Below are 57,671 nucleotides of genomic sequence, written 5' to 3'. Positions count from 1 at the left end.
AGCGGGTAGAAGTGGTCCCAGTTGAACACCACGTCCACGCCCGCGTCCTCGGACCTGCGGACGGCGTCGCGCAGCAGGCGATAGTCGGGGGCGTGCTGCGGTTGGAGCTGGACGGCGATGCGGACCGGGCGTTCGGCGGTGGCGCTCATGGTCCCATTGTGCGGGCGGTGGGCGGAGCGCGCATCCGTGCTCCGCACCACGCGCCCGGGTTCAGCCCTCGCGGTCGAGGACAAACCAGAAGTGCTCGCCGTCGGAGACGGTGCCGCGCCCGTTCATCACGGCCAGGAGGGTGGTGGGTCGCCCGGAGGCGTCGGTGTCGACGACGACGAAGTGGTCGATCACCGGCAGCCGGTCGTACACCATGGAGGCGGTCGGCCGTCCGCGGAACGAGACCTCCCACAGCGAGGCCCCGCCGCCGCCTGTCGCCGACGTATCGGGAACGACGTCCCCGGAGTCGTCGGTCACGAGGATGGGGTCGACCTTGCGTGCGTCGGTGAAGTCCTTGCCCCACCAGCGCATCTGGCCGAGCATGCTGAACATCTGGTGCCCGGTGTCCAGGCCGGTGCCGCGCCAGCGGCTGCCGGCGATCTCCTCGACGCGGGCCGGCTCGAGGGCGTCCCACAGGGCGGAGACCCGCTCGGAGGGGACGGTCTCGAGGTTGCGGATCTCGGTGAGCTCGGCCGCGCTCACAGGCCGTACGTCTTTCCGATGATGTCGCGCTGGACCTCGTTGGTGCCTCCGTAGATCGGCGAGACCACGGCCTGGCGGACGAGACGCTCCATGCCGTACTCGGTGGCGTAGCCGTAGCCGCCCATCGACTGCATGCACTCGAGGGTGACGCGCTTGCTCAGCTCGGTGGCCTTGAGCTTGACCATGGACGCCTCGCGCGGGAAGAGGGCGTCGGGGTCCGACTCGTCGACCTTCCTGGCCACCGCGTAAACGAGCAGGCGGGTGGCCTCGATCTCGGTGGCCAGGTCGGCCATGCGGTGGCGGATCACCTGGAAGGAGCCGACGGGGCGGCCGAACTGCTCGCGCTCCTTGATGAAGTTCAGGCAGTCGTCGAACGCACGCTGGGCCACGCCGAGCTGCATGGCGGCCAGGATGAGGCGCTCGGTGTTGAGGCCGGTCATGAGCTGCTGCCAGCCGCCGCCGACCTCGCCGACCACCGCGTCGGCCGGCAGGCGGACGTCGGTGAAGTAGAGGTCGTTGACCTCCTTGCCGCCCATGGTGTCGATGCCGGTGATCTGCAGGCCCTCGATGTCGGCCGGCACGTCGAACATCGTGATTCCCTCGTGCTTCCTGCCCGACGAGTCGGTGCGGGCGACCAGCAGGATGCGGTCGGCGAAGTGGGCGTTGGAGCACCAGGTCTTCTGGCCGTTGATCGCCCACTCGTCGCCGTCGCGCTCGGCCTTGCAGCGCAGCGCGGCCACGTCGGAGCCGGCGCCGGGCTCGGACATCGAGATCGACAGGGTGCCGCCGCCCACGGTGAGCTCGAGGGCGCGCTTGCGCTGTTCTTCGTTACCGAACTTCTCGTAGGCGGCGGCGGTGATCAGGGTGGGGCCGATGCCGCCGATGGGGGCCAGGCCCTTGAGCGAGTGCTCGAGGAGGAGGCAGAGTTCGACCGCGCCGGCGGCGGAGCCGCCGTACTCCTCGGGGATGGTCAGGCCGAGCCAGCCGAGTTCGGCCATCTTGGCGTAGATCTCGGGAGAGTGGGTGCCGCCCTCCATGGTCAGCTCGGCACGCTTCTCGACGCTGCCGACCTCGCGTGCACAGAAGTCGTCGATCGACTTGGCGAAGTCACGCTGCTCTTCGGTAAGGATGTCGAACACGTCGAGCCTCTTTCCTTGCTGTAGGGGTGTCGGGAACGGTCGCAGTCGACTACTGTGGCCGGTATCACCGTACGCTACATCAAATATATGTGATCTGAATCGGGAGGCTTCCGATGACCACCACCGAGCCGAGCAAGACCGGCCCCACCTTCGCCAGCCTGGACCCGCGCGACGGCACGGTCCTCGCGGAATACCCGATCGCCGGCCCGGAGGAGGTCGCCCTCGCCGTGGAGCGAGCCCGCGCCGCCGCCGCGTGGTGGGCGACGCAGGGGCCGCGTGGTCGGCGAGAATGGTTGCTGGAGTACAAGCGTGCGATCTCCTCTCGCGCGGCCGAGCTGGCCGCGCTGATCTCCGCCGAGACCGGGAAGCCGGACGAGGACGCGACCCTCGAGGTGTTGCTCGCGGTCGGCCACCTGGAGTGGGCCGCCAAGAACGCCAACAAGGTCCTTCGTCGTCGCTCCGTCTCGGCCGGTCTGCTCATGAGCAACCAGTCCGCGTACGTCGAGTACCAGCCGTTCGGCGTGGTGGGGGCGATCGGCCCGTGGAATTACCCGGTCTTCACCCCGATGGGCACGCTGTCCTACGCCATGGCCGCCGGTAACGCGGTCGTGTTCAAGCCCAGCGAGTTCACGCCGGGTGTCGGCGTGTGGCTCGCCGAGGTCTGGGATTCTCTCGGCGCCTCCCAGCCGCTCATCCAGACCATCACCGGTGACGGCTCGACCGGCGCCGCACTGTGCAGGGCGGGCGTCGACAAGCTGGCCTTCACCGGTTCCGCCGCGACGGGCCGCAAGGTCATGGCCGCGTGCGCCGAGACCCTCACCCCGGTCGTCATCGAGGGCGGCGGCAAGGACGCGGTACTCATCGACAAGGACGCGAATCTCGACGCCGCTGTGGATCAGACCGTCTTCGGCGCCATGGGCAACGCGGGCCAGACCTGCGCCGGCGTCGAGCGGATCTACGTGCACGAGGACGTCCACGAGGCGTTCGTCCACAAGTTCGCCGCGAAGGTCCGCGCCCTGTCGCCCGGCACCTCGATCAGCTCGAGCTACGGTCCCATGACCATGCCCTCGCAGGTCGACATCATCCGCCGCCACGTCAAGGACGCGATCGCCCGCGGCGGCAGGGCCGTGGTCGGTGGCGAGGAGTCGGTGGGCGACCGGATCGTCGAGCCGGTCGTGCTGGTCGACGTGCCGGAGGACTCGACCGCCATCACCGAGGAGACCTTCGGCCCGACCGTGACCATCAACAAGGTGGGCGACCTGGAGGAGGCCGTCGAGAAGGCCAACGCCGTCAACTACGGCCTGGGCAGCGCGATCTTCACCAAGGACCGCAAGCGTGGACTCGCACTCGCGGAGAAGGTCGATGCCGGCATGGTCTCGATCAACTCGTTCCTCGCGTTCGCCGGCATCGCGGCCCTGCCGTTCGGTGGCTCGGGCGAGTCGGGCTTCGGCCGGATCCACGGCGCCGACGGGTTGCGGGAGTTCTCCCGCCCGCGCTCGATCACGGTCGAGAAGTTCGCCGCCCCGCTCAATCTCATGACGATGACCCGCAAGCCGCGGGACATCAAGATCGTCAAGTGGATGCTCACCAACGTCCAGGGAAAGATGTGATCCAGGCATGACCGCGACCACGCCAGGTACGACCGGGGATGTGTCGACGACGACGAAGCCGTCGCCGTCGTCGGCCGACACCCGGCAGCGGACGGTCCCCGGGGTGTTCGGTCCGATCCCGGTGGACATGGTCCCCGACGCGGACAGGGCGCATCCGCTCACGGCCAGCGTGCCGTTCAAGCCGGGCCGCTGGTACTGGCGCGATCTCATCGCGTCGCTCGACCCGGTGACGGACGCGGCCGAGATCCACCGCATCACCGCCGCGTACGAGTTCCCGTGGGACTACCAGCGGGCGCTCGAGCTGGCGCTGTACCGCACGTACTGCGTGCCGTCCGTCTCCGCGGTGCTGGCCGGGGCGGGCAACTTCCGGGAGGCTCCGCAGCAGCGATACGACGACACGGCGCTCCTCATGGCCGAACTCGTGGAGCACGGTGTCGATTCGACGCGCGGCAAGGAGTCGCTGCGGGTGATCAACCGGCAGCACGCGATGTACGAGATCACGAACGACGACATGCTGTACGTGCTGTCGACGTTCATCTACGAGCCGCTCGAGTGGATCGACGCCAACGGCTGGCGCCGTCTGCACCCGAACGAGCGGCTCGCCGCGTTTCACTTCTATCGCGGTGTGGGGCAGCGGATGAACATCGCCGACATCCCGGAGGACATGGGCGAGTTCCGGCGCTGGCGGGACGCCTACGAGGCCCGGGTGTTCCGCTACGCGGACACCAACAACGAGATAGGCAACTACACGCTCGACCTCATGTGCGCGTGGTATCCGCAATCGGTGCGGCCCCTGGTCCGCAAGGCCGTGCAGTCGCTCATCGATGACGACATGGCGCGGGCCTTCGGCTTCCCGGCCCCGGCTCCGCGGGTACGCGGGGCCGCCTACTCGGCGATCCGCCTGCGGTCGCGCGTCGTCCGCTGGTTCCCGGTCCGCCGTAAGGCGTACGGCACGGAGGGCACGGAGAACCGGACCTATCCCGGCTACCCGACCGGATACCGGCCCGCGGACCTCGGGGCGCACCCCATCACTCCCCGGGATCGGATGGCGGGCGGCGGTTGCCCGGTCCCCCACGGGATGGCGGCCGACCGAAAGGATACTTCGGTGGACGGATCCGGGGGAGGAGCGCCCGAGGGGGAGGTGGCGTGACCACGGACGCGGCGCCGGCCCGGCCGCTCGGTGCTCCGGACCGGTTCGCCGCCGACGAGCGGTGGGGCGCCCGGGCGGCGCTGCTGCTCCGGCCGTTCGCCGACGTGCGATCGGGGCCCACGCCGGCCGAGCGGGCCCGGATCGCCGAGGCGCTGGGCTCCGGTGATCCGGTGGCCGATGCGGTGCTCGAGTCGATCTCCCGTGGTGACACCACGATGGCCCGGGTGCGGGCGGCTCTGCACGCGGCGGTGTCCGGCGAGGCGGCGCCGGCGGGGGAGCCGGACGAGGTCGCGGTCTTCGTGCGCGCGGTCACCGAGCTGCCGGACTGGCTGGACCCCGAGCTCGCCGACCGGGGGGCTCGGGTCTGCCTCCGGGCCGGGCTGACCGGTCAGGACGTGCTGGGCGACCTGGCCTTGCTGGGCGGCTACCGGCCGGCGGCGACCACCGAGGTGCTCGCCTCGACGGGACGCCTCACGGGGGAGGGCACCGCGAAGCGGGTCGCAGAGACCATGGCCTGGTGGCACGCGGTCGCGGCGCCCGACGGCTGGCGGCCGGGCAGTCCCGGCTGGGAGACCACCGTGCACGTGCGTCTCATGCACGCGCGCGTCAATCGGGCGATGCTCGACAAGGGATGGGACGTGGCGGCCAAGGGCCAGCCCATCAACCAGGCCGACATGGCGGCCACCAACGGTCTGTTCTCAGCCACGTTCCTGCTGGGCACGCTCGTGCTGGGCATCCCGCACACGCCGTCCGACGCCCGCGCGGTCCTGCACCTGTGGCGCTGGATGGGGTGGGTCATGGGGGTCGATGAGGACTTCCTGCATGACACTCCCCGGCGTGCGTTGCGGGACATGTACCACTTCCTGCGCACGTCCCCGCCGCCCGACCAGAACTCGGTGATCCTGGGCCGGGCGCTGCTGGACTCGTACGGGCACACGGATTTCCCGCGCCTGCCGACGCTTCGTCGGCGGCTGGACGTGGCCCGCCACCGGGCCACGGCGACCTACCTCAACGGCCCCGCCGGGATGCGTGAGTTGGGGCAGCGGCCGGCCGTGCCGTGGTATCCGGCGCTGCTCATCCCGGCCAACCTGGCCGCCCACGGGGCCGCGCTGGTGTCGCCGAAGGCGCGGCATGCCCTGGAGCGCCGCGGCTACCACCGGATCCGCCGGCAGATCACCCGCTACTCACGCGGGGCCGTCACGCCCCTCGCCTGATCGCCCGTCGGCCGGCGTGGCGCGCCGCTGCCGGTGAGAAGCAGGCTTCGGTCCGAAGCCGCCCCGGCCGCCGCCCCGGCCGCCGGCCCGGCCGCCGGCCCGGCGGTCACATCGACAAGAGGGTTCCGCACACGACGTCCGAGAGAATGGTGTGCGGAACCCTCTTCTCGTTGCGCCGGTCAGGAGTTCGGCGTGGGTGATCAACGGGGGAGGAGCACGGTTCCGGCGAGTTGGCCGAATCGTGGTGCGGCAGCCGGATCGAAACCGGTTCCCTGGCCGCCGTCGAGCACCACCGCGAGGGCCGCGTGGACCCGCACGCGGGCCGTCGCGTCGTCACGCGCATCCACCGGGACGCTGCTGCCGGGTGTCCCCGCGTCGCGGACGAGCCGCGCCCACCGGTCGAGCTGCCGACGTTGGGAGCGGCGCAGTTGATGCCGGTCCTCGGCGTCGATCGCCCCCAGCTCCGAGTGGTAGAGCATCAGGTCGGGCCCGTGGGAGAACGCGATCGACACGTACGCGTCGAGCATGTCGGTGAGGGCGTCGGCGGGGTCGGTCTCGGCACTGTTCAGCGCGGCGTGACTGTCCAGCAGCCCCTCCACCAGCGTGGCGGTCCGGTTCACGGCAGCGGTCAACAGCGCCGACTTACCGGGGAAATGTCGGTAGAGCGCGGACGCGGCGACGCCGACATCGGCGCCGATCGACTCCATCGACACACTGTCGTAGCCCGACGAATGGAACCTGGCGATCGCGGCGGTGATGGCACCTTCGCGGGTCGCCGCGCCCCCGCGAAGACGAGGGACACTGCCGCCGCCGGAGCGCAGACCGGTGCTCCCGCCGCTGCCGCTGCTGGAGCGCAGACCGCTGCTCCCGCCGCTGCTCCCGCTGCTGCCGCCGCTGGTGCTGCGGGTGCTGGCACTGCCGCCCCCGTTGCTGCCGGGGCGCTGCGGCGGGGCCACCGTCGCGAGGTCGTCGGCGATCGAGGTCATGAGCGCGACCGCGTCGGCGTCGGCCAGCTCGATCCGATGATGGCCGAGCGAGGCGATACACGAGAGGATCGCCGCAGCTGCCGAGCTCGAGCCGGCCGGGTGGCCGTCTCGTCGTCGTCCCCGAACGGCGTCGGCGAGCCGGCGCCGCACGTGGGCGTCGACCTCGAGCACCGCGGCGCGATCCTCGGGCGTGAGGTAGCGCCCCTGCCAGCGATACAGCGCCGCCCGCGACCGGTGGCCCAGCGTGGTGCGCGTGATGGACGCGACCATCTCCTCGAGGGTCGGTGGCGTGTCGGGGCCGGATACGGCTGCCGCGACCGTGGATTCGGAGGCCGCCTCGAGTGCCAGGGCCAGGGTGGCGACGGCATCGCGGAACATCTCGTACTTCCCCGGCACGTGCCGGTAGAGCGCGCCGGGAGTGACCGCGAGTCGCTCGGCGATGTGCTCGACCCGCGTGGAGTGATACCCGCGACGGGTGAACTCGTCGGCAGCCACCAGCGCTATATCCGCACGTCGAGAGCCCTCATCGGGCGCACAGAGCGACGCGATCGGCGTCTCGGGATGCGTGGGCGAGGAGGTCACGAAGGCTCGGCTCTCGGGTTGGTCGGAAGCGGGGTGTGATCTTGACAACAGCGGTTACAGTGGCCATAGTAAACCCCAATTCACAGATATATGTGATCGAATCTACGTAGTCGGTGCTCCGGCGACAGTTAATTCCACAAGCAAACGCGGAAGGGAACTCCCACCCATGTCAGTGCCCGAGGCCTTCATCTACGACGCGGTGCGCACGCCCCGCGGACGGGGCAAGTCCAGCGGTTCGCTCCACAGCGTCGCGCCGATCGATCTCGCGGTCGGAGTGCTGCAGTCCCTGGTGGAGCGCAACGCCAGCCTTGATCCGGCGCAGATCGAGGACGTGGTCATGGGCATCGTCGGCCCGGTCGGTGAGCAGGGTGCGGTGCTGCCGCGGATCGCGGCGATCGCCGCCGGGCTGCCGGAGACCGTGGCCGGCGTCCAGGAGAACCGCTTCTGTGCCTCGGGCCTGGAGGCGGTCAACCTGGCCGCGCAGAAGGTCCGCGCCGGTTGGGAGGACCTGGTGATCGCCGGCGGCGTCGAGTCGATGTCGCGCGTGCCGATGGGTTCCGACGGTGGCGCGTGGGCGCAGAACCCGCGCGTCAACTACTCCACGTCGTTCGTCCCGCAGGGCATCGGCGCCGACTTGATCGCCACGATCGAGGGTTTCGGCCGCCGTGACGTGGACGAGTTCGCCGCCCGCTCGCAGGAGCTCGCCTCCGCGGCCTGGGACGACGGCCGGTTCGCGCGCTCGGTGATCCCCGTGGTGGACCTGGCCGGGCAGGTCATGCTCGACCATGACGAGCACATCCGCCGCGGTACCACCGCGGACGACCTGGCGTCCCTGAAGCCCTCGTTCGCCGCGCTCGGTGAGCAGGCGGGGTTCGACGCCGTGGCGCTGCAGAAGTACCACGCGGTGGAGAAGATCGACCACGTCCACCACGCCGGTAACTCGTCGGGCATCGTCGACGGCGCCACGGCGATGCTGATCGGCAACGCCGCCGCCGGCGAGCGCAACGGCCTGACCCCGCGCGCCCGGATCATCTCGGCGGCCGTGATCGGCTCGGAGCCGACCATCATGCTGACCGGGCCGACGCCGGCCGCGCGCAAGGCGTTGGCCAAGGCGGGTCTGACGATCGACGACATCGACCTGTTCGAGGTCAACGAGGCGTTCGCCGCGGTCCCGATGAAGTTCGCCAAGGACCTCGATGTCCCGATGGAGAAGATCAACGTCAACGGCGGCGCGATCGCCATGGGCCACCCGCTCGGCGCCACTGGCGCGATGATCCTCGGCACCGCGCTGGACGAGCTCGAACGCCGCGATGCCCGTTACGCCCTGGCGACCCTGTGCGTGGGCGCCGGTATGGGCATCGCCACTGTCATCGAACGTCTCTAGACCCCGCGCCGGCCGCATACCTGACAAGGACGAGAAAACCTCTCATGAGCAGCGATTTCACCAACACCATCCAGTATGAGCGCGACGCCGATGGCGTCGTCGTCCTGACCATGGACGACCCGGACCAGAGCGCCAACACCATGAACGCCGACTACCTGGCCTCCATGGAGGCCGCCGTCGACCGACTCGAGTCCGAGTCCGACGACATCACCGGGGTCGTGCTCACCTCGGCCAAGAAGACCTTCTTCGCCGGGGGCGACCTCGGCGACATCCTGTCGATCCCCGCTGACGGCGCGGACGCGGCGATCGAGACCGTCGAGCGGGCCAAGGCCCCGCTTCGGCGCCTGGAGACCCTGGGCAAGCCGGTGGTGGCCGCCATCAACGGCGCCGCGTTGGGCGGGGGCCTGGAGATCGCGCTGGCCGCGCACCACCGCATCGTCGTGGACTCCCCGGCCGTGCAGCTCGGCCTGCCCGAGGTGGGCCTGGGCCTGCTGCCCGGCGGCGGCGGGATCGTCCGCACCGTCCGCATGCTGGGCGTGGCCAATGCGCTCATGGGAGTTCTGCTGGAGGGCAAGCGCATGCGGCCCGGCCAGGCCTTGGAGATGGGCCTGGTCGACGAGCTCGTCGCGGGCCCCGGGGATCTGGTGCCGGCCGCCAAGGCGTGGATCGCCGCCAACGCAGACGATGCGGAGGCCGCGACCCAGCCCTGGGACCGCAAGGGTTACCGCATGCCCGGCGGAACTCCGTCGAGCCCGGCGCTCGCGGCCAACCTGCCCGCCTTCCCGGCGATGCTGCGTAAGCAGCTCAAGGGCGCGCCGTACCCCGCGCCGGTGGCCATCATGTCGGCGGCCGTCGAGGGTGCCGGCCTGGATTTCGACACCGCGTCCAAGGTCGAGGCCCGCTACTTCGCCGAGCTGGCCACCGGGCAGACCGCCAAGAACATGATCCGGGCGTTCTTCTTCGACCTGCAGAAGGCCAACGGCCTGGCCAAGAAATACGGCTCTGCCGACCGTGCGCCCATCGACAAGGTCGTGGTGTTGGGCGCGGGCATGATGGGCGCCGCGATCGCCTACGTGTGCGCCAAGGCCGGCATCCAGGTGGTCCTCAAGGACATCGACCAGTCCGCCGCCGAGCGCGGTAAGGGCTACTCCGAGAAGCTCGTGGCCAAGACGGTCTCCCGCGCCGCCGAGGGACAGGCCCGGGAGAAGGCGCAGGCCAAGGGCGACGCCCTGCTGGCCCGCATCACGCCCACCACCGACCCGGCCGCGGCCGATGGTGCGCAGGCCGTGATCGAGGCGGTGTTCGAGGACCCGAAGGTCAAGGAGCAGGTGTTCGCGGAGATCGCACCGCACATCGCGCCGGACGCGCTCCTGTGCTCGAACACCTCGACCCTGCCCATCACCCTGCTCGCGAAGGGCGTGGACCGGCCGGCCGACTTCATCGGACTGCACTTCTTCTCACCCGTCGACAAGATGCCGCTGGTCGAGATCATCAAGGGCGCCGAGACTTCCGAGGACACCCTCGGGCGGGCCCTGGCCCTGGTCGCCGCGATCTCCAAGACCCCGATCGTCGTCAACGACTCGCGTGGCTTCTTCACCTCCCGCGTGATCGGCACCTTCACAGGCGAGGGCATGGCGCTGCTGGCCGAGGGCGTTCCCGCCTCCACCATCGAGCAGGCCTCCTCGCAGGCCGGCTACCCGGCACCCGTCCTGGCCCTGATGGACGAGCTCACCCTGACCCTGCCCCGCAAGATCCGGGACGAGACCCGGCAGGCCGCCGAGGCCGAGGGCACACCGCTTCCGGCCCACCCTGCCGACCAGGTGCTCGACCGGATGATCGACGAGTACGACCGCAAGGGCCGCTCGTCCGGGGCCGGGTTCTACGAGTACTCCGACGGCAAGCGCGCCGGACTGTGGCCAGGTCTGGCCGAGGCGTTCGGCGGCGACGCCGAGATTCCGCTGCAGGACGCGATCGACCGCATGCTGTTCGCCGAGGCGATCGAGACGGTCAAGTGCCTGGACGAGGGCGTGCTCGAGACCACGACCGACGCCAACGTCGGCTCGATCCTCGGCATCGGTTTTCCTGGCTGGACCGGCGGCGTCGCCCGCTACATGGACCAGTACCCCGGCGGCCTGCCCGGATTCGTCGCCCGCGCCGAGGAACTCACCGCGAGGTACGGCGAGCGGTTCACCCCGCCCGCCTCGCTGCGCTCCAAAGCCGCCTCCGGCGGCACGTACGAGGAGGTCCAGCCGTGATCCGCACCCGCTTCACCGAGGAGTTCGGGGTCCGTCATCCGATTGTCCAGGGCGGGATGATGTGGGTCGGCCGCGCCGAGCTCGCGGCCGCGGTGTCCAACGCCGGCGCGCTGGGCATCATCACCGGGCTCACGCAGCCCACCCCGGAGGACCTGGTTCGCGAGATCGCCCGGTGCCGGGAGATGACCGACCAGCCGTTCGGTGTGAACCTGACGATCCTGCCCGCGATCACTCCGCCGCCCTACGCCGAGTACCGGCAGGCCATCGTGGAATCGGGCGTGAAGATCGTCGAGACCGCCGGATCCAATCCGAAGGACCACCTGCCGGTGTTCCACGAGGCCGGCATCAAGGTGATCCACAAGTGCACCTCGGTGCGGCACGCGGTCAAGGCCGAGCAGCTCGGCGTGGACGCGGTGTCGATCGACGGCTTCGAGTGCGCCGGCCACCCCGGCGAGGACGACGTGCCGGGCCTGGTCCTCATCCCGGCCGCCGCGGCCAAGCTGACCATCCCGATCCTGGCCTCCGGCGGTATCGCCGACGCCCGGGGGATGGTCGCGGCGCTGGCCCTGGGCGCGGACGGCGCCAACATGGGCACCCGGTTCATGTGCACGGCCGAGTCCCCGGTCGACGAGGCGGTCAAACAGCAGATCGTCGCCAACACCGAGCTCGACACCAAGCTCATCTTCCGCACGCTGCGCAACACCGCACGAGTGGCGGCCAACGCGATCTCCGCAGAGGTCGTGGCCAAGGAGGCCGAGGGTGCGGAGTTCTCCGACATTCAGCACCTGGTGGCCGGCGCCCGCGGGCGCAAGGTCTTCGAGGACGGCGATCTCGACGCCGGTATCTGGACCGCCGGACAATGCCAGGGCCTGATCGACGACATCCCCACCGCGGCCGAACTCGTCGACCGCATGATGAGCGAGGCCGAGGAGATCATCACCTCCCGCCTGGCCGGGATGGTCGAGGCCACGGAGGCAGCGCGATGACCGTCACCGGACACGACGCCGTCAAGGTCGAGCGGGACGACCTGGGCGTGGTCACCATCAGCATCAACCGGCCCGACCGCATGAACGCGCTCGACCACCACACGGTCACCGCGCTGACCGAACTCATCACCGAACACTCCTCGGATCCCGCGACCCGTGTGATCATCTTGGCCGGCGAGGGCGCCGCCTTCACCACCGGCGCCGATCTGCAGGCCATCAAGGAGGCCGGCGCCGACGCCCCCACGCCCGAGGTGACCATGGACAGTGCCGCCGCACTCGTGCGGGCGGTGCTGACCGCGCCGGTGCCGGTGATCGCGGCGGTCAACGGCCCCGCGGCCGGCGTCGGGGTCTCACTCGCGTTGGCCTCGGACCTGATGCTCATGGCGGACGACGCCTACCTGCTGCTGGCGTTCACCAACATCGGCCTGATGCCCGACGGCGGTGCGAGCGTGCTCCTGCCGGCGTCGGTCGGCCGGGCGGTCGCCTCCCGGATGCTCCTGCGCGGCGACGCCGTGTCGGCGGCGGAGGCGAAAGACGTCGGGCTGGCCGTCGAGGTGCTGCCCGCCGCGGACCTGCGCGCCGCGGCCACCAAGGTCGCCCGCCGCCTGGCCCGCGGCCCGCGCCGTGCCCTGGAGCTGACCAAGCGGTCCGTCACCGGCGCGACCCTGGCCGAGCTCGACGCCGCACTGGCCCGCGAGCACGAGGGCCAGTGCGAGCTGCTGGTGTCCGCCGACTTCGCCGAGGGCGTCTCCTCGATCCTCGAGAAACGACGCCCCGACTTCTCCTGACCGCACGACCGTTCCGCCCTCCCACCGCACCGACGAAAGGCCGAGACCATGACCACCGCCACGGACCCCATCGCGGACCTCCACGCCGCCCGGCGCAACACCTGGAACACGTGGGTGGGCACCCACGCCGAGATGAACCCCGACGGGGAGGCCCTGCGGTTCGTGGGCCAGACCACCACGTGGAAGCAGCTGGACGAGCGCAGCGGTCGCTTCGCCGACGCGCTCGCGCGACGCGGGGTCGGCAAGGGCGACCGGGTCATGCTCATCACGCTCAACAACCCCGAGTTCATCGAGGCGGTTCTGGGCATCAACGAACTCGGCGCCATCGCGGTGCCGGTGAACTTCCGGCTCACCCCGGGCGAGCTCGCCTACCTGGTCAGCGACTGCACGCCGAAGGTCGTCGTCACCGACGCCATGCTCGCCCCGCTGGTCGGCGCCATCCGCGCCCAGGGCGAGGAGCCGGGTGAGCACATCGTGATCGGGGGCGAGCGCGGTGTGGACGCCCAGACCACCTACGCGGACGCGATCGCCGAGGAGGGCGCGCCCCACGAGCCGGTCGACGTCCCCGAGGACGCGACCTCGCTGATCATGTACACCTCCGGCACCACGGGCCGACCCAAGGGCGCGATGCTCTCCTACGAGAACATGACGGCCCAGGCGCTCACGTGCATCCGCGTGTTCCGTCTCTTCGACGAGGAGGGGCGGGCGCTGTGCGCCGCCCCGATGTTCCACATCGCGGCGCTCGGCTCGATCGCCCCGAGTCTCCAGCTCGGCGGGACCACCGTGATCCACCCGCTGCAGGCGTTCGACCCGGCCGCACTCCTCGACACACTCGAGGCGGAGCAGATCACCAGCATCTTCCTGGTGCCGGTGCAGTGGCAGGCCGTCTGCGCCGAGCAGCAGGCCCGCCCGAGGAACCTGGTCTTGCGCAACATCTCCTGGGGCGCCGCGCCGTCGACCGACACGATCCTGCGCGCGATGTCGGAGACGTTCCCGGACGCCCTCAACTGCGCTGTCTTCGGCCAGACCGAGATGAGCCCCATCACCTGCGCCCTCGACGGCGACGACGCGATCCGCAAACTCGGCTCCGTCGGCAAGGTCATCCCCACGATCCAGGCCCGGGTCGTCGACGGCTTCGGTGAGCCCGTCGCCCCCGGCGAGGTCGGGGAGATCGTCTACCGCGGCCCCACCACCATGTCCGGCTACTGGAACAAGCCGTCCGAGACCGCCGAGGCCTTCGACGGCGGCTGGTTCCACTCCGGCGACCTGGTCCGCATGGACCCCGAGGGCTTCGTCTACGTGGTGGACCGCAAGAAGGACATGCTGATCTCCGGCGGTGAGAACATCTACTGCGCCGAGGTGGAGAACGTCATCGCCGGCCACGAGCGCATCCGTGAGGTCGCCGTGATCGGCCGCAAGGACGACAAGTGGGGCGAGGTCCCGGTCGCGGTGGTCGCGCTCAACGACTCGGAGGGCCCGGACCTGCGACTGGAGGAGCTCACCGAGTGGCTGCGCGACAAGCTCGCCGGCTTCAAGCTCCCCAAGCACCTGGTGGTCATCGACGAGCTGCCCCGCAACGCCAGCGGCAAGGTCGTCAAGGGCACGCTCCGGTCCGATCACGGCACCGTCGGCGTCTGACCCGGCTGTAGACCCATGACCTTCCACCTGCCCACCGGCCGCGGCCCGGTCACCGACCTGTCGGGCCAGGTCGGCTCGCTCGTCGGGTTCTCGGTGTTCACGCTGCTGGCGTGCGTGAAGACGGTGGCGCGCGGACGGCTCTCGTTGACCGAGACCCGTGACCAGGCACTGTTCATCGCGCGCGTCTGCTCGATCCCGGCACTGCTGCTCATGCTGCCGGTGGGCGTGCTCGTCGCGGTGTCGGTGGGGGAGATGGCCGGCCGACTGGGGGCGGCCGGCTATGCGGGGGCCGTGGTGGCGTTCGTGGTGGTGGGCCAGGCCTCGGCCCTGGTGTGTGCGCTCATGCTCGCCGGGGTCGGGGGCTCGGCGATCTGCGCGGACCTGGGGTCGCGGACCATCCGCGAGGAGGTCGAGGCGATGGAGGTCATGGGACTCGACGTGGTGGAGCGGCTGGTCGTGCCGCGGGTGATCGCCACGATCCTGGTGGCGGTGGTGATGTGTGCGTTGGTCACCGCCATGGGCGTGGTCGCCTGCCTGATCTACCAGGTGTACGGCCAGGGGGAGTCGGCCGGCGCGTTCCTACAGACGTTGAGCGCGTACGGCCGACCGTCCGATCTGTGGATGGCGATGATCAAGTCGATCGCCTTCGCGATCGTCTCCGCACTCATCGCCACGTTCAAGGGGCTGCACGCGAGCGGGGGCTCGAGTGGTGTCGCGGACGCGGTCAACGAGACGGTCGTGCTGGCGTTCGTCACGGTCTTCGTCATCAACACGGTCTTCTCCGCGGTCTACGGTCTCGTGGTGCCCTCGGTCGGAAAGTACTAGAGGGGCGCGGGGGCCATGGGGGGATTCGGGGTAGCGCAGACCACGGCGTGGCAGCGTGCACGCGCGACGCGCGTCGCCGGGCGCGTGGGCCGTGTCGGCACGGCGATGGCCGAGGTCGGCCGGCATGTGACGTTCGCGGGCAAGGTCCTGGTGTCCCTGCCCACGGCGCTCGTGCGTTACCGCGGTCAGGTTGTCCGCGAGGTCGTGGACGTGGGCTTCGGTTCCAAGTCGCTGGTCGCGGGCGGCGGCACGGTGGGGATCGTGCTGGCGATGTCGGCGGTCGCGGCGATCATGGTCGGCGTCGAGACCTACCGCGGCCTCGACCTGATCGGCATGACCACCCTGTCGGGGATGCTCTCGGCGATGGCCAACACGCGCGAGCTCGCGCCGGTGGTGGCCTCGATCGCGCTCGCGGCGAAGGTCGGCACGGGCTTCACCGCGAGACTCGGCTCGATGCGGATCTCGGATGAGATCGACGCGCTCGACTCCATGTCCGTGCCCACGATCCCGTATCTGGCGGGCACGCGCCTGATCGCCACGATGATCTGCATCGTGCCGCTGTACGCGATCGGCCTGGTCGCCACCTACATCGCGACCCGGGTGGTGGTCGTCTACGTCAACGGCGGCTCGGCCGGCACGTACGACCACTTCTTCAACATCACGCTCGGCCCCGAGGACGTGCTCTATTCGCTCGTCAAGGCGGTGGTGTTCGCGGCGGTGATCGTGCTGGTGCACTGCAGCTACGGCTACTACGCCACGGGCGGTCCGGAGGGGGTCGGCCGCGCGGCGGGACGGGCGCTGCGGACGTCCATCCTGGCGATCGGCTTCCTCGACATCGTCCTGACCTTCGCGCTCTGGGGCCTGGTGCCCGAGGTGCCGGCGCTGGGGATCACGTGAGGCGGCGTGTGGCGGGGCCGACCCCGGAGAGGACGTTGATCCTGCGCGGCGTGGTGTTCACGATCGTGGCGGTGGTGGTCGGGGTCCTGCTCGTGGGCCGCGGGGCGGGGATGTTCGACACCGGGACCAGAGTGTGGTCGGTGCTGCCGGCCGACGCGGGCCGGATCGCGGTGAACGCGCCGGTCTACCACCTGGGAGTGAAGGTGGGCGACGTCCGGGCGTCGGAGGGGGCCAGGAGCGGTGCCCTCGTCGACGGCCGGGCCGCCGGCGGCGGCGCTGCAGCTAACGACAAGAATTACGACGACGACGTCGCCGAGCCCGGCACCCGCATCGAGATGCTCATCGGCGACGAGTTCGCCGACCGCATTCCCTCGAACGTGCTGGTGCGGGCCGTGCCGCGGACTCTGTTCGGGGACATCCGGCTGGATCTGGTGTCGCCTCCGGTGCCGGAAGGCGCCACCCCGCGAGCCTTCTCGACCGGCGCCACGGTGACCGACGGCGAGCAGATCCCGGCCGACGGTTCCGATGAGGCGGTGCTGCTCTATGACGTGTTCACCCGCGCGAGCGACCTGCTGGTCGCGATCGAGCCGGAGAAGATGCAGATCACGCTCACCGCGCTCGCCCGCGCGCTGGACGGCCGCGGCGAGATGCTGGGTCGCACAATCGAGGACGCTGACCGTGCCGGTGCCGAACTGGCGCCGGCGCTGGAGAACGCCGCCGCGGCCTCGCCCGCACTGGCCGCACTCACCGAGGACCTGGCCGGCGCGACGCCGCAGATCCTCGAGACACTGCAGGAGGCCACGCGATTGTCGCAGATCGTCCTCGACCGGCCGGGTTCGCTGCGCCGACTACTCGACGCCGGGCTCGCGGCCGCCGGGTCGGGCGCGGTCATGGCGGACCGGACCGTCCCCGGCGCGATCCGGCTCGTGGGCGACACCGGGGTGGTGTTCGACCACACCGCACGCAATCCGCACGGGGTGATCAACACCCTGTACGCGATGCGGCCGATGGGTGAGGCCGGCGCGGCCGCCTTCTCGACCGGGCGGTTCAACATCACTGCCGTGCCGTCGTTCGCCGACCCGATGCCCTACGGCCCGCAGGACTGCCCGCGCCACCCCGGCCTGGCCGGGTCGACGTGTACCGGCGCGCCCGCGACCGAGCACGATCCCGGGCTCACGGTCAACGCCGCCGGCGAGCGCGAGGTCCTCCGCGAACTCCAGGCAGCCGCGGCGACGGACCCCGGGACGCCGGTGCCGCCGCCCGCCGATCCGGCCGCGGATCCGGCGGCCGCCGCGTGGACGATGCTGGGTCCTCTCGTCCGGGGGACCGAGGTGGCGATCCGATGACCTCACGCAAGGGTCTGTGGCCCGCCCTGAAACTGTTCGCTTACTGCCTGACCGGTGTGCTGTGCACCATTCTCGTGGTCAACACGCTGCGCGTTCCCGTGGGCTGGGGCGCCCGCTCCTACAGCGCCGAGTTCACCGACGTCGGTGGCCTGGGCGACGGCTCGGAGGTCACGGTGGCCGGCGTGCGCGTGGGTCAGGTGCTGGGCGTCAAGCGCGAGATCGGGCCGGACGGCGACGTGATCGCGGTGGTCGACTTCGAGGTCGAGCGCTCGCACCCGGTCACCGACGGTGCACAGGCGTCGGTCCGTTACGGCGACATGCTGGGGATCCGGTACCTGTCGCTGGACCCCACCGCGGACGGGGCGCCGGCGGTGGGCGGCGCGGCCGAGCTCGCCGAGGACTCCGTGATCCCGTTGTCCGCGACCACTGATCCGGTGGATCTGACCGCGCTGGTCAACGGGTTCAAGCCGCTGTTCGAGGCGGTGAGCCCGGAGGAGGTCAACACCCTGTCGACCACAGTCGTGGCCGCGTTCCAGGGCGAGCCCGGGGCGATGGACGTCCTGCTCGCGCGGCTCGCGCTGCTGAGCCGGGACATCCTGGGCCGCGAAGACGTGTACGTCCGTCTGGCTGACAATATCGAGGCGCTCAATTCCACGCTCGTCGACCGAGGGGCGGACCTGCAGGAGCTCATCCGCGGCCTCGACACGGTCGCCGGCGCTCTCGCCGACGGGGACGGCCGGGAGCTGGCGCTACTCCTCGACCGCGGCGGCAGCTCCGTGGCGACGCTCGCCGCGATGCTGGACGAGACCGACGCCGACCTGCGGGCGAGCATCGAGGCGGCCCGCCACACCACTGATGGCTGGATCCCCCACACCCCCGCGTTCGATGCCGCGCTGCGGCAGGCCCCGGTGTTCGCCCGCGAGGTCAACACCATCGGTCAGAAGGGCGGGTTCCTCTCGCTCTACATGTGCAACTTCACGGTGAAGCAGGGCGACTGGGAGGCCAGCCTGTTCGGCTACCGGAACTCGGAGGCCTGCCGATGAGACCCCTCACCCTCGTCCGGGAGAGCCTGCTGGATCTGTTCCGCGACCCGCGCCACGAGCGTCGCGGGAACACCGTGCTGGTCGGTGCCGCGTCGATCCTGCTGGTCGTCGCCCTGTTCGCAGCCAGTATGGCCCTGCCCCGTCTCTGGTACGTTTTGCGCACCGAGTACTACTCGGCCGAGTTCCACAACGCCGGTGGCCTCCGGGCCGGCGACCCGGTCCTGGTGGCCGGGGTGCCGAGCGGCCGGGTGGACTCGCTGTCGACCGACGGCAGCCTGGCCGTGGTGGGGTTCCGCCTCGACCGCGGGCAGGACCTCGGCGAGGCCAGCACCGCGACGGTCGGCCTCAAGTCGATTCTCGGCAACCGTTTCCTCGAGGTGGTCCCCGCCGGCGGTGGCGACCTGGGGTCGGACAGGCGCATCGGGGTCGCCCGGACCACATCGCCCTACATGATCGACGACATGGGCGGCGCGGTGACCGAGCTCGCCGACGGGATCGACGTCGACGCGGTGAGCGCACTCATCGACAACCTGGACAGCATCCTGCCCCAGGACGCCGAGGCGACCGGCGAGGCGATCGACGACATCTCCGCCGCGCTCGGCCTGATGGCGCGCGACGACGACCGCATGTCCCGGGTGATCGCCACGACCCGCGAACTCACCGGGGTGCTGGTGTCCCAGGAGCAGAGCATCAACGCACTCACCGACCAGTCGCTCGTGCTGGTCACCGTGCTCACCCAGCGCCGCGAGGCCCTCAGCGCGATGGTCGCCTCGCTGGAGGAGCTGGCCGACCGGGTCGGCGCACTGCTCGAGGAGAAGTCCGACGACGTGAACCAGCTGCTGGTGAACATGCGCTCGATCAGTGAGACCTATCAGCGCAACATCGAGGTGATGGACGAGGTCCTCACCCGCATGCCGCCCGGCCTCCGCGCCGTCACCGACGCGTCCGGAAACGGCCCGTGGACCGACGTCGCGACGCCCACCGGGCCGATCCCGGACTCCGCGCTCTGTGCACTGGGGGTGATGGACGGATGCAACTGACACGTACACGAGTCCTTACCGTGCTGACGGTCGTCGTCGTCGCCGTCGTCGTCCTCATCTACCTCCTGTCCGGTGCGCGCACCGACGATTGCGTCCGCCTCTCGGCGGACTTCGCCTCGGCCGACGGCGTCTACGTCGGCTCCCAGGTGCGCATCGTCGGCGTCGAGGTGGGGCTGGTCGAGAAGGTCGAACCGATGGGCGACGTCGTGCGCGTCCACCTCACGCTCGACCCCGGCACCGAGCTGCCCGAGGACGTCGGCGCGCTGGTCATGAACCCGGCGGTCATCGCGGACCGGTTCGTCGAGCTGACGCCGGCGTACCAGGGCGGGCCCACGTTCGGGGAGGGCGGCACCATCCCGGCGGACCGCACCCGTGCCCCGCTCGACTTCGACGAGTTCGTCTCCAGCCTCGACACGCTGAGTTCGGCGTTCGCGCCCGGCGCCGAGGAGATGGCCGAGGGCCTCGACCGGGGCGCCGAGGCGCTCGACGGGCGCGGCGGCACCCTGAACCGGGCGATCCGGAACCTGTCCACGGTCTCGGCCGTGGGCGGCGACCGTGCCGAGGACCTCGACGCGATCATCACCGAACTCGCCGTGCTCATGGACGCCGCCGGGGGGCGCGACCAGACCATGCGGGACCTCGTCCTGGGACTCGACGACCTCGGCCGACAGATCCGGCAGGACCAGATCGACGTGGCCGCCCCGGCCGACGATCTGCGCGTGATCCTCGACCAGCTGGACACGATCGTCGCCGAGCGCGGCGAGGACATCACCGCCACCACCGACGCGACCCGTGAGGTCACCGCGATGTACGCCGAGCACCGCGAGGACTTCGCCGAGTTCCTCGACCTGTACCCGGTCATGATGGAGAACCTCGCGATGGGCGTCGGGACGGACGGTCGCGCCCGGATCCGGCTCAACGTCTCGTCCAACATCACGTACTTCGCGCGCGGCCGCGAGCTGTGTGCCCGCGAACCGCTGCCGCTCTGCACCGGCGCCGGGCTGACCAACCCGCTGATGTTTCCCGTGGAACAGAGCGATCCGATCGGGCTGGTCGGCGCATTCGAACGGATCACGGGGGGTGGATGAGCATGCGTGAGACCAGGACCGGACCGCACCTGGTGCGCGGGGTCGTCGTGCTCGTGGGGGTGTTGCTGCTCGTGGCGGCGACGGTGATCGCCCTCAACTCGCCGCGGCTCTCGCTCCAGGCGTGGCCACTGGGCATGGACACTGGCAGCGACTCTGCAGACGTAGAGATGCGTTTCGAGCGGGCCGACCGGCTCGCCCCCGGCGCCGAGGTCCGCTACGGGGAGAGCCTCGTCGGGCGCGTCCGTTCCGTCGACACCGACGGCTCCGATGCCGTGATCGGCGTGCGGCTCGAGGGCGACTCCGGCGTGCCGGCGGATGTGTTCGCCGAGATCCGCCTGCCCACCGCCCTGGGTAGCCCGTTCATCGCGCTCACGCCGCCGCGGGGCGACCGGTCGACGGAGCTCCTCGAGGACACCCGGCTCCTCCCGCTCGCCCGCACCGGCGTGGGGCCCGACCTGGAGTCGAGCCTGGCGTCGCTCGGCCTGCTGCTCAACGGCAGCGGCATCGACCAGCTGGGCACGGTGATGGAGGAGCTCACGATCGCGCTCGACGGGCGCGGCGACGAGATCGCCCGTATCCGCGACCGGGGCGACCGCGCGATCGAACTCTACGAACTACACCGCGACGACATCGATCGCACGATCGTCGCCCTCGACCGGGTCAACTCCGCGCTGGCGGCCCGGCGGGACCTCATCGACCGCGGCATGCAGGTCTCGGCCGACCTCGTCTCCGAGGCCGCGGCCAGCCGCGAGACGATCCTCGCGCTCATGGACACCACCGCCGCGCTGACGGTGCAGGTCGAGGAGTTCACCACGGGTACCGACGGACGGATCGCTCCCTCGCTGGCCACCCTGAAGCTCCTCCTGCAGGACATGGAGGGTTTCGGCGGGGAGGTGGCCCCGACGCTGGACGCGCTGCAGCGTTTCGTCGTCCTGTTCGACGAGGCGATCCGCGGCGACCACATGATGTTCGACGGTGCCCTCGACCTTCCCGGCTCGCTGGATTCACTCGGCACCGGCGGCGAGGCCCGCATGGGAGGCACCCCGTGAACCGCCATATCGCCGCGCAGGCGGTGCTCTTCGCGATCATCTCCGTCGTCGCGATCGCCTTCGGCGTCCGCTACATCACCGAGGACGCGGACGTCTCCCGCGGCTTCCGGGTGGTGGCGCACATGGAGGATGCCCGCGGGATGGGGCCCGGCGTGCGCGTCACGTACCGCGGCGTGGACGTGGGCGTGATCCAGGACGCGATCCTGGACGGTTCGGGTGGGGTCGAGCTCCGGCTGCGCATCCTCGACGGGACGCAGATCCCGGTCGATTCCCCCGCCCGGGTCGTCACGAGCACCGCGCTCGGTGACAACCGGCTCGACGTGCGCCCGGCCGACGACGCCGGGCCGTACCTGCAGGACGGGGATACGCTGCTGGTCCGGCCGGAGGATCAGCCGGCGAAGCTGGAGAATCTCATCGCGGACATCGAGACCTCCCTGCTGGCGCTCGATCCGGAATCCCTGGCCACGATCGGTGACAGCAACGCCGAGGCGTTCGAGGGCAACGGTGAGCGACTCGGTGCGATCATCGAGGACACCGCGACCCTGACAGCGATGCTCGCCGACACCGCCCCGACCCTGCGGGGGCTCGTCGACGACGGGTTGGTCACCGTGCGTGCACTCGCCGAGCGGGACGCCCCGATCTCGGGGGCCGCGACGGTGGCCCGGGACGTGACGGGGCAGCTGGCCCGTCGCGAGGACACCCTCGTCCACCTTCTCGACCGCTCGCCCGAGGCGATGCTGCGGGCGCAGCAACTGCTGGACGCCAATCGGGAGAACGCTGCCGGCCTGCTGGCCAACACCCTGGTCGTGACCCCGGTGTTCCGCGATCGCGGGCCGGCCTGGGAGGCCGGACTGACGCAGGGCGAGCGCGGCCTGCGGGCGCTCGCGGGCACGGTGCGCGACGGCCGGGCCGACTTCCAGCTGGTCGCCACCCAGGGGCCGGTGTGCGTCTACCCGTACGAGCCGCGCGATATCCACGACGAGTCATGGCGGGAGCCGAACCTGCGGCTGTACTGCCCGCCCGCCGAGGACCTCGAACAGCGCGGGTCGCGGGCGGCGCCCCGACCGAACGACGAGGGCCTGGCCGGGGCGACCGAACCCGGCACCCGGATCGGACCGGACATGGCCGAGGACCCGGCGATCATCCCCACCGGCAAGGAGATCGCCGCGTACTGGGCGACGATGATGGAAGGACTGCAGAGCAATGGCGGTTGACAACGAGGCCGCGGCCCCGGAGAACACGAGGACGAAGCCCCGCGCGGGTCGGGCGATCGCGGGACTGGTGATCGTCGTGCTGCTGGTCGCGGTCGGTGTGCTCGGTTATCTGCTCTGGCAGGACCAGCGGCAGGACGCGCTGCGTCAGTCCGCCGCGGATGACACCACACGGCTGGTGATCCAGCTGGCCACCTACGACCACACCGACGTCGATCAGAACCTCGATGCGGTCGTGGCCGAGGCGACCCCGGGCTTCGCGGACCGCTACCGCGAGGTCTCCGAGGGGCTACGCGAACTGCTGGCCAGCGGTGAGGGCACCTCGACAGGGACCGTCACCCACGCCGCGGTGGAGAGCCTCGACGGAGACACCGCCGTCGTCCTGGTGTTCCTCGACCAGGAGGTCACCAACGTCACCGTCCCCGACGGTCGGGTCGACTCCAGTCGCATGGTCGTGACCGTCGTCCGCGACGGCGACCGGTGGCTGCTCGAGGACGCCCAGCTCGCCTGACCCCGGCCGTGCGAGGCCGAGACGATCCACGCACCCGCCGGACGGGCGGGTAGGACCCAGAAGGAGAACCTCCCATGCTCGACGAGCTGCACCGCAACCCCGCGCCGCCGGTCACCCGGGCGCGGCCGCCGCAGATCACCGATGCGATCGATTCGCTCGGCGCCGCCAGTGGCGTGGCCAACGTGATCATGCAGCTGTCCTGGCCCGAGGTGGGCTGGGGCGTGCGCGAGAGCCGGGTCGACACCGGCAACGTGTACAAGCGGCCCTTCAAGCGGGCGCGGACCACGTTCCAGTACCTGGCGGTGGCCACGCTCGGCACCGACGAGGACAAGCGCCTGTACCGGGAGGCCGTCGACCGCGTGCACCGACTCGTGCACTCCACACCCGAGAGTCGGGTCAGGTACAGCGCGATGGACCCCAAGCTCCAGATGTGGGTCGCGGCCTGCCTGTACATCGGGTTCGAGGACGTCTTCGAGTGGCTGCACGGTCCGATGGACGACTCGGATCGGGAGGCCTTCTACGCCTCGGCCCCGACCCTGGGCACGACCCTGCAGGTGCGCCCGGAGCAGTGGCCGGCCACCCGCGCCGATTTCGACGACTACTGGCGCGAGGGCCTGGACCGGATCCGTTTCGACGGTCCGGTCCGCAGGCACCTGATCGGGCTGACGGAGCTGCGGATGCTGCCCCAGCCCGCCAACGCCCTGTTCGGGCGGATCAACAAGTGGGTGACCTCCGGCTTTCTGCACCGCGAGTTCCGCGACGCGATCGGCCTCCCGTGGAGCCCGCGGGACCAGCGGCGGTTCGAGACGTTCCTCGCCGTGACGGCCCGGCTCAACGGCATGCTGCCGGAGTCGATCCGCACGATCAGTTACCGGCTGCTCATCCTCGACCTGCGGTGGCGGCTGCGGACGGGCCGACCCCTGGTGTGAGGCCGGCGGCTGGTGGAGGTGGCGAGAACGACGACGACGAGGTCCGCCCCGCCCGTCCCGGTCCCGCCGCCGGCTCGGGCGGTCCGGCCTCAGGCCTGCGCGGCGGCCTCGGGCTCGCGGGCTTCGTCCCAGACACCGGCCCTGTCGAGGTGCTCGACGAGGAGCTGCGCGCCGGCGGAGAACTCGTCGTCCACCACGGCGTGGGCCGCGTCGACGTCTCCCGCGCGCAGCGCCTCGAGCATCCGGCGGTTGTCCTCGAGCGCGTTGGCCCGCCACTCCGGGTCCTGGGCGTAGAGGCGGTACGGCATGTAGCGGGCGGCATTGCCGAGGAAGCGGGAGAGCTTGTCCGAGCAGGAGACCCGGTTGATCGAGCGGTGGATCGCGTACTGCGCGCGAACGACCCCGTCGGTGTCCCCGGCGGCGGAGGCGGCCTCGAAGTCGTCGATGAGATGGGAATGATGCTCGAGGGTCTCGGCCTCGTAGCGGGGGATCGCCCGATCGATGATGCGCTTCGACAGCTCGGCCTGCAGCCAGAAGATGTCCTCGATGTCCTGTCGGCTCATGGGCGAGACCAGGTAGCCGCGGCGCGGGACCAGATCCACCAGACCCTCGCCGCGTAGGGTGAGCAGCGCCTCGCGGACAGGGGTCACACTCACGCCGAGGCTGGCGGCTGTTTCGTCGAGCCGGATGAAGTCGCCCGGCCGCACCTCGCCACTCATGATTCGGGTCCGGACGTGGTCGGCGACCTCCTCCGAGAGTTGGGGACGTTGTGCGAGTCGAGTGGGGGTCAAGTCCGCCACCTCTTTTCAGGAGAGAAGCACCGTCGAGGGCGCGCGAAGCCGGTAGTTGAAATCAAATATATCCGAAACGGCCGCGAGAATCCCCGTCGGGGGTGAGCGGCATGAGCGGGGGCCGGCACGGGCGGGTCCGGCCCGGCTCGGCCCGGCTCAGCGGGGGCCGGCCCGGCTCGGCTCGGCTGGAGCTGTGGCTTCGGCTTGTCTGGCAGGCGTGGCCGGCAGGGGACCAGCGCATCTCACGGCAGATGCGCTGGGCCTGTGACTTATGCGCCCGGAATGGACCATTCCCGCAGCGCAAGTGGGTCGAAAGTGAGCAATGAGGCATCGTAGGTCAGCGAGGCAGCGTATCCGGGGCCGGTTGTGCTGGCAGACCGCCCGGCGTCCGGCCGCCGCAGACGCGTCTGGCAGCGTCCGGCCGCGTCCGGCCGCGTCCGGCCGCAGCCGGGAATGCCGCGGAATCGCACGAGCCCCTGCGGACCGGAGCCGCCTCGGGTGAGACTTGAGCGCATGACCGATACCGAGACCCGCCCCGCCGTCCGCAGTGAGCGCCGCGGCAACGTCCTGCTCGTCACGATCGACCGCCCCGAGGCCCGCAACGCCGTGAACGGCGAGGTGAGCACTTTGCTGGGCAACGCGCTGCACGAGGCCGACACCGATCCCGAGCTCCGCGTCGTGGTGCTGACCGGCGCCGGTGAGCAGTCGTTCTGTGCGGGCGCGGACCTCAAGGCGATTTCCCGTGGCGAGGACATCTTCCCCGCCGAGAACCGCCAGCGGGGGTTCGCCGGGATGATGCAGCACTACGTGTCCGTCCCGATCATCGCGGCCGTCAATGGCACGGCCCTTGGCGGGGGCTGCGAGATCGCGCTGGCCAGTGACCTGGTCGTGGCCGCCGATCACGCGAAGTTCGGGCTACCCGAGGTCAAGCGCGGCCTCGTCGCGGCGGCCGGCGGCGCGTTCCGGCTGCCGGAGCAGCTGCCGCACCGCGTGGCGATGGAGATGATGCTCACAGGGGAGCCAATCACGGCCGCGCGGGCGCATGAGTTGCACCTGATCAACCGCGTCGTCCCCGCCGACCAGCTGCTCGATGCCGCACTCGAGCTGGCCGAGGTGATCGCCACCAACGCCCCACTGTCCGTGCAGGCGAGCAAGCGGATAGCGCTGGGGATCCAGGACGGTGCCCGGCCGAGCGAGGCCGAGAAGTGGCGCATCAGCGACACCGAGATGATCAACGTCATGACCTCCGAGGACGCCGTCGAAGGGCCGCGCGCGTTCGCCGAGAAGCGGGCCCCCGTCTGGAAGGCTCGCTGACCCGCAGGCCACACCGATGAGCTGACCCCGGCCGCCAGGCTCGCCGAACCCCCGCCCGCCGGCCGTGCGGGTGCGGACCCGCGGATGCTGTCCTACCGTCGGCGCCATGACAGACGGATCGCGACGGATCATGGTCGAGGAAGAGCTGCATCTGGTCGACCTGCGGACGAAGTTGCCGGCACGGCGTGCGGCGGAGGTGATCGCCGAGGCCGGTGATGACCGGGTACGCGCTGCCCGCCACGGGGCGTTGGTGGCCAGTGACTGCGGCGGGCACGCCACGCTCGAGGATCTCGGGACGGCGATCCGCGAGCGGCGGACGCAGCTGGCGGAGGTGGCGAACGGCCTGCGTACAGGCATCGTCGCCGCGGGTGCGCTCGGCTCACCGGGCGTGGAGCTGGCCCCGGACCCCGATGAGCCGGGGACCGCTCCCGGACACGAGTTCCGCACCCGCGCCTCGGCGCGCTTCGTGGTGACGGTCGAGGTCGCGGACGCCGACGAGGCGCAGTTCGTGGCCCGCCGGGTGGTCCCGCACGCGCCGGCGCTGTTGGCGCTGGCCGCGGGCTCCCCGTTCCGGGCGGACGGCAGCGACTCGGGGTACGCCTCGGTGCGGTCGTTCGAGGCCCGGTGGTCGCCCGCGCACGTGTCGGCATTCCGCACGGACACCGCGGACGGGGTGCTGGAGTCGGAGGACGCGCTGGTCGCCACGGGCGTGGTGGCCGACCGCGGCCTGATCGACGCGGATATCCGTCCGTCCGCCGACGGATCCGGGGTGGAGCTGCGGCTGTGCGACTCGTGCAGCACCGTGGACACGATCGTGCTGGTGGCGGCCCTGTTCCGGGCGTTGGTGGACCGGGTGCTCGCCGATCCCGAGAACGCCTGGGTCGACCCCACCCCGGCCGTGCTGGCGGCCGCGTTCTGGCGCGCGGCCCGGTCCGGGCTCGAGGGCGACCTCGTGGACCCGGGAACGGGTCAGCCGCTGCCCGCGGGGGACGTGTGCGTGGCGCTGGTGGAGTCGCTGTCCGGCCAGCTCGACGCGACCGGCGAGCGCGACCTCGTCGACGACCTGGTCGACGGCGTGCTGGGGGCGGGCTCGTCGGCCGCCCGGCAGCGCGCGGCGCATCGCCGCAGGGGTCGCCGCGCCGACGTGGTTGCGGTGCTGCTGGCAGAGACGGTGGGCAGGATCAGGCCGCGCGCCACGGCCGACGACGGCGGGATGCGCTCGATGCTCGACGCGTACTCCCCGCTGGGCGAGGCGGTGACGGAGGAGGTCCACGACGAGGCGATCACCGAGGACGGCGCCCCGCGGCCGCAGTACGTGGACGTGCTCAAGGCCGTCTCGGACCTGGGCGCGGCGACGGTCCGCGAGCGCAAGAAGCAGGTCGACGAGGAGCTCCGGGAGCGCGGCGTGACGCTCAAGGTGTACGGCGAGCCGGAGCCGCAGGTGTTCCCGCTGGACCCGGTGCCGCGGATCGTGCCGGCCGATCAGTGGGGGCGGATCTCGGCGGGGATCGAGCAGCGCGGCCGGGCGCTGGAGATGTTCCTGCGGGACATCTACGGCGACGGTGAGATCGTCAGCGCCGGGATCGTGCCGCAGGACGCGCTGGACCGCGCCCCGGGTTACCGGAAGACGGGCCGGGCCGTGCCGGCGGGGACGATGCGTGCGGCGGTGAGCGGTGTGGACCTGGTGTCGACGGGCTCGGGCGAGTGGGTGGTCCTGGAGGACAACCTGCGGATGCCGGGCGGGTTGGCCATGGCCGTGACGCTGCGTGAGCGCATCCTCGAGGCGTACCCCGAGTTCGGGGCGCGCGGGGAGATCCACGACCCGGCCGAGGGGCTGGACATGCTGCGGGAGACTCTCCAGGCCGCGGCGCCCGAGGGCGTGGGGAACCCGTCGATCGCCGTGGTGGTGGCACCCGACGAGCTCACGGCGCACGACCTGATCCACGCGGCCGAGGCCGTGGGCGGTGCGGTGGTGACCCCGCGGGATCTGGTCGGTGACGACGGGCGACTGTGGAGGGTCGACGACGACAACGACGACGAGCGCATCGGCGTCGACGTCCTCTACGTCCGGATGGACGAAGAGGCGCTTCTCTCCTCCTCGGGCGCGGACGGGACGGTCCTGCGGCGCGGGCTGCTCGGCGCGATCTCGGACGGCACCGTCGCGATGGTCAACGCCCCCGGCAACGGGGCGGCGGACGACAAGGCGATCTACGCGCTGGTGCCGTCGATCATCGACTTCTACCTGGGCGAGAAGCCGCTCATCGGCCAGGTCGACACGTTCCTGTGCGCGGACCCGCCGCAGTTGGAGCAGGTGCTGGACCGGCTGGACGAGCTGGTGGTCAAGCCGATCGACGGCTACGGCGGCTCCGACATCACGGTGGGCCCGGAGTGCTCGCCGCGGGAGCTGGACGAGCGACGGGCCGAGTTGCGGCGCCACGGCGAGCGGTTCGTGGCGCAGGAGGTGCAGGCGCTGTCGACTCTGCCGACGTTCGACGGACGCGACCTGCAGCGGCGGCACGTGGACATGCGTGCGTTCGTCATGCTGCGCAACGGGCCGACCGGTGAGATCCACGCGTCGGCTCCTCCGGTGGCCATGACACGAGTGGCCCCGGCGGGCACGATGGTGGTCAACGCCTCGAGTGGAGGCGGTGGAAAGGACACCTGGATTCACCGTGCCTGACCCCGACACCATCGACATGACCGACACATTCCATACGACCGACACCGTCGACACGACCGAGAACCCGGACGTCACCGAGATCACCGAGGAGACGGGCTCCCGCGAGCAGGCGGGCCCGCCGGACGACGCGGCCGGGGGGCCGGGCGAGCTCCGCCACACCAGCTCCCCGTGCCTGTCCCCGGACGGATCGCTGCTGGCCTGTGTGGTCACCGAACGCACCGGCTATCCGCGGGCGGTGCAGCGACCGCTGGGCCCGGACGGACTCAAAGGTGCGGGGCCCGAACGGGACGTGGTGCTGCCCGTGGAGGGCCCGGTTCGCAGGGTCGCCTACTCGCCGGACGGCCGGTGGCTGGCGTGCGAGGTGGCCCCTGACGGTGGTGAGCGTGAGCGCATCTGGCTCGTCACCACTGATCCGGACGACCAGAGTGCGTACGCCTTGAACGCCCCGGGCGACGCCACCGAGCAGATCGTCTGCTGGGACGGGGGTCAGCTGGCGGTGACGGCCTTCGACGCCGAGGGCCAGGCCGAGGGCCGGCTCGTGGACCCGGAGACCGGGGAGATCACCGTCATCGATCGCCGGATGGGCGGGGCGCTCAAGCACTCACGGGACGGTGCGGCGCTGTTCCGGGTGGGTGCCCGCGGGCATCGCGAGTTGCTGCGGATCATGCCGGACGGCCGGTGGTGGCCCCTGCTGCCCACGGACACCGGATCCACCACCGACGCCGGGGAGGTCCTCGACGCCGGCGGCGACGACCGGCCTATGCGCATGGTCGTACGCAGCGACCACTCGTCCGATCGCGTGGGGTTGCTGGAGGTGCGGGCCGATGAGTCCGGGACCACCTCGTGGCCGATCGCCTATCGCGCGGATGCCGACCTCGACCGCGTGGAGGTGAGCTACGACCGGCGCACGGCCGCACTGCTGTGGAACGTCCACGGGGGACTGTCCGAGATCGAGATCCTCGACCTGTCGCGGCGCCGGCCCAGGGTGATCGCCCGGCCGCAGCTGCCGGAGGTCGTGGCCTCGGCGCCCACGCTCACGGCGGACGGCCGACTGCTCGCCGTGACCGTGGAGAGTCTCGACCAGCCACCGCACGTGGTGATCTACGACGTGCGTCGTCGTCGCTGGATCGGCGAGTCGCCCGCGCAGCCCGACCCCGGCCCGGAGCTGCTGCGGTTCACCGCACGCGACGGGCTCGAGCTGAGCGGGTGGCTGTACCGGGCCGACCCGGAGGGCGGGCCCGCGCCGACGGTGGTGCACCTGCACGGCGGCCCGGAGGGCCAGTCCCGTCCGGGATATGACGACATCGCCCGGCGGATGCTCGACGAGGGCGTCAACTATTTCACGCCGAACGTCCGGGGCTCCACCGGCGGCGGCCGGACGTTCGGCCACGCCGACGACCGGTACGGCCGCTTCGCGGGGATCGACGACGTCGAGGACGCGTTGCTGCACCTCGTCGACGAGGAGATCGCCGATCCGGACCGGGTGGTGGTCTCGGGCCGGTCCTACGGTGGCTACCTCGTCAACGCGACCCTGGTCAGGCACGCCGGCCGTTGGTGCGGGGGGATCGCCGCCTGCGGGATGAGCGACCTACAGACCTTCTACCGCGACACCGAGCCGTGGATCGCGGCGGCCGCCCATCCCAAGTACGGGAACCCGCTCCAGGAACGGGAATTGCTGCGCGAGGCCTCCCCGCTGCGCAGGTACTACCGGATCACCGTGCCGATGTTGTTCATCCACGGTGCGCACGACACGAACGTGCCGGTCAGCGAGACCGATCAGGCGGTCGAGGAGCTGCGCTCGCGCGGCGTACCGGTGGACGTGTTGTTGTTCGAGGACGAAGGTCATGAGTTCGTGAAATTGGCCAACCGTCAGTTGCTCGGTGACCGGGTGGTCCAGTTCTGCCAGGAGGTGTTCGATGTTCGGGCGCAAGTCGACGGAGAAGAACGACCCGCACGCTGAGGGCGGTTTCGAGGACCGGCTCGCCCAGTGGCGGCGTCACATCCACACCCATCCCGAGCTGTCCTACGAGGAGGAGCGCACGACCGACTTCATCGCGGGCGAGCTCGAGAAGATGGGACTGAAGCCCCGCCGGTTTGACCTCGGCACCGGGTTGTGGTGCGACGTCCCGGCCGCGAAGGACGCCACCGCGAAGGACGTGGTGGCGCTGCGCGCGGATATCGACGCGCTCCCCATGGACGAGGAGAGCGGCCTGGATTTCGCCTCACGTACGGAGGGGGTCGCGCACACCTGCGGCCACGACGCCCACACCGCGATGCTGCTCGGCGCGGCCGAACTGTTGGTCTCCGACCCGCCGCCCCGGCCCGTGCGGCTGATCTTCCAGCCGGCAGAGGAGACCATGCCCGGCGGCGCGAAGGAATGTGTGGAGGAAGGTGTGGTCAAGGGCGTGGACCGCATCCTCGCCCTGCACTGCGATCCGCACCGGCAGGTGGGCGAGGTGGGCGTGACGGCCGGGCCGATCACCTCCTCCAACGCCAAGGTTCGGATCCGACTCGAGTCCGACGGTGGTCACACGGCGCGGCCGCACGAGACCCAGGACACCGTCTTCTCGACCGCCGAGCTCGCCACCGGGCTCACCGCGGTCCTCGACCGTCGTCTCGACCCGCGCTCGGGCACCGTGCTCACCTGGGGCGCCCTGCACGCCGGCGGTGATGCCCCGAACGTGATCCCCGACCATGCAGAGCTGTTGGGCACGCTGCGCAGCGCGGACCGGGACGTGTGGGCGACGGTCGAGGACCTCGTGCGGGAGGCCGTCGAGGACCTCGCCGCGCCCTACGGCATCCGCGCCGAGCTCGAGTACACGCAGGGTGTTCCGCCGGTGGTCAACGACGCCGACTGCGCGGACCTGGCCACCGAGGCGGTGCGCCGGGTGCTCGGGGAGGACGGTGTGGGCACCGCCGACCAGTCCAGCGGTGGCGAGGACTTCGCCTGGTACACCGAGGAGATCCCCGGCGTGTATCTGCGGTACGGCGTGTGGGACGGGAAGTCGGCGGAGACCGACCTGCACCACCCGGGCTTCATGCTCGACGAGTCGGCGCTCGCGCCGGGCGCCCGGCTGTTCGACGCCTTCGCCCGCCTGGACCGCGGCGCGGGCGAGGACTGAGCCTTCGTCCGCGGCACGGGAGGGCGCCCGCCGTGACCATCGTCGTGTTCGGGGTGAGCGGCTGCGGCAAGACGACGTTCGCGCGGCGGCTCGCGGAGGAGGTCGGTGGACTCTTCCTCGACGGGGATGATTTCCACAGCGCCGCATCGATCGCCAAGATGCGGGGCGGGGCCGGGCTCGACGAGACCGACCGGGGGCCGTGGCTGCGCGAGCTCAACGCCGTGATCCGGGAACGCGCCGACACCACGGTGATCGCCTGCTCCGCCCTCGCGAGAAGCTACCGGGACGTCCTCCGTACCGACGCCGCGGTGGCGTTCATCCACCTGGTGGTGACCGAGGAGCTCGCCCGGGAACGGCTCGCGGGGCGGCGCGACCACTTCTTCCCGCCCTCGCTGGTCCGGTCGCAGTTCGAGGCACTCGAGCCATTGGAGCCGGACGAGGCGGGGATCTCCCTCGACGGTGCCGCGCCCCTCGCAGAACTCCTGTCGCAGGCCCGGTTCTACCTCGACACCCACACCGGGCACTGGATGGCGGACGCGGCGAGCGATCTCGGGTCCGATCCCTAGCCCGAGCCCTGGCTCACCGCACCGTGACGGTCGCGTCCGCGGCCGGCACGAGTTCGCCGATCACCGGGGCGCCGGGGACCTCCCCGGCCACCAGCAGGCCACCGGAGGTCTGGGCGTCCGCGAGCAGGAGCAACTCGTCCTCGCCGACGTCCGAGGCGAGATGCGGGCGCACCCAGTCGAGGTTGCGCCGCGTCCCGCCGCTGACGAACCCGTCGGCCAGCGCCTGCCGCGCTCCGTCCAGATACGGCACCGCCGCCGAGTCGATCACGGCCGAGACGCCGCTGGCGCGGGCCATCTTGAACAGATGGCCGAGCAGCCCGAAGCCGGTCACGTCGGTGGCGCAGACGATCCCGGCGGCCAGGGCGTCGCGGGCGGCGACGTCGTTGAGGCGGGTCATGGTCGCGATCGCCTCCTCGCTCACCGCGCCGGTGTTCTTGTGCCGGCTGTTGAGGACTCCGATCCCCAGCGGTTTGGTCAGCGACAGCGGCACACCGGCGCGGCCGGCGTCGTTGCGCAGTAGCCGGTCGGGGTCGGCGATCCCCGTGACGGCCATGCCGTACTTGGGCTCGGGGTCGTCCACGCTGTGACCGCCGGCCACATGGCAGCCCGCGCTCCCGGCGACGTCCTGGGCCCCGCGTAGCACCTCGCCGGCCATCTCGTACGGCAGCACGTCCATCGGCCAACACAGCAGGTTGATCGCCACGATCGGCGTGCCGCCCATCGCGTACACATCGGACAGGGCGTTGGCCGCGGCGATCCGCCCCCAGTCGTAGGGGTCGTCGACGACGGGCGTGAAGAAGTCGGCGGTGCTGATCACGGCCTGACCGCCGGCGATCCGCACGGCGGCCGCGTCGTCGCCGTCGTCCAGACCCACGATGAGCTCGGCCGCCGGGTCGCGGACGGGCGCGCCGACGAGTCCGGCGACAACCGACTCGAGCGCGCCGGGCGGGATCTTGCACGCGCAGCCGCCGCCGTGGGCGTAGGAGGTGAGACGGGCGGGGGCGGGGGCGGAGGTCATGGGCCAGACCCTAGTGACAGCGACGGGGGTGCGCCGCCGGATTCATCGCCAGCGCGTGGCGCGGTTGACTCACGTGACGGCCATGGTGCTTACTCGTTCGTGAGGGAGGCGTCCGGGTACCTGGTGGTCCCCGCGGTCTTCAAAACCGACGTGGCCGAGTATCTCGGTCAGGCGGGTTCGATTCCCGTCCGCCTCCGCCAACAGTCCTCGCCCGTCCCCGACCCGGCCACCTCGAGTGGGCGGCCCCGGCCGGCGGGGCCGGGGAAGAGGAGCGGGCCATCACCGAGCAGTCGACGACCGGCGATCCCCGCCGGCGCGTGCCCTCCACCGATGCCGTGCTCCGCGACCCGCGCCTGGCCGACTCGCTCGCCGGGCTGGGCCGCGAGCTGGTCAAGGCACGGATCCGGGACGCGCAGGGCCGGGCACGTGCCGGCGATCTGCCCGCGGACGAGATCGTCGACGCCGTGCTGGCCGGCCTGCCGTCGGCGCCGGTCTCGCTCAGCCGCGTCCTCAACGCGACCGGGGTGCTGCTGCACACCAACCTCGGCCGGGCGCCCCTGTCGGCGGCCGCCGTGCGTGCGCTCGGCGAGGCCGCCGGCACCAACGACGTCGAGCTGGACCTGGCCACCGGACGGCGGGGTCGCCGGGGCCGGGGTGCGCTGGACGCGCTGCGTGACGCGGTGCCGACAGCGGGTGACGTCCACGTCGTCAACAATGGTGCGGCGGCGCTCGCCCTCGCCGTCACCGCGCTGGGCGGCCCGGGGCGCACGGTGGTGATCTCGCGCGGGGAGATGATCGAGATCGGCGACGGCTTCCGCCTGCCCGAGCTTCTCGAGTCCACCGGCACCCGGCTGCGGGAGGTGGGCACCACCAACCGCGTCCGCGTCGAGGACTACCTCGCCGCGATCGACGAGACCACGGCCTTCGTGCTCAAGGTCCACCCCTCGAACTTCCTCGTCAGCGGCTTCACCTCGGTCGTGCCGGCCGCGCAGCTCGCCGGCCACGGCGTGCCACTGGTGGTGGACATCGGGTCCGGCCTGCTCGCCCCGCACCCGGTGCTCCCCGACGAGCCCGATATGGCGACGATGCTCGCCGCGGGTGCCGACCTGGTGACCTCCAGCGGCGACAAGCTCCTCGGCGGACCGCAGGCCGGGATCCTGGGCGGGGCCGCCGACCTCGTGCAGCGGCTGCGCCGTCACCCGCTCGCCCGGGCCTTGCGCGTGGACAAGCTCACGCTCGCCGCGCTCGAGGCCACGCTCCGCGGACCGCGCCCGCCGGTCATCGAGGGACTCGAGGCCGACGCGGGCGGTCTTCTCGAGCGGGCGCGGCGCCTCGCCGACGACCTCACCTCCGCCGGGGTGCCGGCCGAGGCCGTCCGCTCGGTCGCGGCGGTCGGGGGCGGGGGCGCGCCGGGTGTCGACCTGCCGAGCGCGGCGGTGGCTCTGCCGGAGCGCTTCGCCGACGCCCTGCGCGCGGGACGACCCGCCGTACTGGGACGCGTCACCGAGGGGCGGTGCCTGCTCGATCTCCGGGCGCTGCCCACCTCGGACGATCCCGAACTGCTCCGACTGGTGATCGCGGCCCGGGAGCGCGCCTGATGTTCGTGGTGGCGACCGCCGGCCACGTGGACCACGGCAAGTCGACCCTGCTGCGGGCGCTCACCGGTGAGGAACCCGACCGCTGGGCGGAGGAGCGGCGGCGCGGGCTGACCATCGACCTCGGGTACGTCTCCGCCACGCTCGACGACGGGCGGACCGTCGCGTTCGTCGACGTCCCCGGCCACCGCCGGTTCATGCCGAACATGCTCGCCGGGATCGGCCCGGTGCCGGCGGTGCTCTTCGTGGTGGCCGCCGACGACGGCTGGATGCCGCAATCCGCCGAGCACCTCGACGCGCTCGTGGCGCTGGGCGTGCGGCACGGCGTCGTCGTCGTCACCCGCAGCGACCTCCTGGAACCCGACCTCGCGCTGGCCGAGGCGCGCACCGCGATGGCCGGCACCCCGCTTGCCGACATACCGGCGGTGTGCGTCTCCGCGGTCACCGGCGCCGGCCTCGACGAGTTGCGTGCGGAACTGGTCCGCCTGGGCGCCGCACTGCCCGAGCCCGACCGGGAGGCGGACGTCCGTCTGTGGGTGGACCGGTCGTTCACCATCGGAGGCTCCGGCACCGTCGTCACCGGCACCCTTCCCGCCGGGACGGTGCGCACCGGCGACGCGCTGGAGGTCGGACCCGGGGGGCCGGCCATCGCGGTGCGCGGCCTGCAGTCGCTGGGGGAGGCGCGCGACGAGGTCGCGGCGGTGGCGCGGGTGGCCGTCAATCTACGCGGCGTGGCCGCAGACGACGTGCCCCGCGGGACCGCTCTGCTCACGCCCGGCCGGTGGCGTCCGTCGTCCACCCCGGACGTGCGCGTGGACCCCGGCGCCGACGCCGCCGACCTGCCCGGGCAGGTGACGGTGCACTGCGGCTCCGCGGCCGTGACGGCACACGTCCGCCCGCTGGACGCGCGACACGCACGACTCGCCCTCGCCGAGCCGCTGCCGCTGCGCGTGGGCGACCGGCTGATCCTGCGCGAGCCCGGTGCCGAGCGAATCCCGGCGGGTGCGGTCGTCCTCGATCCCGCGCCTCCGGAGCTGAGCCGACGCGGAGCGGCTCGGCGCCGGGCGGAGGTGCTCGCCGCCACCCCCGAGGAGCCCGATCTGGGGTCCGAGCTGCGTCGACGCGGCGTCGCGCACGTCGACGACCTACGGGCGTTCGGCGTCGCCGACGTGCCGGCGGCCGACGAGATCGGCGGCTGGCTCCTCGACCGCGACGCCCTCCCCGGCCTGGTGGAGCGCCTCGTCTCCGCGGTCGAGGACCACGACCGACGCGATCCGCTCGACCCCGGGCTGCCCACCGAAGCGGCCCGCCGCGCCCTCGACCTGCCCGACGCGCGGCTGCTGACGGTGGTGCTCGCACATCCTGCCGCGTCGGGTCTGCGGACGGACGGCGGCCGTGTCGTCACCGGTGGCGGCGGTCCGGGGCTGCCCGAGCACGTCCGGACCGCGGTCGCCGGGCTGACCGAGCGGTTCGCGGCGCGACCGTTCGACGCCCCGAGCGCCGACGAGCTCGCCGGACTCGGCCTGTATACGCGGGAACTGGCGGCGTGCGTGCGCGCGGGCCTGCTCAGCCGGATCGGGCCTGGCGTGTGGCTCGGGCCCGACGCCACGGAGGCCGCGGTCGCCGAGCTACGGCGCCTGCCCCAGCCGTTCACGCCGAGTACCGCCCGCACGCACCTGGGCACCTCGCGACGCGTCGTGATGCCTCTACTCGAGAAGCTCGCCGAGGAGGGGCTCAGCCGCCGGGTCGGCGATGACGGGCACGTGGTGGACTAGACCTCACTGAACGCTTCGCCACCGCCCCGGGCGTCGCGACGCTGTCGCTGTGGCACGACGGTGTACTTCGGGTCCTTGGTCGACTCCATGCCGGCGTGGAACACGGCCCACCGGGTGGACGCAGAGCCGGCCGCCAGTGCGAGACCCGAGATGGCCGAGGCCACGCGGCTGCGTCTGCCGAGGACCGCGCCGACCGCTCCGACGATGGTGAGCGCCCGGGCGGCGGCGTGGTATCTGCCGGCTCGGCCCCGGTGGAGTGGCTCCGCGGTGATCCCCATCGAGCGCTGCATGAACTGCTCGGCGCCGAGTTCCAGCAGGGCGCCGCCGACCGCGAGGCGGCGCGCGGGCCCGGTCTCGTGCAGTGGGTTGAGGAGCATGCCGACGCCCCCGGACGCGGCGGCGGCGCTGCCGACAAAGACGAAGGGCAGTTCGTGACGGGCCTCGTGCCAGCTCGGCACGGCGGTGTCGGTGAGGAGGACCGCCGTGTAGGAGGCGACGGCCGGCGCGATGGCGGCGGCGACGATCCCGGCGGGCCTGGACGCGCGGTCGATGAGGCCGATCGGCAGCACCCCGGCGAGTCGTCCAGGGAGCAGGGGGACGACCTCGCGGCCGAGGGCGAGGCCGACGAACGGCCCGTAGGCGGACAGGATCCAGGTCCCCACGCTCATCGGCGAGGTCGGCTTGAACACCCGCAACATGTGGTGGAAGCGCTCCGGGCGACCCAGGTCGTTGACGAGAAAGTACAGGCTGGCCGTGATGCCGCCCAGCGCCACCACCCGCGCGGAACGCCGCTGCGCGGGGAGTCCGGCGAGATCCGCACCCGCGGCGAGCAGCGAGGACCCCGCCGCGAGGCCGCCGAGGAACAGGTAGGCGGGGATGTCGGCCTCCCACGGCGGGGCCTTGACGATGGGCTTGCCGTAGTAGGACTGGAACTCCGCCTCCGGGACCATGAGCTGCTCGCGCCCCCCGCGGCGACGCCGGCGGGTACGCGAACGCTGTTCAGAGTCGGTCATCAGGGTCGTCCCCCGGCGGCGAAGGCGACCACCGCGCCGCCGAGCAGTGTCGCGGCGGCGAGCGCGGCCTGTCGCCACATCGCCGGGGCGTGACGCGTGGTCACCACGGGATCCGGCGGCAGACCGTACACCTCGGGGTCGTCGAGGAGCAGGAAGAACGCCCCGGTGCCGCCGACGCCGTTGCGGGCGTCGTGGCCGTACAGCTGGGCGCGGGGTTCCCCGGCCTCGACGAGCTGGTCCAGACGCCCGACGGCCCGCTCGCGTAGTTCATCGAGGTCACCGAACTGGATCGAGTCGGTGGGGCAGGCCTTGGCGCACGCGGGGGTCATCCCCTCGGTGAGCCGGTCGTAGCAGAGGGTGCACTTCTGGGCGATCCCCACGGCGGGGTCGCCCGCGGGGCCGGGGCGTCGCTCGATGACCCCGTACGGGCAGGCGGAGACGCAGTAGCCGCAGCCGTTGCAGATGTCGTTCTGCACCACGACGGTGCCGAACTCGGTGTGCGCGAGCGCGCCGGTCGGACACACGTCGAGGCACGCCGCGTGAGTGCAGTGCTTGCACACGTCCGACTCCATGAGCCACCGGAAGTCGGTGGCGTCCCCAGCGTCTGCAGTGTCTCCGGGCAGGGTCGACGTGGGCAGGCCCAGATCGACCGGGGGCGCGGCCCCGAGCCCGGCGCCGGTCCCGGTATCGGGAGCCGGGCTCGCCGCGGCCAGGCGGGCCGGCACCTCCTGCTCGATGAACGCCACGTGCCGCCACGTGGACGAGCCGAGTGAGCCGGTGTTGTCGTACGAGTTCCCGGTGAGCTCGAGGCCGTCCTCGGGGATGAGGTTCCACTCCTTGCACGCCACCTCGCAGGCCTTGCAGCCGATGCACACCGAGGTGTCGGTGAAGAAGCCCTTGCGCGGCGGCGGGTCCTCGTAGCCGCCGTCGACGGCGGGGTCGACGTCACCGAAGAAGGACCGTCCGAGGTCGGACAGGAAGGCGGACATGGATCAGCTCTCCGTTCCCGGTTCGGTGCGGATTCCCGCTCGGCGACGATAACCCTCGACGAACTCGAGGAGCGCGGGGCCGCGCGGACGTCGTCCCGCGACGATGTCACAACTCGTGGCCTTGGTCGCCGGGATCGACACGTTGGGGTCGAGGTTCTGCGGCAGCAGGTCGTTGGCCGGGTCGCCGATGCTCACGCCGTTGCCGCCCCAGTGGTAGGGCAGGCCGATCTGGTGGAGCGTGGCGCCGTCGATGAGGAGTGGTCGCATCCGGCGCGTCACCAGCACCCGCGCCTCGATAGCCGAGCGTGAAGTGACGATGGTGGCCCAGCCGCCGTTCTCCAGGCCCCGCTCGGCGGCCAGCTCGGGGCTGACCTCACAGAAGAACTCCGGCTGCAGTTCGGACAGGTACGGCAGCGTCCGGCTCATCGCCCCGGCGGTGTGGTGTTCGGTGAGGCGGTAGGTGCCGAAGACGTAGGGGAACACCTCGCTGCCCGGCTCTCCGTGGCCCGGTTGGGTCATGTTGTACGGGCCGGGCCGCGAATGCCCGGCGGGGTTGGAGTTCTGCTCGGGGTAGATCGGGTTGCGGGTGGGTGACTCTGGAGGTTCGTAGTGCGCGGGCATCGGCCCGTCCGCCAAACCCCGGGGCGCGTAGAGCCAGCCGCGACCGTCGTCCTGCATGATGAACGGCTCCGCGCCGCCGATGGCGGCCTCCGCGACCGCGCCCTCCGGCGGCTCGTAGTCGGGCGCCTTGCCCGCCTCGAAGTCGGGCACGTCGTCGCCGACCCATCGGCCGGCGCCGTCGTCGGCGTCCGGGTCCCATCGCAGTAGCGCCTTGCGCTCGCTCCACGGCCGCCCCTCGGGGTCGGCGGAGGCGCGGTTGTAGAGGATCCGCCGGTTGGCCGGCCATGCCCAGCCCCACTCCAGGGCCAACTCGTTCTGTTCGTGCCGCGGCTTGCGGCGCGCGGCCTGGTTGACGCCGTCGGCGTACACGCCGCAGTAGATCCAGCAGCCGCAGCGGGTGGAGCCGTCGTCGGCGAGCTGGGTGTACGTCGACAGCGGCTCGCCGTCGGCGCGGCGGCCGTTGATCTCGGCCAGCACCGACTCGGCGTCGGGCTCGTCGGTGCCGTGTTCCATGGGGTAGTCCCACGTGAGGTCCTGCAGGGCCCGGTCCCGCGGGTCGGTGGAGTCGGCCAGCCGCTCCTTGAGTATGCGGCCCAGGTGGAAGTAGAACCACAACTCGCTGCGGGCGTCCCCGGGCGGCTCGACCGCCTGATGGCGCCACTGCAGCATGCGTTGGGTATTGGTGAACGAGCCCTTCTTCTCCACGTGGTTGGCGGCGGGGAAGAAGAACACCTCGGTACCGATGTCCTCGGTGCGCATCTCTCCGGTCTCGATCTCGGGGCCGGACTTCCAGAAGTCGGCGCTCTCGATCATCACCAGGTCCCGCACCACGAGCCAGTCGAGATTCGCCAGGCCGGCGCGCTGCATCCGGCCGTTGGCCGTGCCCACGGCCGGGTTCTCGCCGACGAGGAAGTAGCCGCCACCGCCCTCGTCGATCTGTCGCTGCACCGTCGAGGTCGAGTCGTGTTTGCCGGTGAGGCGCGGCAGGTGGCCGAAGCAGTAGTCATTCTCCGCGGTCGCCGCGTCGCCCCACCACGCCTTGAGCAGGCTCACGGTGTACGACCGCATATTGCCCCAAAAGCCCTTGGCCTCCGCATCGGTGCCCACGTAGGAGTCGAGGTCGTGGTGGTGCGAGGCGTTGGGGGTCGGCAGGTAGCCGGGCAGCAGGTCGTACAGGGTCGGGATGTCGGTGGAGCCCTGGATGCTGGCGTGCCCGCGCAGCGCCATGATCCCGCCCCCGGGCCGCCCGATGTTGCCCAGGAGTAGCTGGAGGATCGACGCGGTGCGGATGTACTGCACACCGACCGTGTGCTGGGTCCAGCCGACCGCGTAGCAGAACGCCGAGGTGCGGTCGCGGCCGGAGTTCTCCGCCAACGTCCGGGCCACACGAAGGAAGTCGTCGGCGGACACACCGCAGGTGCGCTCCACCATCTCCGGCGTGTAGCGGCTGAAGTGCCGCTTGAGGATCTGGAAGACGCAGCGGGGATCCTGCAACGTGTCGTCCCGCGGCGGGGCGGCGGTGGTCGAGGACCCCCGGGCGCCACCGGATCCCGCGACCTCGGTGGGGTTCTGCTCGGTGCCGTCGTCGGCGCCGCCGCTCTCGTGCGGTCGCTGGTCGTGCGCGCCCTCGTACTGCCACGAGTCGACCTCGTACTGGTTGCCCTCGTCATCGAAGCCGGAGAACACCCCGGCCAGGTCCTCGGTGTCGAGGAACTCCTCGTCGATGAGCATCGGCGCGTTCGTGTACGCGACTACGTACTCGTGGAACCACGCGTCGTGGGTGAGGACGTAGTTGATGAGCCCGCCGAGGAACGCGATGTCGGCGCCTGCGCGGATCGGGACGTGCAGGTCGGCCTTGGCGCTGGTCCGCGTGAACCGGGGGTCGACGTGGATCACCGTGGCGCCCCGACGCTGGGCCTCCATCACCCACTGGAAGCCGACGGGATGGGCCTCGGCCATGTTGGAACCCTGGATGACTATGCAGTCGGAATTCGCGAGATCCTGCTGGTAGTTCGTGGCACCACCACGCCCGAATGAGGTTCCCAGACCGGGAACGGTGGAGGAGTGTCAAATGCGGGCCTGGTTCTCCACCTCGATGGCGCCGAGCGCCGTGTAGAGCTTCTTCATGAGGTAGTTTTCCTCGTTGTCCAGCGTCGCCCCGCCGAGGCTGGCGACCCCGCGGGTACGCCGGACGGTGTCGCCGTTCGCGTCGGTTTCCTCCCAGAACCGCTCACGGGAGTCGAGCACGCGGTCCGCGACCATCTCCAGCGCGGTGTCGAGGTCGAGTTCCTCCCACTCGGTGGCGTACGGCTTGCGGTGCAGCACGGTGGTGATCCGGCCGGGATTGGTTACGAGCTGCTTGCTCGCCGATCCCTTGGGGCAGAGGCGGCCGCGGGAGACGGGGCTGTCGTCGTCGCCCTCGATCTGGATGACCCGCCCGTCCTTGACGTAGACGTTCTGCGCGCAGCCGACCGCACAGAACGGACACACGCTCTTGACCACTGCGTCGGCGGTGGCGGTACGTGGGGTGATCTCGAGGTGGCGTCGGGACCGGGTGGCCGCGCCCCGCCCGAGGAGGTCGCCGCCGGTGAGCTGGCGCCAGACGGGCCAGTTCTGCGGGGCGCCCCGCCGCGCCAGTGTCGGCCGGGACGGACGCCCCGGCTGGGGCGGGGAGTGGGGCTCGTGCGGCGACATCGACACCTCCAGACTCGTTGACCACCGCCCATGTAACGCCAGTCACGCCAGCTACCGCAACCGTTTGACCGATCATCCAGTCGCAACCGGTTCCGTTGTGGGCAATCGGCAGCATGATGGAGGGGGTGGACGACCTTAGACCGACTGACGGAGACAAGACGGGCAGCGAGGACGAGGTGGCCGGGGTGCCGCCTCCGGGCGAACAGGCGGCCGCCGCGGCCAAGGCCAGGCGGAACAGTGGGGAGGAGAGCCTCGCAACCGTCGGACTCATGGCCGATCCAGGAATGCCCAGCATGGTGGCGGCGGCGATCGCGGACGAGCTCGCTGACGACCTGACCCGGGAGCTCGGGGGCCGGTGGCGGGTGGAGTCCGGCCAGGAGACGCTCCCGCTCGGGCCCGACGGTGAGATTCGTCTCACCGACCACGCGCCCCGGTTGCTGCAGGAACATGACTGGGACTTCGTGCTGTATCTGGCAGATCTCCCCACCCGCCCTCAGGGGATTCCGCTGCTCTACGACGTCAGCGGCTCCACCGCCGCGGCGCTGGTGAGCATGCCGGTGCTCGGCGCGTTCCGGGTGCGGTCGAGGTTACGGAAGCTCGCCCTGCGGCTGGTGAGTTCCGGTATCCATCGGGACGAGCTGGGTGCGCCCGGCACCGATGACCTCCCGCCCCCCGAGCAGCGCGGCTTCGGTTCCGAGATGCGCCTGCTGGGGGGCATGGTGCTCAACAACAGGCCCGCGCGCATGATGACGGCGCTGTCCGGTGTGGTCGCGGCCGGCGCGGGCTCCGGTGCCTTCGGCATCTTCTACGGCAGCATCGCCTCGCTGGCCGTGGAGCTGCATCCACTCCGCCTGCTCCTCATCAGCCTGTTGAGTGTTCTCACACTCGTGACCTGGCTCATCCTGCGCAACGGCCTGTGGAACTCGGGCGACGACGAGGTCACCCCGGCTAACCGGCGGATGGACAACGCCGCCACGGTCCTCACCGTCGGGACCGGCGTGGGCATCATGTACGTCGGTTTGCTGGCGGCGATGTTCCTGCTCGCGCTCGCGGTGATGGACGCTGACTACCTGCAGAACCAGCTCGGCAGGCCCGTGCGGCTGATGGACTACGTCCACCTCGCCTGGCTCTCCAGCTGCCTCGGTGCGTTCGCCGGCGCACTCGGCTCGAACTTCGACAACGAGGACTCCGTCCGCGAGGCCACCTACAGCTTGAGGTGGCATGAGAGACGCAAGATGTTCGACAACTACGCCAAGCGCGAATCCGACCGACGCGAACAGCAGGAGCAGGAGCGGATCGAGCGCGAACACGACGACGGCGGGAGCGACGACGAAGCCCGGGGCCGCGACGGCGGGAGCGATGACGGCGGTCGCGACGCGGTGGAGGACGACCGGCGGAGGGGGTAGACAAGGAGCCATGACCATCATGACCGTCTCCGCCCCGACGTTGCCGGAAGCTTGCGGCGAGCTGTCGGACGCGGTCGTCGCGGCGCTGTCCTCCGGCGACACCTCGGCGCTGCCGGTGGTGTCCTCCGATCCGATGGGTCGGGATCTTCAACTCGCCTTGCAGACGCTCTACGAGCTGCACTACCGAGGTTTCGCCGGCGTGGACGCCGGGCTCGAGTGGGACCCGGAACTGCTGCGGCTGCGTGCCGCGCTGGAGGCGCGCTTCCTCGCGTATCTCCGCGACAACGTCGAGCCGGGTGACGATCCGGTCGCCGAGATGGACGCGTTGTCCGTGGAGACCACCTCGGGGACGGGGCCGTCCTGGTTCCTGAAGGACGAGGGGACCTGGGACCAGATGCGGGAGTACTTCGCGCACCGCTCGCTCTACCACCTCAAGGAGGGCGATCCCCACGCCTGGGCGATCCCGCGGATCCAGGGGCAGGCCAAGGCGGTATTCGTCGCCGTGGAGTTCGACGAATACGGCGGTGGGCGCGGCGACCGCGTGCACCAGCAGCTGTGGGCGGACCTCATGACGGCCGCGGACCTCGACCCGACCTATCTCGCATATCTCGACCGGGTGCCCGCCGAGACGCTTGCGACCGTCAACCTCATGTCGCTGCTCGGCCTGCACCGCTCGAGGCGGGGCGCGACGCTCGGGCACTTCGCGGCCATCGAGATCACGTCGTCACCCGGGTCGGCCCGGTTCGTCGCGGGGTTGCGGCGTCTGGAGGCGCCAGAGGAGTGCGTGCACTTCTACGCAGAGCACGTCGAGGCCGACGCCGTGCACGAGCAGGTCATGCGACACGACGTGATCGGGGACCTGCTCCGCCGGGAGCCCGAGCTGGCCGCCGACGTGGTATTCGGGATGCGGTCACTCGCGTATCTCGACGACCTCGCGGGTGACCGGTTGGTTGCGGCGTGGCGGCGCGGGGAATCGTCGCTGGTGGCCTGAGCCAGGCTGGACTCGGGTCGCCTCCCGACCGCGGCCCGTGGAAACGCGACCGCCGCCCGGCCGCGGCCCGACCGAACTCGAACCGCCGCCTGACCGGCGCTCAGTGGTCGTCCGTGGGCCGGACCTTCTTGCGATGACTGGTGTCGCACAGCGGGTAGTTCCGGCTGCGTCGGCACGCGCAGACCGCCACCATGAAGCGGTCCGAGCTCACACATTCGCCGTCGGGGGTGACGATCTCCACGGGGCCCTCCACGAGGACGGGCCCGCCCGGCACCACGCGGACGACCCGGGGCTCGCGGTCAGACGCGGTGGGCACGGATCACCACCAGCTCCTCCGTCCGCCGGCCGGGCTCGAGCAGGCCGGACGCCTCGAGCTCGCCGGCCCGCGCGGTCATCACCGGACCGAAGTCGATCATCTGGCGGGCCGCGGTGTGGGCGATGAAGCCCGAGTCGGTGAGCATCTGCACGGTCTGCTGGGGCGCGGAGAACTCCGACTGGACGAGCAGCAGGGCGCCCCCGGGCGCGATCAGCCCCGGCGCGAGGGCGCAGAGTTCGTCGAGCACCACCCGACCGTCGGCCCCGGCGTCCCACGCGCGGTCGGGTCCGGTCCCGGCCGGCGGCAGCGTCGACGGCACGTAGGGCGGGTTGGTCACCACGAGGTCGAAGGGCCCGTGCTGCGCGGCGTCCTGCAGCGTGCCGAGCCGGACCTCGACGGGGAGCCCGCTGGCCGCCGCGTTGCCGGAGGCACACTCCACCGCGGCGGGAGACAGGTCAAACGCGAGGACCTCCCGGGCCCCCAGCCTGGCGGCCTCGAGTGCGAGCACCCCGCTGCCGGTGCAGATGTCGAGGACACGCCGCCCCTCGGCCAGCCCGCTGGCCTCGAGCACGCCGCTCAGCAGCCAGGAGTCCTCCTGCGGCGCATAGACACCGTCGGTCACCTGCAGGGGAATGGTGCTGCGTAGTGGTGCTGCCATCTCGCCTCCGGTCGGATCGCGGGTGAGGCCACGAGTCAATCCCGACCCCCGCGGTGCCGCAACCGGACGGCACGGGCCGGCGCACGCGCCGACGGGTCTCGGCGCCTACTTCCAGTACAACCCGCCGGGCACGTCGCCGCCGCCGGTGAGGGCGCAGGTGAGGATGGTGCCCTCGGGCCCAGGCACGGCGATACCCTCCTGCGAACACGGGCCGCCGGGCCGCGCCTGCCCGATGCCTGCCTCGACTCCGCCCGCGGGCTGCCACAGCGGCCCGGCGAGGGGGTCCTCGGTGCAGAACAGCGGCGAGCCGTCCTCGGCCTGGGCGACCTCGCCCACCATGTGGCAGGGCCCGCCGGTGCTCACGACGTTGGCGGGCAGCTCGGGCGCGGGGGCCGGGGCGGGCGCGGGGGTCGTGGTGGTGGCCGGCGCCGAGACGGGATCGGCCGTCGCCGCGGGGGTCGAGGTGGTGGGGGAGGACGACGACGACACCGTCGTCGTCGACCCCGTCGGCGAGGTGTCCGGGTCGTCCACCGGGTCGGCGGAGCAGGCGGCGAGCGCGAGCCCGGCCGCCACCGCGAGTGCGATGACGGCCGGGACACGGCGACGTCCCGTGGTGGTGTGCGGGCGGTTCGTCGCGGTGTGGTTCATGTGTTCCGATTTCTCTCGCGGGTCAGGCCCCGATGATGAAGGCCTCGAGCTCGGCGCGGGCCTTGTCGTCCGGCATCTGCTCCGGCGGCGACTTCATCAGGTAGGCCGAGGCGGGCAGGATCGGTCCGCCGATGCCGCGGTCCTTGGCGATCTTGGCCGCGCGGACGGCGTCGATGATGATGCCGGCCGAGTTGGGGGAGTCCCACACCTCGAGCTTGTACTCGAGGTTCAGCGGCGCGTCACCGAAGGCGCGTCCCTCGAGACGAACGTACGCCCACTTGCGGTCGTCCAGCCACTCGACGTGGTCCGACGGGCCGATGTGCACGTTGCGGTCGTGGATCTTGCCCTTGAGGGAGCCCTCGAGGTTGGAGGTCACGGCCTGGGTCTTGGAGACCTTCTTGGACTCGAGACGCTCCCGCTCGAGCATGTTCTTGAAGTCCATGTTGCCGCCGACGTTGAGCTGGTAGGTGCGGTCCAGCGCGACGCCGCGGTCCTCGAACAGCTTCGCCATCACGCGGTGGGTGATGGTGGCGCCGACCTGCGACTTGATGTCGTCACCGACGATCGGGACGCCCGCGGCGCGGAACTTCTCGGCCCACTCGGGGTCCGAGGCGATGAACACGGGCAGGGCGTTGACGAAGGCGACATCGGCGTCGATGCAGCACTGCGCGTAAAACTTGTCGGCCTCCTCGGAGCCGACGGGCAGGTAGGACACCACCACGTCGACGCGGGCGTCCTTGAGCGCCTGCACCACGTCGACAGCCTCGGCGGGGGACTCCTCGATGGTCTCGCGGTAGTACTTGCCCAGGCCGTCGAGGGTCGGGCCGCGCTGGACGGACACGCCGGTGGGCGGCACGTCGCAGAGCTTCATGGTGTTGTTCTCGGAGGCTCCGATGGCCTCCGCGAGGTCCATGCCGACCTTCTTGCCGTCCACGTCGAACGCGGCGACGAACTCGACGTCGTTGACGTGGTAGTCGCCGAACTTGACGTGCATGAGGCCGGGGACGGTCGAGTCGACCGCCGCGTCCTTGTAGTACTCCACGCCCTGCACGAGCGAGGACGCGCAGTTGCCGACGCCGACGATCGCGACGCGCACCTTCTGGTCGGTCATTGGGGTTCTCCTTGTGATGGGTTCTCTGTCTGGATGAGTTCGTTGATCCACCGCAGCTCGCGTTCGCTGGTCTCGAGGCCGAGCAGGGTGAGCTGCCGGGCGTAGCGCAGTTCGGTGGGGCCGGTGCGTGCGGCGGCGTCGCGCTGGCCCTCGCGTCGTTCCTCCAACACCCGGCGCCGGCCCTCGAGCAGGCGCACCCGTGCGGGTCCGGGCGTGCGGTCGAAGAAGGCCAGGTGCACCCCGAAGCCGTCGTCGGTGAACGACGCCGTGCCGGGCTCGTCGAGCAGCGCTGCCAGGGAGTCCTTGCCCCGCGTGGTGATGCGGTAGGTCTTGCGCCCGCGCCGCGCGGTGGCGGGTGGGCGCGTGACCGTGGCGGCCGAGGCGTCCTCGACGATGTCGCCCTGCTGCTGGAGGCGGCGCAGGGTCGGATACAACGAACCGAAGGAGACGGTGCGGACCGTGCCGAGCATCTCGGACAGTCGCTTACGCAGCTCGTAGCCGTGCATCGGCCGCTCGTCGAGCAGGCCCAGAATGGCGAGTTCGAGCACCCATCTCCTCCTTTCGTGTTCTCGCCTGCGGGTGTCCGCCTGCGACGTCGATCGATGCTACACCCCGTGATGTATCGAACCGATATAACCCGCTGTGGTATCGCCTCGACGAGTCCGCCCGGTCCGCGCCGGGTCCGGGCCCGGGGTCGTAGGCTGGCCTCGTGGACCAGGCCGACTTCCGCGACCCGCGACCCGGCCCCGTGCCGGGGACGGAGGATCCCGCCGGCCGTGCGGCGCTCCGGCGTCGACGGGTGGTGGACTTCGCGCTGCGCCGACGGGGCGTGCTGGCCGAACTGCAGGCGGGCGGGCTGTCGCTGCGCGAGGTGTGCGACGCGGACGTGTACCTCCAGCGCGCGGCCGGGTTCCACGGCGAGACCACCGAGACCGTCTGCCCGGTGTGCCGCAAGGAGAACCTCACGGAGGTGTCGTGGGTGTTCGGCGACGACCTCGGCTCCTCCTCGGGCTCGGCCCGCAGCGACGAGGAGATCGAGCAACTTGCCCTGACCCACGACCAATTCACCGTCCACGTGGTGGAGGTGTGCCGTAGCTGCTCGTGGAATCACCTGGTGCTCTCGTACGAGGTGGGCCTGCCGGAGGGCACGGGCAGACGGACCCGCCGGGCCGCCCGGGAGCTGCGCCGCCGCCCCTGAGTCCCGATTCGACGAGTCGCCGCGCGACGGCTTTCGTCGACCCCTCGGGAATGTCCTGTGACGTGCGACGGTTCTTCGATGAGCCGTTTGTCGTACACAATGGAGGCCAGAGCACCGCCACCGGGGGTCGCCCGGACGGGTCGGACCTGCTCGCAGGAGGATAGATGATGTCGCGAAGTGATCAGAAGGACCGCAGCGCTGACGGGGATCACGACGATTCCGCGCGGCGCGGCTGGGCCCGTCGTCACCCTGTCTGGACGACTCTGATCCTCCTCGTCGTCGTCGTCCTGGTCATCCCGGCGGTGATCGTGGGGGTGGCCTACTCCCGCACCGACGTGCCGCGCCCCGGCAGCGTCGCCACCAACCAGATCTCCGAGATCTACGAGAGCGACGGCACCACGCTCATCGGCCGCATCGTGCCGCCGGAGGGCAATCGCACGCTCGTCAACATCGACATGATCCCCGTGCACGTGCGCAACGCGGTGATCGCCGCCGAGGACCGCAGCTTCTACACCAACGAGGGCTACGACCCCACCGGCATCGGCCGTGCGGTGATCGGGCAGGTCACCGGTGAGTCCACCGCGGGCGGTGGCTCCACCATCACTCAGCAGTACGTCAAGAACACGATGGTCGGCGACGAGGTCACCTACGAGCGCAAGGCCAAAGAGATCATCATCGCGGCCAAGATGACGCAGGAGTGGTCGAAGGACCAGATCCTCGAGGCCTACCTCAACACCATCTACTTCGGCCGCGGCGCCTACGGCATCGCCGCCGCGTCGAACGCCTACTTCAACAAGCCCGTCGAGAACCTCACCGTTGAGGAGGGTGCGCTGCTTGCCGGCGTCATCCAGTCGCCGTCCGCGTTGGACCCGCTCAACAACGCCGCCGCCTCGGAGGGGCGCTGGAACTACGTGATGGACGGCATGCGCGACATGGGCGCCATCGACGCGCAGCAGCGCGCCAACGCCGTGTTCCCGCAGGTCGTGGAGGACCCGCAGGCCATCGAGCAGAACGTCGGCGACCCGAGCAACGGCCCGATCCGTCGGCAGGTCCTGGCCGAGCTGGCGATGGCCGGTATCGACGAGCAGATGCTCAACACCCGCGGTCTGAAGATCGTCACCACGATCGATCGTCAAACGCAGGAGTCCGTCCTCGACGGGGTCCGCAACAACATGCAGGGCGAGAACGCGGACACCCGCACCGCCGTGGTCTCGGTCAACCCCCGCACCGGCGGCGTGATCGGCTACTACGGCGGCGATGAGGCCGAGGGCTGGGACTACGCCAACGCCCCGCTCCAGACCGGCTCGGTCTTCAAGATCTTCGGCGTGGCCGCCGCCCTCGAGCAGGGCATCGGTCTGGGGACCACGGTGTCCTCGGCACCCGTCACCACCGGCAACGTCACCGTCACCAACGTGGGCGGCCAGTCCTGTGGTTCGTGCTCGGTGGCGCAGGCCCTCAAGATGTCGCTCAACACCTCGTTCATCCGCCTCCAGCGGATGCTCGACAACGGCGCCAACGACACCCGCGAGATCGCGCACCGCGCCGGTGTCGCCAAGCAGATCCCCGGCCTCGAGTGGGAGACGCTGACCGAGCAGGGCAGCGACCCGTACGACGGCATCATCCTGGGCCAGTACCCGATCCGCGTGCGCGACATGGCCAACGCGCTGGCCACCTTCGCCGACGAGGGCGTCTACCGACCGGCCCACTTCATCGAGCGGGTCGAGACCGCCGAGGGCGAGGTCCTGCTCGACAACTCCTCGCCGGAGGGCGAGGAGGTCATCGACGCCGACGTGGCCAACAACCTGACCTCCGCGATGGCGCCGATCGCTGCCTACTCCAACGGTCACACGCTGGCCGGCGGTCGGCCCTCCGCCGCCAAGTCCGGAACCACACAGCTCGGGGACACTGGCTACAACAAGGACGCCTGGTTCGTCGGCTACACCCCCTCCATCGCCACGGCGGTCTGGGTGGGTACGGACGACAACAAGCCGCTGTTCAACGCCTACGGCGGCACCATGTACGGCTCCGGGCTGCCCGCCGACATCTGGAAGTCCGTGATGGACGGCGCGCTGTCGGGCAGCGACTGGGAGCAGTTCCCCACACCCGGCATGATCGGCGGCCAGGCGGGCGCACCCTCCTGGGAGTCCTCGGGCTCCAGCTCGGCCGGTGGCGGCGGCGGGGCCACGGCCACCCAGACCCAGCCCGCGCCCGTCGTCCCGGACGAGCCCACCCCGCAGCCGCCCGCGCCCGCGGCGCCCCCGCTGACGATCCAGGTCCCGGGACTTCCCGAGATCGTGATCCCCGGCGCCGGTGGCGGTCAGCCGGCGCCGGCGCAGCCCGGAACCGCCCCAGATCCGGGTGACGGCGGGGCGGGCACCGGCGGTGACACCGGTGGCGGAGGCAACGCTGGTGGTGGCGGTACCGGCGGAGGCGGCGGTACCGGCGGTGGCGGCGGCGAGGCCTGACGCCCGCGCCGTGGACTAGAGTGTGGCCGTGCTGAGCAACGGTCGCCTCTCTCCGCTGCCGCTCGACGAGGACCTCCGTTCGCTGTCCCCGCAGGAGCGCGTCCGCCCCGGTGACGGCCCGGCGGCCACCGTTCTCGACGCGTGGGGCGGGCCGGTCGGCAGGCATGCCGCGGTCGGCCGCCAGCGCTTCTGGACGCCGCTGCGCGTGGTCATGCTCTTCGCCGTGATCTTCCTGGCGTTCGGCTTCTTCTCGAAGGCCGCCTGTCTGGAGACCTCCCACCCCACCGACGGGTCGCAGCCCGGACTCATGTGGGACGGACGCCAGTACTACAAGGCCTGCTACGCCGACCCGCTGCCGCTGTACTCCGCCGAGGGCCTGAGCGCGGGGGCGTTCCCTTACAAGTACACGTGGACGACCGATGCCGGCGAGGTCCGCTTCATGGAGTACCCCGTGATCTCGGGGCTGTTCCAGTACGTCACCGCGCAAGGCGCGCAGGCGTGGCAGGCGGTCTTCCCCGGTGGGCCCATCGAGGTGGTGAAGTACTTCGTCCTGGGCGCGGTGCTGCTGGCCATCATGTGGATGGTCGCCGTGTGGGCGACCTATCGGTCGGCCGGGCGCCGACCCTGGGACACGCTGCTCATGGCGGCCAGCCCGCTCGTGATCTTCCAGGCGTTCACCAACTACGACGTCATGGCCGTCGCACTGGCCTCCGTCGCCTTGCTGCTGTGGGCACGCCGCCGCCCCGTCTGGGCCGGCGTCGTGCTGGGACTGGGCGTGGCGGCCAAGCTGTATCCGCTCTTCCTGTTCGGTGCCCTGCTCGTGGTGGCGATCCGGCGACGACGTTTCGTCGAACTCGCGAAGGCGCTCGCCGCCGCGGTGGTCGCCTGGCTGGCGGTCAACCTGCCGATCCTGATCCCGTTCCCGCAGGGCTGGCGAGAGTTCTTCCGCCTCAACTCGGACCGGCCCGCGAACCCTGAGAGCATTTACGCCGTGGTCCAGGGGCTCACCGGCTGGGCGGGCTTCGACGCGGGCCGCGCCGCCGGCGAGGCGCCCGCGACTCTGAACACCGTCTCGCTGGTGCTGTTCGCGCTCGGCTGCGTCGCGGTACTCGCGATCGGACTGACCGCGGCCACCACGCCGCGCGTCGCGCAGCTGGCGTTCCTCATCGTGGCGATCTTCCTGCTCACCAACAAGGTGTGGAGCCCGCAGTACTCGCTGTGGTTGATCCCGCTGGCGGTGCTCGCCGTGCCGCGCGTGAAGCTGTTGCTGCCGTGGATGGCGTTCGACGCCCTGCTGTGGGTCGCCCACATGTCGTACTTCCACGGGGTGGCCAACCGGGGGATCGATCCCGAGCTGTTCCACGTGCTCGTCCTGGTGCGCGGCCTGCTCGTGGTGGCGGTCTGCGCGGTGGTGATCACCGAGATCTACCGCCCGGACCTCGACGTGGTCCGGCGGAGCCACCGGGACGACCCGGACGGGACGGATCCGCTCGCCGGAGTGCTCGCGGACCCGACCGATCGCCCCGTCGCGACACCACCCGGGGTCGGCTCCGATCCGGCCGCCCCGATCACCCCCGGGCAGAAGCCCCAGAAGGAGAACGCCGACCGATGACCACAAGCGAAATGATCTGGATGTTCTCCTTCATCCTCATCGGGTTCATCTGCATGGTCACCGCTGCCGGCGGTTACCGGGCGGGCTGGCGACAGCCGGTGTGGATCGGCTGGACGGTCGCCGCGTTCCTGTTCCTCACCGTGATCCCGGTGACGCAGGCACTGACCATGGCCATCTAGCTTCCCGGGCGCCCACCCGCACCCACGTCCGCGCTGCCAGCGGTAACGGGATTTCGCCGCTCGGTACCGCACGGGGTAGCCTTGAACGGTTGCTGACGCAACGACCCTCCTGCCACGGAGACACCGTGGCCGAATCTGTAGTCCACAGGAGGTGATGAGGTCCCGTGCGTCAATACGAAGTAATGGTCATCCTCGATCCGAGTCTCGACGAGCGCACCGTGGCGCCGTCGCTGGATACGTTCCTGAACGTGATCCGGCAAGAGGGCGGTTCGGTCGACAAGGTCGATGTCTGGGGCAAGCGCCGCTTCGCCTACGAGATCAACAAGCAGTCCGAGGGCATCTACGCCGTCGTGCAGCTCAAGTCCAGCCCGGACGCGGTCAAGGAGCTCGACCGTCAGCTCGGTCTGAACGAGAACGTGCTCCGCACCAAGGTGCTGCGCGCCGACAAGTGAGTCTGACTGTCCGACCGGCCCGGTAATCTGGGCGCGGTCGGTCGGCCTCGACCACCATCCACCTCAGGACTTCACACGCAGGTCTTCTACACGGAGGAGAAGCGCATGGCACAGGGCGATACCCCGATCACGGTCGTAGGAAACATCGTCGCGGACCCCGAGCTGCGGTTCACGCCGTCGGGTGCTGCGGTCGCGAACTTCCGGATCGCCTCGACGCCGCGTCGTTTCAATTCGCAGACCAACCAGTGGGAGGACGGCGAAGGCCTGTTCCTTACCTGCAACGTCTGGCGGCAGGCTGCGGAGAACGTCGCGGAGTCGCTGCAGAAGGGCATGCGCGTCATCGTCAACGGCCGGCTCCGGCAGCGGTCGTACGAGACGCGTGAGGGCGAGAAGCGCACCGTCTATGAGGTTGAGGTCGACGAGGTCGGTCCGTCGCTGAAGTACGCCACCGCCAAGGTGACCCGCACCCCCCGCGAAGGCGGCCAGGGTGGCGGTTTCCAGGGTGGGGGCGGCCAGGGTGGCGGCTTCCAGGGCGGAGGCCAGCCGCAGGGTGGTTTCGGTGGAGGCCAGTCACAGGGCGGCTATGGCGGAGGCCAGGGACGTCCGCAGAACGACGACCCGTGGGGCAGCGCCCCGCAGGCCGGCGGATCCGGTGGCTTCGGCGGCATGGAAGACGAGCCCCCGTTTTAGATCGGGTCGATTCCCAGGGGCACTTCCCGCCCCACCCCACAAGCATGAGACATGACCTCGCGACAACCCGGCCCGGGTCGGATCGTCGGAGGGAAGAAAGGTAGACGGATCATGAAGCTGATCCTCACCGCCGACGTCGACAAGCTCGGTGCTCCGGGCGACATCGTCGAGGTCAAGGGCGGATACGGTCGTAACTTCCTGCTCCCGCGCGGGCTGGCCATCGTGGCCACCCCGGGCGCCGAGCGCCAGATCGAGTCCATCAAGCGGGCCCAAGAGGCCCGTGAGGTGCGCGACTCGGACCACGCCAACGAGCTCAAGCAGAAGCTCGAGTCACTGGCCGACGTCAAGGTCGCTGTCAAGACCTCCGACACCGGCAAGCTGTTCGGCTCGGTCACCGCGGGCGATGTCGCCTCGGCCGTGAAGGCCGCCGGTGGCCCCACGCTCGACAAGCGCTCGGTGCACATGCCCAAGGAGCACATCAAGTCGACCGGCGCGCACAGCGTCGTCGTCGACCTGGGTCACGAGACCACCGCGCGCGTCGCGGTGGAGGTCGTCCCCGCCTGATCGATCTGACCAGGCCCGAGGGCCCCGGCCGTCACCACGACGGCCGGGGCCCTCGCACTTCGGCAGGCACGCAAGGGCTGTGGACGCCCTGTGGATAACTCGGTAGGAAAGCTACGGTTTTGTCGGCTGGACGATTGCCCGGGTTCATCTTTCGTTATCCATTGTGTCCCCAATCGTGACGTGGTATCGGAAGTAATCCACCGGACGCTCTACCTGCGGCGATACCGGTGACCTGCAGGTTTATACCAACTGACCTGCGATTTCCACTGGTTATCCACAGCAGAGCCCAGATCGCTCCTGCATAACTCACGCCCATCCACAGTTCTCCACAACCCCGCACTCGCGATTGTGGAAAAGCCTGTGGATAACCCAGGGGGATGTGAGCCGGGCGTGTCGTAGCGGTGCCCTACAGTGGAGGAGTCGCGAGGGCGCGCCGGTGTCCCGGGCGGCAGCGGCGGTACGGCCACGCACGGCGTCAACATCAGCACTACAGCGGAGAGGAGCGGTCATGGCGCAGGGGGGATACGACGATCCCGGCGATATGCCACCGCCTCCCGAGGACGGCGGCGGTGGCGGAGAGTTCGGGCGGACCCCGCCGCAGGACCTGACCGCCGAACAGTCGGTGCTCGGCGGCATGCTGCTGAGTAAGGACGCCATCGCTGATGTGGTGGAGGAGATCCAGCCGAACGACTTCTACAAGCCGGCGCACCAGGCGATCTACGACGTGATCCTGGACCTCTACGCCCGGGGCGAGCCCGCGGACGCGGTGACGGTGGCCGCGGAGCTGGAGCGCCGCGGCGATCTGCGGCGGGCCGGCGGGGCGCCCTACCTCCATACCCTCATCTCGACTGTGCCCACGGCGGCCAACGCCGGCTACTACGCCCAGATCGTCTCGGAGAAGGCGGTGCTGCGCAGGCTCGTCGACGCCGGTACGCGGATCGTGCAGTACGGCTATTCCGGCTCCGAGGGCGCCGACGTGGCCGAGGTGGTGGACCGGGCGCAGGCCGAGATCTTCGACGTGACGGAGCGCCGGACCACCGAGGACTTCGTGGTCATCGAAGAGCTGCTGCAGCCGACGATGGACGAGATCGACGCGATCCACACCGCCGGCGGGCTGAGCAAGGGTGTGCCCACCGGCTTCGCGGACCTCGACTCCATCACCAACGGTCTGCACGGCGGACAGATGATCATCATCGCCGCGCGACCCGGCGTCGGTAAGGCCCTCGCTCTCGACACAGTCCTGCCCACGCCGGACGGCGAGACCACGATGGGCGAGGTCGCGGTGGGCGATCGGGTCCTGGGGGTCGACGGCACGCCGACCGAGGTCACCGGCGCGACCGAGGTGTGGCAGGACCGCCCCTGCTTCACAGTGCGTTTCAGCGACGGCGCGGAGATCGTGGCCGATGCCGAGCACGAGTGGCGTATCGAGATGGGCGGCACCGAACAGGTGGTCACCACCAAGTCGCTCGACACCCTGATGCTGGTGTGCGACTTCGGGATCGTCATCCCCGAGCATCCCGACTCGGGCCGCAGCACCCGCGTCATCACCGATGTACGTAGCGCGGAGAGTGTTCCGGTCCGGTGCATCGAGGTGGCGGCGGCAGATCACCTGTACCTCGCCGGCCCCACCGGGATCCCCACGCACAATTCGACCATCGGGCTGGACATCATGCGGTCGTGTTCCATCAAGAACGGGCTGGCCTCGGTCATGTTCTCGCTGGAGATGAGCAAGACCGAGATCGTCATGCGTCTCATGAGCGCCGAGGCCCGCGTGAAGTTGTCCGACATGAAGTCGGGCACCATGAGCGACGAGGACTGGACCCGGATGGCGCGGCGGATGGGCGAGATCTCCGAGGCGCCGCTGTACATCGACGACTCGCCCAACCTCACCATGATGGAGATCCGCGCCAAGGCCCGGCGGCTCAAGCAGAAGCACGACCTGCGGCTGATCGTGGTGGACTACCTACAGCTGATGTCCTCGGGCAAGAAGGTCGAGTCGCGGCAGCAGGAGGTCTCCGAGTTCTCGCGTCAGCTCAAGCTGCTGGCCAAGGAGATCGACGTGCCCTTGATCGCCATCTCCCAGCTGAACCGTGGCCCCGAGCAGCGTACGGACAAGCGGCCCCAGGTCTCCGATCTGCGTGAGTCCGGCTCGCTGGAGCAGGACGCCGACATCGTCATGCTGCTGCACCGCCCGGACTCCACCGAGCGGGATGACCCGCGGGCCGGCGAGGCCGACCTGATCCTGGGCAAGCACCGTGGTGGCCCCACGTCCACGATCACGGTGGCGCATCAGCTGCACTACTCGCGGTTCGTGGACATGGCGCGGGGGCTGTAAATGCCGCGCAAGGCGAAAGTTGGGATTCTGGGTCGAAATCTTGGGATTCTGGGATTTTGGGCCAATTTTAATGGGATTGGTTGGGACTGCTGAGAATTGCCTGAAAGTGCGAGATCCTGCCTTCTAGTGCAGTAAGCGGCTGGGCCCGGCTCTTTGCGGGGCAGGACATCGTGGAGCCAAACGATGCGAGGCGCATTCGGGGCGCAGCATCTGGGATGCCGACCAACGGGGTTGTTGGCCCCCTAGATCCCAGCGGCGCCTGTTTCGCAAGAGGTGAAACACACCCTGCGACACAGCGGGAAATGCTGCGCCTCCAAACGTGCCGCACGGGTGTACCCCATTGAAACACCCGGGTTGAGCACATCAGACCAACGCTCATCCGCGCGGTCGAATGCGCGCCGACGGCTCCGCCTGTGGACTTGATCGCTCTGTGGCGGTCTTCTGTGGTTACTTCTTGGCGGCGCCGTACCAATCGGGCGTTCTGGCCGGAAGAATTAGAGCGAGTCG

49 protein-coding genes and 1 tRNA gene (1 of these 50 running past the window's edge) are annotated in these 57,671 nt (G+C 70.8%); 36 read left to right on the top strand and 14 right to left on the bottom strand.

Going from position 1 to position 57,671, the window contains the following annotated elements; all coding sequences use genetic code 11:
* From ACWIFB_RS08480 to ACWIFB_RS08470, 3 genes are all read right to left on the bottom strand, one after another.
* Positions 1 to 149 carry the start of an LLM class F420-dependent oxidoreductase gene (locus ACWIFB_RS08480; RefSeq protein ID WP_454057981.1) on the bottom strand. Its footprint begins 652 nt before the window's first position, so 149 of the gene's 801 nt are visible here — the first part of the coding sequence; its start codon is at positions 147 to 149; the stop codon falls past the left edge of the window.
* Positions 150 to 210: 61 nt separating this feature from the next.
* Positions 211 to 690 (bottom strand): GXWXG domain-containing protein, encoded by a 480-nt coding sequence (locus ACWIFB_RS08475; RefSeq protein WP_452098233.1) that lies wholly within the window; start codon positions 688 to 690, stop codon positions 211 to 213.
* Positions 687 to 1,829 (bottom strand): acyl-CoA dehydrogenase family protein, encoded by a 1,143-nt coding sequence (locus tag ACWIFB_RS08470; RefSeq protein WP_454057980.1) that lies wholly within the window; start codon positions 1,827 to 1,829, stop codon positions 687 to 689. Before ACWIFB_RS08470 ends, ACWIFB_RS08475 begins: the two co-directional genes overlap by 4 nt.
* Before the next feature lie 113 nt (positions 1,830 to 1,942).
* Here ACWIFB_RS08470 and ACWIFB_RS08465 point away from each other — a divergent pair, with 113 nt between their 5' ends.
* From ACWIFB_RS08465 to ACWIFB_RS08455, 3 genes are read left to right on the top strand one after another with little or no spacing between them, the layout of a single operon-like run.
* The gene (locus tag ACWIFB_RS08465; RefSeq protein ID WP_454057979.1) at positions 1,943 to 3,439 is read left to right on the top strand and encodes an aldehyde dehydrogenase family protein; all 1,497 of its coding nucleotides are present in this window, start codon (positions 1,943 to 1,945) and stop codon (positions 3,437 to 3,439) included.
* Positions 3,440 to 3,446: 7 nt separating this feature from the next.
* Positions 3,447 to 4,589: an oxygenase MpaB family protein gene (locus ACWIFB_RS08460; protein WP_454057978.1), complete on the top strand. Its 1,143-nt coding sequence runs from the start codon at positions 3,447 to 3,449 to the stop codon at positions 4,587 to 4,589.
* On the top strand, positions 4,586 to 5,803 hold the full coding sequence (locus tag ACWIFB_RS08455; RefSeq protein WP_454057977.1) for an oxygenase MpaB family protein: 1,218 nt from the start codon (positions 4,586 to 4,588) through the stop codon (positions 5,801 to 5,803). The genes ACWIFB_RS08460 and ACWIFB_RS08455 overlap by 4 nt, the downstream gene beginning before the upstream one ends.
* Positions 5,804 to 6,003: 200 nt before the next feature.
* Here ACWIFB_RS08455 and ACWIFB_RS08450 read toward each other — a convergent pair whose 3' ends face one another.
* Positions 6,004 to 7,371, bottom strand: a complete 1,368-nt coding sequence (locus tag ACWIFB_RS08450; RefSeq protein ID WP_454057976.1) for a TetR/AcrR family transcriptional regulator — start codon at positions 7,369 to 7,371, stop codon at positions 6,004 to 6,006.
* A gap of 166 nt (positions 7,372 to 7,537) precedes the next feature.
* Between ACWIFB_RS08450 and ACWIFB_RS08445 the strand changes: the two genes are divergently transcribed.
* The 15 genes from ACWIFB_RS08445 (at position 7,538) to ACWIFB_RS08375 (ending at position 24,361) form a co-directional block, all read left to right on the top strand.
* Positions 7,538 to 8,755, top strand: a complete 1,218-nt coding sequence (locus ACWIFB_RS08445; protein WP_452098229.1) for an acetyl-CoA C-acetyltransferase — start codon at positions 7,538 to 7,540, stop codon at positions 8,753 to 8,755.
* A gap of 44 nt (positions 8,756 to 8,799) precedes the next feature.
* Positions 8,800 to 11,010 (top strand): 3-hydroxyacyl-CoA dehydrogenase NAD-binding domain-containing protein, encoded by a 2,211-nt coding sequence (locus tag ACWIFB_RS08440; RefSeq protein ID WP_454057975.1) that lies wholly within the window; start codon positions 8,800 to 8,802, stop codon positions 11,008 to 11,010.
* A complete protein-coding gene (locus ACWIFB_RS08435; protein WP_452098369.1) occupies positions 11,010 to 11,996 on the top strand; it encodes an NAD(P)H-dependent flavin oxidoreductase in 987 nt (328 codons plus the stop codon). The genes ACWIFB_RS08440 and ACWIFB_RS08435 overlap by 1 nt, the downstream gene beginning before the upstream one ends.
* Complete coding sequence (locus ACWIFB_RS08430) at positions 11,993 to 12,784, top strand: enoyl-CoA hydratase (protein WP_454057974.1); 792 nt, start codon at positions 11,993 to 11,995, stop codon at positions 12,782 to 12,784. The genes ACWIFB_RS08435 and ACWIFB_RS08430 overlap by 4 nt, the downstream gene beginning before the upstream one ends.
* Positions 12,785 to 12,832: 48 nt before the next feature.
* On the top strand, positions 12,833 to 14,422 hold the full coding sequence (gene fadD5 / locus ACWIFB_RS08425; RefSeq protein WP_454057973.1) for a fatty-acid--CoA ligase FadD5: 1,590 nt from the start codon (positions 12,833 to 12,835) through the stop codon (positions 14,420 to 14,422).
* A 15-nt stretch (positions 14,423 to 14,437) separates the two neighbouring features.
* Positions 14,438 to 15,247, top strand: a complete 810-nt coding sequence (locus tag ACWIFB_RS08420; RefSeq protein WP_452098225.1) for an MlaE family ABC transporter permease — start codon at positions 14,438 to 14,440, stop codon at positions 15,245 to 15,247.
* A 15-nt stretch (positions 15,248 to 15,262) separates the two neighbouring features.
* Positions 15,263 to 16,144, top strand: a complete 882-nt coding sequence (locus ACWIFB_RS08415) for an MlaE family ABC transporter permease (protein ID WP_452098224.1) — start codon at positions 15,263 to 15,265, stop codon at positions 16,142 to 16,144.
* 8 nt (positions 16,145 to 16,152) lie between these two features.
* On the top strand, positions 16,153 to 17,490 hold the full coding sequence (locus ACWIFB_RS08410) for an MCE family protein (protein ID WP_454057972.1): 1,338 nt from the start codon (positions 16,153 to 16,155) through the stop codon (positions 17,488 to 17,490).
* Positions 17,487 to 18,533 (top strand): MlaD family protein, encoded by a 1,047-nt coding sequence (locus tag ACWIFB_RS08405; protein WP_454057971.1) that lies wholly within the window; start codon positions 17,487 to 17,489, stop codon positions 18,531 to 18,533. Before ACWIFB_RS08410 ends, ACWIFB_RS08405 begins: the two co-directional genes overlap by 4 nt.
* Entirely contained in the window at positions 18,530 to 19,573 is a 1,044-nt protein-coding gene (locus ACWIFB_RS08400; protein WP_454057970.1) for an MCE family protein, read from the top strand. The genes ACWIFB_RS08405 and ACWIFB_RS08400 overlap by 4 nt, the downstream gene beginning before the upstream one ends.
* Entirely contained in the window at positions 19,564 to 20,661 is a 1,098-nt protein-coding gene (locus ACWIFB_RS08395; protein ID WP_454057969.1) for an MCE family protein, read from the top strand. The genes ACWIFB_RS08400 and ACWIFB_RS08395 overlap by 10 nt, the downstream gene beginning before the upstream one ends.
* Positions 20,662 to 20,663: 2 nt before the next feature.
* Positions 20,664 to 21,710 carry an MlaD family protein gene (locus ACWIFB_RS08390; protein ID WP_454057968.1) on the top strand — a complete coding sequence of 349 codons (1,047 nt, stop codon included), beginning with the start codon at positions 20,664 to 20,666 and terminating at the stop codon, positions 21,708 to 21,710.
* Positions 21,707 to 22,924, top strand: coding sequence for an MlaD family protein (locus tag ACWIFB_RS08385; protein WP_454057967.1), 1,218 nt, complete (start codon positions 21,707 to 21,709; stop codon positions 22,922 to 22,924). The genes ACWIFB_RS08390 and ACWIFB_RS08385 overlap by 4 nt, the downstream gene beginning before the upstream one ends.
* Positions 22,914 to 23,432: a hypothetical protein gene (locus ACWIFB_RS08380; protein WP_454057966.1), complete on the top strand. Its 519-nt coding sequence runs from the start codon at positions 22,914 to 22,916 to the stop codon at positions 23,430 to 23,432. The genes ACWIFB_RS08385 and ACWIFB_RS08380 overlap by 11 nt, the downstream gene beginning before the upstream one ends.
* A 74-nt stretch (positions 23,433 to 23,506) precedes the next feature.
* The gene (locus ACWIFB_RS08375; protein WP_452098216.1) at positions 23,507 to 24,361 is read left to right on the top strand and encodes an oxygenase MpaB family protein; all 855 of its coding nucleotides are present in this window, start codon (positions 23,507 to 23,509) and stop codon (positions 24,359 to 24,361) included.
* An 89-nt stretch (positions 24,362 to 24,450) separates the two neighbouring features.
* Here the strand turns inward: ACWIFB_RS08375 and ACWIFB_RS08370 are convergent, their stop codons facing one another.
* Positions 24,451 to 25,161, bottom strand: a complete 711-nt coding sequence (locus ACWIFB_RS08370) for a GntR family transcriptional regulator (RefSeq protein WP_454057965.1) — start codon at positions 25,159 to 25,161, stop codon at positions 24,451 to 24,453.
* Positions 25,162 to 25,665: 504 nt separating this feature from the next.
* Here ACWIFB_RS08370 and ACWIFB_RS08365 point away from each other — a divergent pair.
* The 5 genes from ACWIFB_RS08365 (at position 25,666) to ACWIFB_RS08345 (ending at position 32,834) form a co-directional block, all read left to right on the top strand.
* A complete protein-coding gene (locus ACWIFB_RS08365; RefSeq protein WP_454057964.1) occupies positions 25,666 to 26,466 on the top strand; it encodes a crotonase/enoyl-CoA hydratase family protein in 801 nt (266 codons plus the stop codon).
* 106 nt (positions 26,467 to 26,572) lie between these two features.
* Positions 26,573 to 29,146, top strand: coding sequence for a glutamate-cysteine ligase family protein (locus ACWIFB_RS08360; RefSeq protein ID WP_454057963.1), 2,574 nt, complete (start codon positions 26,573 to 26,575; stop codon positions 29,144 to 29,146).
* Between the two features lie 16 nt (positions 29,147 to 29,162).
* Positions 29,163 to 31,106: an alpha/beta hydrolase family protein gene (locus tag ACWIFB_RS08355; protein ID WP_454058042.1), complete on the top strand. Its 1,944-nt coding sequence runs from the start codon at positions 29,163 to 29,165 to the stop codon at positions 31,104 to 31,106.
* On the top strand, positions 31,063 to 32,268 hold the full coding sequence (locus ACWIFB_RS08350) for a M20 family metallopeptidase (protein WP_454057962.1): 1,206 nt from the start codon (positions 31,063 to 31,065) through the stop codon (positions 32,266 to 32,268). The genes ACWIFB_RS08355 and ACWIFB_RS08350 overlap by 44 nt, the downstream gene beginning before the upstream one ends.
* A 32-nt stretch (positions 32,269 to 32,300) precedes the next feature.
* Positions 32,301 to 32,834: a gluconokinase gene (locus ACWIFB_RS08345; protein ID WP_454057961.1), complete on the top strand. Its 534-nt coding sequence runs from the start codon at positions 32,301 to 32,303 to the stop codon at positions 32,832 to 32,834.
* 13 nt (positions 32,835 to 32,847) lie between these two features.
* Here ACWIFB_RS08345 and selD read toward each other — a convergent pair whose 3' ends face one another.
* Entirely contained in the window at positions 32,848 to 33,852 is a 1,005-nt protein-coding gene (gene selD / locus ACWIFB_RS08340) for a selenide, water dikinase SelD (RefSeq protein ID WP_452098210.1), read from the bottom strand.
* A gap of 104 nt (positions 33,853 to 33,956) precedes the next feature.
* Here selD and ACWIFB_RS08335 point away from each other — a divergent pair.
* From ACWIFB_RS08335 to selB, 3 genes are all read left to right on the top strand, one after another.
* Positions 33,957 to 34,052, top strand: a tRNA-Sec gene (locus ACWIFB_RS08335).
* A 117-nt stretch (positions 34,053 to 34,169) separates the two neighbouring features.
* Positions 34,170 to 35,450, top strand: a complete 1,281-nt coding sequence (selA, locus tag ACWIFB_RS08330; RefSeq protein WP_452098209.1) for an L-seryl-tRNA(Sec) selenium transferase — start codon at positions 34,170 to 34,172, stop codon at positions 35,448 to 35,450.
* Positions 35,450 to 37,222, top strand: a complete 1,773-nt coding sequence (gene selB, locus ACWIFB_RS08325; RefSeq protein WP_454057960.1) for a selenocysteine-specific translation elongation factor — start codon at positions 35,450 to 35,452, stop codon at positions 37,220 to 37,222. The genes selA and selB overlap by 1 nt, the downstream gene beginning before the upstream one ends.
* Here selB and nrfD read toward each other — a convergent pair.
* From nrfD to fdh, 3 genes are read right to left on the bottom strand one after another with little or no spacing between them, the layout of a single operon-like run.
* On the bottom strand, positions 37,219 to 38,235 hold the full coding sequence (gene nrfD / locus ACWIFB_RS08320) for an NrfD/PsrC family molybdoenzyme membrane anchor subunit (protein ID WP_454057959.1): 1,017 nt from the start codon (positions 38,233 to 38,235) through the stop codon (positions 37,219 to 37,221). The two genes, selB and nrfD, sit on opposite strands and share 4 nt — an antisense overlap.
* Positions 38,235 to 39,224 (bottom strand): 4Fe-4S dicluster domain-containing protein, encoded by a 990-nt coding sequence (locus ACWIFB_RS08315; RefSeq protein WP_452098205.1) that lies wholly within the window; start codon positions 39,222 to 39,224, stop codon positions 38,235 to 38,237. The genes nrfD and ACWIFB_RS08315 overlap by 1 nt, the downstream gene beginning before the upstream one ends.
* A 3-nt stretch (positions 39,225 to 39,227) precedes the next feature.
* Positions 39,228 to 42,482: a formate dehydrogenase gene (gene fdh, locus ACWIFB_RS08310; protein ID WP_454058041.1), complete on the bottom strand. Its 3,255-nt coding sequence runs from the start codon at positions 42,480 to 42,482 to the stop codon at positions 39,228 to 39,230.
* A gap of 182 nt (positions 42,483 to 42,664) precedes the next feature.
* Between fdh and ACWIFB_RS08305 the strand changes: the two genes are divergently transcribed.
* Positions 42,665 to 43,945: a hypothetical protein gene (locus ACWIFB_RS08305; protein WP_454057958.1), complete on the top strand. Its 1,281-nt coding sequence runs from the start codon at positions 42,665 to 42,667 to the stop codon at positions 43,943 to 43,945.
* A 10-nt stretch (positions 43,946 to 43,955) separates the two neighbouring features.
* Complete coding sequence (locus ACWIFB_RS08300; RefSeq protein WP_454057957.1) at positions 43,956 to 44,936, top strand: iron-containing redox enzyme family protein; 981 nt, start codon at positions 43,956 to 43,958, stop codon at positions 44,934 to 44,936.
* 100 nt (positions 44,937 to 45,036) lie between these two features.
* Here ACWIFB_RS08300 and ACWIFB_RS08295 read toward each other — a convergent pair whose 3' ends face one another.
* The 5 genes from ACWIFB_RS08295 to ACWIFB_RS08275 form a co-directional block, all read right to left on the bottom strand.
* The gene (locus ACWIFB_RS08295) at positions 45,037 to 45,252 is read right to left on the bottom strand and encodes a CDGSH iron-sulfur domain-containing protein (RefSeq protein ID WP_454057956.1); all 216 of its coding nucleotides are present in this window, start codon (positions 45,250 to 45,252) and stop codon (positions 45,037 to 45,039) included.
* Positions 45,236 to 45,910 carry a HemK2/MTQ2 family protein methyltransferase gene (locus tag ACWIFB_RS08290; protein ID WP_454057955.1) on the bottom strand — a complete coding sequence of 225 codons (675 nt, stop codon included), beginning with the start codon at positions 45,908 to 45,910 and terminating at the stop codon, positions 45,236 to 45,238. Before ACWIFB_RS08290 ends, ACWIFB_RS08295 begins: the two co-directional genes overlap by 17 nt.
* A 105-nt stretch (positions 45,911 to 46,015) precedes the next feature.
* Positions 46,016 to 46,558, bottom strand: coding sequence for a hypothetical protein (locus ACWIFB_RS08285; RefSeq protein WP_454057954.1), 543 nt, complete (start codon positions 46,556 to 46,558; stop codon positions 46,016 to 46,018).
* A 22-nt stretch (positions 46,559 to 46,580) separates the two neighbouring features.
* Positions 46,581 to 47,669, bottom strand: a complete 1,089-nt coding sequence (locus ACWIFB_RS08280; protein WP_454057953.1) for an inositol-3-phosphate synthase — start codon at positions 47,667 to 47,669, stop codon at positions 46,581 to 46,583.
* The gene (locus tag ACWIFB_RS08275; RefSeq protein ID WP_230929769.1) at positions 47,666 to 48,217 is read right to left on the bottom strand and encodes a PadR family transcriptional regulator; all 552 of its coding nucleotides are present in this window, start codon (positions 48,215 to 48,217) and stop codon (positions 47,666 to 47,668) included. The genes ACWIFB_RS08280 and ACWIFB_RS08275 overlap by 4 nt, the downstream gene beginning before the upstream one ends.
* 200 nt (positions 48,218 to 48,417) lie before the next feature.
* Here ACWIFB_RS08275 and ACWIFB_RS08270 point away from each other — a divergent pair, with 200 nt between their 5' ends.
* The 8 genes from ACWIFB_RS08270 to dnaB all read left to right on the top strand — a co-directional run bounded on the left by ACWIFB_RS08270 (position 48,418) and on the right by dnaB (position 57,164).
* Entirely contained in the window at positions 48,418 to 48,867 is a 450-nt protein-coding gene (locus ACWIFB_RS08270) for a DUF5318 family protein (protein ID WP_230929790.1), read from the top strand.
* Positions 48,868 to 49,034: 167 nt separating this feature from the next.
* On the top strand, positions 49,035 to 51,332 hold the full coding sequence (locus ACWIFB_RS08265; protein WP_454057952.1) for a transglycosylase domain-containing protein: 2,298 nt from the start codon (positions 49,035 to 49,037) through the stop codon (positions 51,330 to 51,332).
* A gap of 22 nt (positions 51,333 to 51,354) precedes the next feature.
* Complete coding sequence (locus ACWIFB_RS08260; protein ID WP_452098200.1) at positions 51,355 to 52,944, top strand: glycosyltransferase family 87 protein; 1,590 nt, start codon at positions 51,355 to 51,357, stop codon at positions 52,942 to 52,944.
* Entirely contained in the window at positions 52,941 to 53,123 is a 183-nt protein-coding gene (locus tag ACWIFB_RS08255) for a hypothetical protein (RefSeq protein WP_230929772.1), read from the top strand. The genes ACWIFB_RS08260 and ACWIFB_RS08255 overlap by 4 nt, the downstream gene beginning before the upstream one ends.
* Positions 53,124 to 53,287: 164 nt before the next feature.
* Entirely contained in the window at positions 53,288 to 53,575 is a 288-nt protein-coding gene (rpsF, locus tag ACWIFB_RS08250; protein WP_230929773.1) for a 30S ribosomal protein S6, read from the top strand.
* Between the two features lie 105 nt (positions 53,576 to 53,680).
* Positions 53,681 to 54,265: a single-stranded DNA-binding protein gene (locus ACWIFB_RS08245; protein ID WP_295648304.1), complete on the top strand. Its 585-nt coding sequence runs from the start codon at positions 53,681 to 53,683 to the stop codon at positions 54,263 to 54,265.
* Positions 54,266 to 54,376: 111 nt separating this feature from the next.
* Positions 54,377 to 54,829 (top strand): 50S ribosomal protein L9, encoded by a 453-nt coding sequence (rplI, locus tag ACWIFB_RS08240; RefSeq protein ID WP_344994456.1) that lies wholly within the window; start codon positions 54,377 to 54,379, stop codon positions 54,827 to 54,829.
* 508 nt (positions 54,830 to 55,337) lie between these two features.
* Positions 55,338 to 57,164: a replicative DNA helicase gene (gene dnaB / locus ACWIFB_RS08235; protein WP_452098198.1), complete on the top strand. Its 1,827-nt coding sequence runs from the start codon at positions 55,338 to 55,340 to the stop codon at positions 57,162 to 57,164.
* Positions 57,165 to 57,671 lie beyond the last annotated feature (507 nt).

The organism is Dietzia sp. NPDC055340 (assembly GCF_053645335.1).
The sequence above is the reverse complement of the archived record's forward strand: the minus strand, read 5'-3'. Positions and strand labels throughout refer to the sequence as shown.

Bases quoted from the DNA above. Each gene is read 5' to 3' on its own strand.
- ACWIFB_RS08465 (WP_454057979.1), top strand. From the start codon at position 1,943: ATGACCACCACCGAGCCGAGCAAGACCGGCCCCACCTTCGCCAGCCTG.
- ACWIFB_RS08460 (WP_454057978.1), top strand. From the start codon at position 3,447: ATGACCGCGACCACGCCAGGTACGACCGGGGATGTGTCGACGACGACG.
- ACWIFB_RS08445 (WP_452098229.1), top strand. From the start codon at position 7,538: ATGTCAGTGCCCGAGGCCTTCATCTACGACGCGGTGCGCACGCCCCGC.
- ACWIFB_RS08440 (WP_454057975.1), top strand. From the start codon at position 8,800: ATGAGCAGCGATTTCACCAACACCATCCAGTATGAGCGCGACGCCGAT.
- ACWIFB_RS08430 (WP_454057974.1), top strand. From the start codon at position 11,993: ATGACCGTCACCGGACACGACGCCGTCAAGGTCGAGCGGGACGACCTG.
- fadD5 (WP_454057973.1), top strand. From the start codon at position 12,833: ATGACCACCGCCACGGACCCCATCGCGGACCTCCACGCCGCCCGGCGC.
- ACWIFB_RS08420 (WP_452098225.1), top strand. From the start codon at position 14,438: ATGACCTTCCACCTGCCCACCGGCCGCGGCCCGGTCACCGACCTGTCG.
- ACWIFB_RS08415 (WP_452098224.1), top strand. From the start codon at position 15,263: ATGGGGGGATTCGGGGTAGCGCAGACCACGGCGTGGCAGCGTGCACGC.
- ACWIFB_RS08405 (WP_454057971.1), top strand. From the start codon at position 17,487: ATGACCTCACGCAAGGGTCTGTGGCCCGCCCTGAAACTGTTCGCTTAC.
- ACWIFB_RS08400 (WP_454057970.1), top strand. From the start codon at position 18,530: ATGAGACCCCTCACCCTCGTCCGGGAGAGCCTGCTGGATCTGTTCCGC.
- ACWIFB_RS08395 (WP_454057969.1), top strand. From the start codon at position 19,564: ATGCAACTGACACGTACACGAGTCCTTACCGTGCTGACGGTCGTCGTC.
- ACWIFB_RS08390 (WP_454057968.1), top strand. From the start codon at position 20,664: ATGCGTGAGACCAGGACCGGACCGCACCTGGTGCGCGGGGTCGTCGTG.
- ACWIFB_RS08380 (WP_454057966.1), top strand. From the start codon at position 22,914: ATGGCGGTTGACAACGAGGCCGCGGCCCCGGAGAACACGAGGACGAAG.
- ACWIFB_RS08375 (WP_452098216.1), top strand. From the start codon at position 23,507: ATGCTCGACGAGCTGCACCGCAACCCCGCGCCGCCGGTCACCCGGGCG.
- ACWIFB_RS08365 (WP_454057964.1), top strand. From the start codon at position 25,666: ATGACCGATACCGAGACCCGCCCCGCCGTCCGCAGTGAGCGCCGCGGC.
- ACWIFB_RS08360 (WP_454057963.1), top strand. From the start codon at position 26,573: ATGACAGACGGATCGCGACGGATCATGGTCGAGGAAGAGCTGCATCTG.
- ACWIFB_RS08355 (WP_454058042.1), top strand. From the start codon at position 29,163: ATGACCGACACATTCCATACGACCGACACCGTCGACACGACCGAGAAC.
- ACWIFB_RS08350 (WP_454057962.1), top strand. From the start codon at position 31,063: ATGTTCGGGCGCAAGTCGACGGAGAAGAACGACCCGCACGCTGAGGGC.
- selD (WP_452098210.1), bottom strand. From the start codon at position 33,852: ATGACCTCCGCCCCCGCCCCCGCCCGTCTCACCTCCTACGCCCACGGC.
- selB (WP_454057960.1), top strand. From the start codon at position 35,450: ATGTTCGTGGTGGCGACCGCCGGCCACGTGGACCACGGCAAGTCGACC.
- nrfD (WP_454057959.1), bottom strand. From the start codon at position 38,235: ATGACCGACTCTGAACAGCGTTCGCGTACCCGCCGGCGTCGCCGCGGG.
- ACWIFB_RS08315 (WP_452098205.1), bottom strand. From the start codon at position 39,224: ATGTCCGCCTTCCTGTCCGACCTCGGACGGTCCTTCTTCGGTGACGTC.
- ACWIFB_RS08300 (WP_454057957.1), top strand. From the start codon at position 43,956: ATGACCATCATGACCGTCTCCGCCCCGACGTTGCCGGAAGCTTGCGGC.
- ACWIFB_RS08290 (WP_454057955.1), bottom strand. From the start codon at position 45,910: ATGGCAGCACCACTACGCAGCACCATTCCCCTGCAGGTGACCGACGGT.
- ACWIFB_RS08285 (WP_454057954.1), bottom strand. From the start codon at position 46,558: ATGAACCACACCGCGACGAACCGCCCGCACACCACCACGGGACGTCGC.
- ACWIFB_RS08280 (WP_454057953.1), bottom strand. From the start codon at position 47,669: ATGACCGACCAGAAGGTGCGCGTCGCGATCGTCGGCGTCGGCAACTGC.
- ACWIFB_RS08265 (WP_454057952.1), top strand. From the start codon at position 49,035: ATGTCGCGAAGTGATCAGAAGGACCGCAGCGCTGACGGGGATCACGAC.
- ACWIFB_RS08255 (WP_230929772.1), top strand. From the start codon at position 52,941: ATGACCACAAGCGAAATGATCTGGATGTTCTCCTTCATCCTCATCGGG.
- ACWIFB_RS08245 (WP_295648304.1), top strand. From the start codon at position 53,681: ATGGCACAGGGCGATACCCCGATCACGGTCGTAGGAAACATCGTCGCG.
- rplI (WP_344994456.1), top strand. From the start codon at position 54,377: ATGAAGCTGATCCTCACCGCCGACGTCGACAAGCTCGGTGCTCCGGGC.
- dnaB (WP_452098198.1), top strand. From the start codon at position 55,338: ATGGCGCAGGGGGGATACGACGATCCCGGCGATATGCCACCGCCTCCC.